This is a genomic window from Rhodococcus sp. IEGM 1330 (genome assembly GCF_033142445.1).
Classification (GTDB): domain Bacteria; phylum Actinomycetota; class Actinomycetes; order Mycobacteriales; family Mycobacteriaceae; genus Rhodococcoides.
On the sequence record NZ_JAWLSB010000005.1, the window covers coordinates 397,226 to 452,818 of the forward strand.

A 55,593-nucleotide genomic window follows, 5' to 3' on the forward strand; every position below is an offset into this window, starting at 1 on the left:
GAGTTGCGCAGCGCCGACGAACTGTTGCTTCCCGGAGCGCCGTTGGCGGATCTGCTGGTACAGGATTCGCCGTTCGGCGTGCTCGCGCCTGCGGTGGTGAGCAGGTTCGGTGAGCGGGCGTTGCGTGCAGTGGGCGTCGGGTGGGGGTTCTCGGTGGTGCGCGACGAACTGCCGACCGGGCCGGATCACGATCTCGACGACGAGTCGGCGTGGTGGTCGAGTCTGGCCGAGGAACCGGAGACACTCCTCGCGGTCCGGGATCTCGACCTCGTCCGATCGGACGGCTGGTCCGAGGCGATGACCGTACTGTTGGACGATCCGAGCACCCGTGCGGCACTGGCCGATCGTGACGGCTACACCGCGTGGTGGATCGGACGGTATGCGCGAGTGCACGGTTCGCGCCCGATCGAGTTCCGTGCACCGTCGGACGAGACGTTCGCCGGGTTGCTCGATCCGCTGGATCATCCGCGTGCCGACGAATTGCAGGCGGTGCTCAGCGCACCGATCTGCGAGAACGCCGATACTGCTCGCGTACTGCTGGCAGCGCTGTCGGATCCACAACGGAGTCCGACCCCTGCGGTGATCGCGCGAACTCACACGCTCATCGCTACCGCTGTTGCAGAGCGACGCATCGAGGTGTCGGACATCGATCCACCGGATCGCGTCCGCACGCTCGGCGGCGCAGTCGTGGATGCGTCGGATGCGCTCGTGATCGACGCCCCGTGGCTGGCGAGCGTGGTGCCACCGGAAGTCGCCGTGCTCTCGGACATGGCCACCGCTGCCGCACTGGCCGACGTCCTCGACATCAGGTCGGCGTCGGAAGCGATCAGCGGAGAAGTGCTCGCAGTGGGACGCGTCAGTTCCTGGGATCGTGAACCCGGAGCTGTGTTGGCTTGTGCCGTACTGGGATCGGCGCTTCCGGCCGGAGGGGTGGTGGTGCATCGCGAACTCGTGGTGCGGCTGTCCGGTGACGTGAGCGGCGAGCGAGATATCAGTGGAGATCGAACAGTGCCGTGGTGGGTGACCGCCGACGGAACGGTCCACTGCACGGAGAGTTGGGAGCGACCTCGTGGGGCCTGACGGTGTGATCCTGGACTGGATGGTCGAGCATCGAGTCGGGTGGGTCACGACGATGTTCTGGATCATCACCACGCTCGGCAACACGGTGTCGATGTTTCTGCTGTCCGCGGTGGTCGTTGTTGCGCTGCTTCGCGTCGTACGCAGATCGGATGCCGTCGTGGTCGCGGGCTCGATGCTGACCGGGTGGGGTCTGATGAATGCGCTCAAATTCGCGTTCGCGCGGGAGCGGCCACCGATTCCGGAGCGGCTGGTGGATATTGCGAGCCATTCGTTTCCGTCGGGCCACGCGATGATGTCGATGGTGCTTGCCACGGTGGCGATCGCGGTGATGCTGCGATCGTCCACTCCGTGGCTGCATCGGCCGGTACTGCTCGTGCTACCTGTGGTCGCGTCCCTGCTGATCGGATTCTCTCGGATCTACCTGGGTGCGCATTGGACCACGGACGTGCTGGCCGGCTGGGTGTTCGGTGCCCTGTGGGGGCTGGGATGGATCTATGCCGTCAGGCTGATCAGCGCGAGAAATCCGAGCGCTGGGCGATGACGAGCAGCTCGTCGCGCATGGCCGGGCTGGAGACAGCGTTGGCGCGTGCGTAGAGAGCGCGGAGCGAGCGGACGTGGTTGCGACGGTTGCGGTACTGAGAGACGAGCTTCATGGCCTGGCTTTCGTGGATCAAGAGGTTGTTTAACTGACATAACCCATGGTCCACGTTAACTTTGTGTTACTCAACCCGCTGAGGGGTTAGTTTGCCCACGTCAGGGGGCTTGCGGTGACCGAGCTAACGTGATCCTGATCTCAATCGAGGCCGCGTTGAGCGGTTTTGCTCCCGCGACGTGACGCCGCTCTCTGCATCAAGAAGATTCCGAACCCCACGGCACCGACGGCGATGCCGGACCAACACGTCGCCAGTGCGTCGCCGCCCCGATCTCCGATGGCCGTGAACACCACCAGCGCGATGATCCAGCCGAGGATGCCGATCGCCAACACCGGCACCGGATCGGTGAGGCTGCGCGGAATCTGGGGTAGGTCGGCCACGAAATTCAAGCTACGCCACTGTGTCGGTCTCGGCTGCGTCGCTGTGCGTGTCTCGGCTGCGCCGCTGTGCGTGTCTCGGGTACGCAGTTGCGGTTACCCAAGTGTGGCGGAGTGCTTTATCGTTCGCTCATGCAATTGTCGTCGCGGCTACTCGACAACTACTTCAAGATCACCGAACGCGGCTCGACGGTCGGATCCGAGGTTCGAGGTGGCGTGGTCACCTTCGTGGCCATGGCCTACATCGTCGTCCTCAATCCGCTGATCCTGGGCAGCTTCTCCGCCGACGACGCGGCAGCCAAGACCGACGTGCTCGGCAACATCCTGCCGGTCGCCCAGGTCGCCGCCGTGACAGCGCTGGTGGCCGGATTCATGAGCATCGCCTTCGGCATCATCGCCAACTATCCCTTCGGCATCGCGGCAGGCCTGGGCATCAACACTCTCCTCGCCGTGACGATCGCACCGCAGGTGACGTGGCCCGAGGCGATGGGGCTTGTCGTCATCGACGGCATCATCATCGTGCTGCTGGCGGTGACCGGATTCCGCACGGCCGTGTTCAACGCGATCCCGGCCGAGCTCAAGGCAGCGATCGCCGCCGGCATCGGCGCGTTCATCGCCTTCATCGGTCTTGTCGACTCCGGCTTCGTGCGCCGCATCCCCGACGCCGCTGGCACGACGGTTCCCGTCGGGCTCGGCATCGACGGGTCCATCGCGTCGTGGCCGACGGTGATCTTCGTGTTCGGGTTGTTGCTGATGGGTGTGCTGGTGGTGCGCAAGGTGCGCGGCGGTCTGCTGATCGGCATCGTGGTCACGACGGTGCTGGCGGCGATCGTCGAGGCCGTCACCGACGTGGGTCCGTCGAACGGCGTCGACCCCAAGGGCTGGAACCTGTCGGTCCCGCAGCTGCCCACCGAGTTGATTCAGTCTCCTGATCTGTCCCTGGTGGGCGAGGTCGATCTGTTCGGAGCGTTCACTCGCATCGGCGTGCTTGCCGCGAGCCTGCTGGTGTTCACGCTCGTGCTCGCGAATTTCTTCGACGCGATGGGCACGATGACGGGTCTGGGCAAGGAAGCGAAGCTGGACAAGGACGGGAAATTGCCGAACATCGGCAAGGCACTGGTCGTCGAGGGAGCCGGGGCCATCGTCGGAGGCGGTGCGTCGGCGTCGTCGAACACCGTGTTCGTCGAATCGGCTTCCGGAATCGCCGAGGGTGCGCGTACCGGACTGGCCAACGTCGTCACCGGACTGCTCTTCCTGCTGGCCATGTTCTTCACCCCGCTCACGGCCGTCGTTCCGATCGAAGCGGCTGCTCCGGCGCTGGTCGTGGTGGGTGCACTGATGATCGGGCAGGTTCTCGACATCGACTTCCGCCGCTTCGATTACGCGCTGCCTGCCTTCCTGACCATCGTGGTGATGCCCTTCACCTACTCCATCGCCAACGGGATCGGCGTCGGTTTCATCACCTGGGTGATACTCGCGGTCGGGTCCGGCCGGGCGAAGTCGGTACATCCCCTGTTGTGGATCGTTGCACTGCTGTTTGTTGCATATTTCGCCGTCGGACCCATCACCGAGGCGGTTACATGACGCGAGGTCGCTAGCAGGGCGTATTCTCTGCGCTGTGACGTCGGGAAACGTAGTTAAAGATAATCGCGAATTGGCAAGCGATCTGTCGCTTGCTGTGGTGCGGCTGACTCGCCACCTTCGAGGTAGGCGAGTGGACTCGCAAGTCTCGCTCACTCAGCTGTCGGCTCTGGCCACACTCAGTCGGGAGGGCGATATGACGCCGGGTGCATTGGCTGCGCGAGAGAAGGTCCAGCCGCCGTCGATGACGCGGGTGATCGCATCGTTGGCCGAATTGGGTCTGGTGGTGCGGACCCCGCATCCCACCGACGGGCGGCAGGTGATCGTCTCGCTCTCACCGGCCGGTCGAGAGCTGATCGCCGACGAGGCCAGTGCCCGGGAGGCGTGGATGACCGCGCAGCTCGCGGGCCTCGGACCCGATCAACTCACTGTTCTGCGTGACGCGGTGAACATCATCGGCGCGCTCGTGAGTGACTCCGAGTAGTTACCTAGGTTTATTATTTGAACGGTGGCCCCTGCTTCCCGTACCTCCGGCTCGACGATGTTCGCCGCCCTGAAGACTCACAACTACCGATTGTGGGCGTCGGGGCAGATCGTTTCGTTGGTCGGCACGTGGATGCAGCGGGTTGCCCAGGACTGGCTCGTTCTGACGCTGTCCGGCGGCAACGGCTTCGCCGTAGGCATCGTCATGGCTCTGCAGTTCGGGCCGACGCTGTTTCTCTCGGTCTGGGGTGGGGTCCTGGCAGACCGCTACGACAAGCGCAAGCTACTCATGATCACCCAGGTCTTCGCCGCGGTGTGCGGGCTGGTGCTCGGCGTCCTCGACGTCGGGGGGATGGTCGAGCTGTGGCACGTCTACGTCATCGCATTCATCCTCGGCTGCTCGTCCGCGATCGACGCTCCGGTGCGGCAATCGTTCACCATAGAGATGGTCGGCAAAGAGACTCTCGCCAATGCGATCGCGTTGAACTCGATGACCTTCAACATGGCGCGCATCGTCGGGCCTGCTGTGTCCGGAGTGCTCATCACCCTCGTCGGCACCGGCTGGGTGTTTCTCATCAATGCCGTGTCGTTTGCGGCGGTGTTCGGTGCCCTCGTGGCGATGAACGTCGGTCAGCTCTTCCGCGTCGAACCCACCCCACGCGCCAAAGGGCAGGTGCGGGAGGGCTTTCGGTACGTCTGGGGGCGCGGTGACCTACGAGTCCTGCTGGCCACGGTCTTCATGGTCTCGACGTTCGGCCTCAACTTTCCGTTGAGTCTGTCGGTGTTGGCGCGCAACACGTTCGGTAGCGGAGCAGACGCCTACGGTCTGCTCTCGACAACCCTCGCAGTCGGCACGTTGGCCGGAGCGACTCTGGCTGCGCGGCGGGCGAGCGCGCCGCGCCTGCGGCTCTTCATCGGTGCCGTCATCGCATTCGGAGCCTTCGAGCTGATCGTCGGATTGATGCCCAACTACCTGCTCGTCGCACTTCTGTTGATACCCACCGGTGCTCTGACATTGACGTTCACGACGTCGGCGATGAACATTCTGCAGATGTCGGTGCCGTCCGACATGCGCGGACGCGTGATGGGCATCTACATGCTGTGCTTCCTCGGCGGTACTCCGCTGGGTAGTCCGGTTCTCGGTTGGCTCGCCGACGCCCTGGATCCGCGGGCACCGTTGCTGTTCGGCGGGGTCATCTCTCTGGCGACCGGCCTCTTCGCGGCCGTGTATCTACTGCGGCACAACAATTTGCGGATCACCGTGGTACCGCCCGCAGACGGTCGCCGGCTCCCCACTCTCGATACCGTCGCCGTGAGCACGAAGGTGTGACGGTGGGTCAGATCCAGCCGTGGCGTCGAGCGAGAGCGCAGGCCTCGTGCCGGTTCGCTGCACCCAGTTTCGCCGCGGCAGCGGACAGATAGTTGCGGGTGGTGCCGGGCGAAAGATGGGCCCGCCGTGCGATCTCCGCGATCGACGCGCCGTCGGCGGCGAACTCGAGCACGTCGGCCTCGCGCGGTGTGAGCGGCGAGTCGCCGGCTCCGATGGCTTCCGCGGCCAGCGTGGGGTCGACGTAGCGTCCGCCGCCGTGCACGGTGCGCACCACTTCCGCCAGCGTGGCAGCCGAGGTGGTCTTGGGGAGGAACCCGCGCACGCCCGCTTCGAGCGCCTTCTTGAGGTAGCCCGGCCGACCGTGGCTGGTGACGATGATCGACGCGCAGGTGGGCAGCGTCTCGGCGATCTTCTGGGCTGTCTCGATGCCGTCGATCCCGCCCATCTGCAGGTCCAGCACTGCCACATCGGGGGCGAGCGAGGCTGCGACGGTCAGCGCCTTCTCGCCGGAGTCGGCCTGCCCGACGATCTCGATGTCGTCCTCGAGATCGAGCATGGTCGCCAGCGCCGTACGAATGAGATTCTCGTCGTCGGCCAGTAGAACTCGAATCATGATGTGGTCCTTCAGTTTTCGGTCGGTAGCGTCGCTGTGAGAGTGAATTCCTCGGAGGTCTTGTCCGTATTCAGGGTCCCGCCGACCGCAACCAACCGTTCGCGCAACCCGCTCAGGCCCGTGCCGTCGTCGCGGCCGGACGATGCACTCGGATGATCGTTGATCAATCGAATGCTGCCGGCGCTCAGCTCGATCCGGCAGTAGGTGGCCGCGGAGTGACGCAGAATGTTCGTCACACCCTCACGGACCACCCAGGCAGCAGCCTCGGCTGCAGGCCCCGACAGAACCGAGGACTCGCCGATCAGTTCGGTGGTGATTCCGGCGGCCGACAGGAGCGACCGCGCGCCGTCGAGCTCCGACGCCACATCGACGGATCGGTATCCGCGCACCAGCCGGCGGGCATCGGTCATCGACTCCTGAGCCAGCGCCCGCACCTCGTCCATCTGTATCGCCGCCCTGTCGTCGCCCCTGCGCGCCAGCGTCGCGGCGAGTTCGCTCTTGACCGCAATGGCGGACAGTGCGCGTCCGACGACGTCGTGCAGATCCCGGGAGAACCGCAGCCGCTCCTCGGCGACCGAGAGTGCGGCAGCAGCGTCGCGAGTGGCATCGAGTTCGGTGACGATGCGCAGCAGCCACGCCGACAGTTGGACGGTGAAGGACATGAAGGCGATGAAGATGCCGAGTATCAGAGTTTCGACTGCAGGGGTTCCCAGAGCCGCTGCGAGCACCGCAGCGGCCACAGCCGCCGCCAGGGACCATCGCAACGGAATCAGGGTCGCGACCGCAGTGGTGACGAGGACGGCGGCCCAGAGTGCGTTGCTCGTGGTCCCGCCGGCAACCAGCACCACGGCGGCGACTGCCATGATCGCCAACGGAATTCGTGGGCTGGCCGTCGACTCACCGCCGAGCGCGGGGGTGCGCTGCACAACCACGAAAGCGGCGGCGGCGCAGACCGCCATCGCTGCCATCGACAGATAGTCGTCGTACTGCAGAGATGTGAGCATCGCTGCGACGGCAACACCGACGGTGATGAGCAGGAAGGACTGGCGGGTGTAGACGCGCACCTTGTCCACTGCACTGCTGTCGTTCCAGCCGTGCAGTGGATTGAGGTACTCGTGCAACTTCATGATCTCCAGCCTTGCAGACGGTCGACGAAAGGTGCGATCTAGGACCGCGGTTCCCAGCGGAAGTGTGTGCGGGCGATCAGGAGGCTGCCGACTATCCAGGCGAGCATCACCAGCAGCGGCATTCCGGCTTCGGTGAAGGTGGCAGCGAAGCCGATGGACGCGTCGCCAGGCGTTGTGGTGCCGAACCAGCCCAAGTTCAGCAGGTCCGAGACCGCGGCCATCGGTGTCAGCTCGACGACCCTGCTGAACGAATCCGGGAGAACGCCGCGCAGCGCGGACGAGCCGACCATGGCGATCAGGATGACCGGCAGGCTGGTGATCTGTGCCGCTTCCGCATTGCGAGTGAAGGCCGAGGTGATCAGCGCCAGTGCGGCGAACAGTCCGGCACCGCCGAGGAGGGCGACGGCGACGAGCACTACGTTGATGGGAACCGGCCCACCGAAGGCCACCACGACAGCTCCGACGATCAGACCCAGTGCGACGGTGAGCACCAGTGAAGGTATCGCCGGTCCCAGCAGAATCTGTAGGTCCGAACTCTCCCCGGTGCGAAGTCGCTTGAGTACCAACTCGTCTCGACGCGTGGCGTAGACCGAGAGCATGTTGTAGAAGACCAAGAGCACCAGCAGGAACAGTGCGAAGATCTCCAACGCACTGGCGACGCCTGCGTCTTTCAGCCCGCCGTCACCCCGGCTGCCGACGATCAGCAGTGCGATGGGGACGATCAACGGCATGACGATCGCGTTGAACAGTAGTACTCGGTTGCGTCCGAGCAGGGTGAACTCTGCTCGCGACAGTGCGGTCATCGTGCTCATGCGCTCATCACCTTCGTGTGTGTGAAGTCAGGATTGTCGAATTCATCTGCGATGGAGAGGAATACGGTTTCGAGCGATGCCGCTCGGGCGTCGAGACCGTGCAGGGTCACCCCGTTGGTGCGGGCCCACACGAGCAGGTCGGTGAGCGTGTCCTGTACCGAGGACGTCTGGATCGAGATGGTGTCTCCCGAGACGTCCATCGCGGTACCGGGCAGTGTCGGCAACGCCGTACCGGGGGCCTTCAGTTCGATCTTCGCCGGGTGGTCGGCGACCACCTCGTCGACCGTTCCGCTGCGGACGACTCTGCCGCGGTGCATGATGGCCAGCCGATCGCACAGCGACTCGGCCTCGTCCAGGTAGTGCGTCGTCAGCATGATCGTCACGCCGGAGTTCTTCAGCTCCTGGATCAGACGCCATGTGTTGCGGCGACTTTCGGGATCGAGTCCGGTGGTCGGTTCGTCCAGGAACAGCACTCGCGGACGGCTGATGATCGCGCACGCCAAGTCCAGCCTGCGCTGCTCACCGCCCGAGAGGAACTTCACCCGAGTATCGGCACGATCGGCCAGATCGACACGCCCCAGCACCTCTTCCGCCGGCAGCGGATTGCTGCACGTGCCCGCCCACATCCGCAGGCTCTCCGCGGTGGTCAGATCCTGGGGCAGTCCGCCCTTCTGCAGCATGATGCCCAGAGACGGTCGAACCTTGCGGCGATCGGACACCGGATCCATTCCCAGAATCCGCACCGTGCCCTCGCTCGGCCGCGAAAGTCCCTGAATCACTTCGAGAGTGGAGGTCTTGCCGGCACCGTTGGTGCCCAGCAAGCCGAACAGCTCACCCTCCGCAACCTTCAGATCGAGCGCCTTCACGGCCTCGAAAGCGTTCTTGCCCGAACCGTAGCGGCGAGTCATGCCGCTGACTTCGATGATGGTCATGATTGCTTCTCCCAGTGGCGGAGTCCGATGACGAACCGCACGCCCATGAAGGCGACGATGACGCCGAGTGCGACGAACGCCGGAAGCGACGCGCCGACGATCGCGAACAGCACGGCGACAATGGCGATGCTGATGACGATGACGACGATCTCACGCGCCATCGTCGGAGCCGGCCCGAGCTCCATGAGATCGGTGAACAGGTTTCCTTCGTCTGGTTGCTTCATGATTACGAGTCTGCTGCGCCCGGACGGCCGAAAACAGTGCAGCGCATCATCATCTGAAGTGACAGCATCATGGTTCACCCATGACAAAAGTCATGCTCTGTCAGCGCCTCCGACGCTGTAGTCGAAGAGACGGTCCGATGGGAAGCTCAAATCTGCTCGAAGTCCGACCGTCGGTAGGCTTGCCCACAAGAGGGGATCCAAGGAGAGGTAAACATGGAGAACTCGACTCGGGTACTCGTTGCCGCATCGATTCGACGGCAAATTCCCCACCAGAAATCAGTCGGACCAGCGCTCCGGAGCAGCCGATGAACGGTGAAAGAGATCCCGAAGACCCCTACATCGAGGACGGACCGGAACCGTCTACCGCCGGGGAATGGATCGATGACTCGCGTGAAGGGAGAGGCCCCGGTACGGTCTGGTTCGCTTGCCCTTTATGTCAGGACTCGGAGTCTGCGCGAATAGCCTGAACGGCAACAGGATCCGATGTCGGTCAATACACGCGGCATTGTGATGTCGTGAGCCGCGAAGTAGGGGATACCGCATTGGCGTTCTCGTGGCCCTGATGGCGGCGGCTGGAAGGCCCACAGCCGCCAGATGGGCTGAACCGGCGCTCGGAAGCGGGCAAAGATCGGGTTTGATTACGTGCACTTACTCGTCGACGACTACTGCCGGCTCGGATACTCCGAGATACTCCCGACGAGAAGGGCCCGACTTGCGCAGCATTCTGACTCAGGGCCGCCGCCTACTTCGCCAGGTTCGGAATCATGCGCATCGATCGCGTCATGACCGGCAACCACTTCAGTTACACGCTGTCTACCGACGTCGCCGAAGCCATGGCGGACCTCAGCGCCGAGCACGTCTTCGTTCGGCCCCACTGCCCCTGTCGGAACCGCAAGGTCGAGCGTTGCAACCGCACGCTGCAGGTCGGGTGGGCATATCGGCAGGTCTTCCTCACCAACGCCGAGCGCAGCAACGTTATTACCCCCTCGCGCGAGTTTCGCAACACTGGACGAGCCCCCTCAGCCAGTGGCGGCCTTCCCCCGATCAGCCGACTGTCATGAACGTGTCAGGCGAGTACAACTAGGCTCGCGAAGCGGACTCCGGCACGCAAGGCGGCGCCGTAAAAAGACTTGAAGAAAAATTGGCCTAGCTGTCGATTCGGCAGCGGGATGTTCGTCGTAGTCAATGACGGAGCCGGACAGGCCGGCCCGCGACCTCATGCAGGAGGCAGCTCCATGTCCCAGTACGCGATCCTCATCTACGAAGACCCGGCGTTCTACGCGAACATCTCGCCCGAAGCGTGGCCCGCGGTGATCGACGCCCACAGCAAGTTCGTCGAGCAGATCTTCGCGCTCGGTGGGTCCCTGGTGGGCGGGCAGGCGCTGGCGCCCCCGACGACGGCCACCTCGATCAAGGGTGGCGTTACGGTGACGGACGGCCCGTTCGTCGAGACCAAGGAGGCCCTCAACGGCATCTACGTCGTCGAGGCGCGCGACCTCGACCACGCCGTCGAGATCGCCAAGCTGTGCCCGGCCCCCGCCCCCGGCGGCGGCGTCGAGGTCCGCCCGGTCGTGGATCCGACGACGAACCCGTTCTGACCGCTCCGAGCGACGATGCGACCGCGTCCGCCGTGCAGGCGGACGCGGTCGCTGCCGCGCTGGTGCATGCCCACCGCTCCGAGTGGGCCTTCGTGCTGTCCGCCACGGTGCGCGTCGCAGGCGACCTGGACGTCGCGGAGGAGTGCGCGCAGGAGGCGTACGTCAGCGCGCTGCAGGCTTGGACCCGGGACGGCGTCCCGGAGCGGCCCGGCGCGTGGCTGACCACCGCGGCGCGGAACAAGGCGCTCGACCGGCTGCGTCGCGAGGTCACCCTCCGGCGCAAGCTCCCGCTGCTCGTGGAGCCGGCGACCGTCGATCCGCACGACCCGGCCGACCCGGCCGACCCGGACTGGCCCGATGCCGCGGTGCCGGACGACCGGCTTCGGCTGGTGTTCACCTGTTGCCACCCCGCCCTCGCTCCCGAGGCCCGCATCGCCCTCACCCTGCGCCTGGTCTGCGGCGTTCCCACGCCCGACGTCGCCCGGGCCTTCCTGGTGTCCGAGCCGACGATGGCGGCACGGATCACCCGGGCCAAGAAGAAGATCTCTCAGGCGCGGATCCCCTACCGGGTTCCGGGCCGGGCGGAGCTGCCCGAGCGCCTGGACAGCGTGCTCACCGCCGTCCTCCTTCTCTTCAGCACCGGCCACACGGCCGGCGAGGGGGACGCGCTCGTCCGAGAGGAGCTCTGCGACCGGGCCCTGTACCTCGCGCGCACCCTCGCCGCGCTGCTCCCCGAGCAGGCCGAGACCCGCGGTCTGCTGGGCCTGCTGCTCCTCACCGACGCGCGCCGGGCCGCCCGGACCGCCGAGCAGGGCCGGCTGCTTCTGCTTGCCGACCAGGACCGGACGCGCTGGGACCAGCGCGCGATTCTGGAGGGGCTCACGGTGACGGCTGGGGCGCTGGCGTCCGGCCCGCCGGGGCGGTTCACCCTGCAGGCGGCGATCGCCGGCGTGCACGCGATGGCGCCGTCCGTGGAGCAGACCGACTGGCCGCGGGTCGTGCACCTTTACGACCGGCTGATGGCGGTGTGGAACACCCCGGTGGTCGCGCTCAACCGTGCCGCCGCCGTGGCGTTCGCCGACGGTCCGGCCGACGCCCTGCCGCTCCTCGACGAGCTGGCGACCGATCCCCGGCTCGCCGACTATCCTTACCTTCCCGCTACCCGCGCTGACCTGCTGCGCCGCCTCGGCGACGCAGCCGGCGCGGCTCAGTCGTACCGGCGCGCGCTGGAGCTCACGGTGAATGCCGCGGAGCGCGCCTTCCTGGAGCAGCGGCTGGCCGAGGTCAGTCGCGCCGCCGGTGCCGATTCCGCGCCCGGCTGAGGACGGCGGGTCGGCGGTCACCGCTTCGAGGCCTCGCCCGGGGCTCCCGGGTCGCGGCCGATGGCTCGGGTTCTCCCTCGCGTTCCGGGTCGGTCGGCCGAGAGCTCGAAGGCGCTGTGCTGGTCCGTCTCCCGGTGGTGCAGGCCCAGGCCTTCGTTGTCCTCGACCCGGTCGGCGGCCTCCTTTGCCTCGTTGATCCGATGCTCAACGGCGTCCGGCCGCTCGTCGCCCGTGCTCATCTGCGCCTCCTTGGGTGCGTGCCCGACGTCGGCCATCTCAGATACAGGAGCCGTTGCGGGGCCATTGTGACCTGGGGCGATGCCGGGGGCCGACGGCCTGCCATCCTTCCTTCCCGCCGCACCGGCCGACCCGCGCCCGATGTCTTCTGCGGCTGGTCGCGAGTCTCCCGGCGCTGTTGCTGCGGCGTGGATGCTTCCGGGCGGAGACTGGAGACGTGGCGCTGTGGCGTACGAGAGTGGGACAGCGCGCAATGAGGATGCAGATCGAGAAGCTGCCGATGGACGATTCCCTACAGGTGCTCAGCGGGCCATCAGTGAAGCCCATCCACGGACGGCCAACATGTGTGCGTAGTCCGTCGTAGCCGGATGGTCGGCAAACTGATAGCGGTAGAAGATCGGCGCAACGACCAGGTCGAGCAGGTCGGACACGGTGCCCTCGACGTCAACTGACTCTGCTCTCGTGCTCGTGCCGCGGTTGGTGTCCGGGGGCCGTCCCAGCGGCAAATGGAGCAGCATCGACATCCCGTCCTCGGTCGGCATCGTGCTCGCCTTCCCCGCCATCGTCCTCGGCGCCATCGAAGCGGCGACCACCCCGTGGACGTCACTGCAAGTCGTGGGCTTCATCAGCGGTGATTTTGCCTTGTTGGCTGCAGTTTTGGTCTACCGGACACGAGCACGGGACCCACTGGTTCCGCTGCATTTCTTCACCGACCGAACCCGGCTCTCGGCCAACCTGGTCACGGTGTTCTTCTACGCCGTCCTCTTCTCCCAGTTCTACTTCGTCACCCTCTACCTACAGACCGTTGTCGGTCTCAGTCCTCTCGAGACAGGGCTCAACTTCCCTCTTCTCGTCGCATTCGGGGCACTGGGGATACCGGCCACCGGAGCGCTGGTGCTGGCGACCACCCGGGTGACATCTCCGCCGGCGGTCCTCGTCATCCTGGTGTGCGCATTTTTCGTCCTCACCTGCTACCTGTCGGTGAACGGCATCGCCAAGGCCGAAGTGTTTCCCCCACACATCCGAGCCCTGGGCGTCGGCTTCGGCTACGCCGTGGCGAACTCCCTCTTCGGGGGCACGGCACCGTTGATCTACCACGCCACGAGCGGTCACGGCAGCGTCGAATTCATTGCTTACATGACGGTGCTGATCGCGGTGACGCTGTGCGCTGCCCTGTGGATGCGGGGTGGCTCGGCCACCGCGCTCGACAAGCCGAACAGCCCGCTCTAAAAACCCCAGCCCATGACGGCCGGGCGCGCTGTTCCGAACGTCAGATCCAGCGCATGCAGAGATTCCTCGTTGCGGGCAGTGAGGCGATTGGCGGCGGCGAACAATCGAGCCCGGTGGGTGCCGAAGTAGATGCTGGCGAGCACGTCGATGTCGAGTTCGATGTCCGGTTCGGATTCCACCCGGGTGCAGGTGGCTCGGCCGTCGGTCACGGTCAGTGAGTAGGTGCCGCCCGCATCGAGGAAGGGATCTCGCACAGCGATGATCAGCGAGGTGTCGAGAGCGTAGGTGCGAGCCTCCAACGCTGCCTCGACGTGCATGATGCGGCCCCACAGAGCGTCGTGGTGAGCCGTGACCTTGGGTAGCCGATTGTTGGTCAGCAGGAACGGCAGAGCTTCGTCCCGTGCCTGCCGTACCTCGATGGTGTCGACCAGGTCCACTCCGACGAGGATCTGCCACAACGCGGCGTACGCGTCGTCGGTCACCGCGATGAATTCCTGTACCACCACCCGACTCGGGTTCTGTCCGCGTCGGTAGGCGACGTATCCGTCGGGATGAACGACGAAGAACAGAGCCGTCAGTCCGCCGCGCCGGTTCTCGCGGTCGGCGAAGAACCGCTCCCAGCGGATCGGCGGCTTGGGCTGCGCGCCCGCGGTCTGCTGCTGCCAGCGGTGGTAGATGTCGGGGAGCAGTTCGGCGGCCTCGGCCGATTCGATCAGCCGCACACCGGTGGCCGGGGGAGCGTCCGTGCGGAACTGCGCGAATCGACGGTCGATCGAGACGCTGATCTCCTCGGTCAAGGGCCCGTATCCGAAGCGTCCGTAGATCGTCGCCTCGCTGGCTGTGAGCAGGGAGAGCGGTGCGCCCGCGTCGTTCAGGGCGCGGTGCTGCTGGGTGAACATCGATCGCAGGATGCCGCGTCGACGATGCGTCGGCGCGACCGACACCCAGGAGACTCCGGACGCCTCGACCTGCGCACCACCGGGAACGGTGACCGACATCGGGAAGTGCATGGCCACACCCACCGGGGTCTCGCCGTCCCACGCCAGGTACACGTGCTCGGACTGAGTCAGGATCTGTGTCTCGGCCAGGTCCTCGGCGTTCTGGTGCTCGCCGAATGCGTGGGCGTCGAGCAGCGCGACGGCATCCCAGTCGTCGTCGGTGGCGGTGCGGATGGTGATCGATTCGTCGGTAGTCATCGCTCATAACTTTTCCATACAGGAGTGGAGCCCGCGGAAGGACCCGGGATTTCAGCCGTATGCGTACTGCGCTTCGCCGACGGAGTCTCGAAATCGGCCGGGTGACAAGATGAGCACGTGGTGCATGTAATCGATATCGACGACCCATCGGACCCGCGACTGGACGATTTCCGCGATCTCAACTCGTCGGATCGGCGACCCGATCTGCCCGAGGGCAAGGGATTGGTGATCGCCGAGGGCGTGTTGGTTGCGCAGCGCCTGCTGACCTCGCGCTTCCCGATGATCAGCCTGCTGGGCGTGGATCGACGGCTCGACACCTTGCGCGACGATCTCGTCGATTCGGACGTCCCTTTCTATCGGACGTCCGCGGAGGTGATGGCCGAGGTCGTCGGCTTCCATCTCAATCGTGGTGTGTTGGCGGCGGCGAACAGGCCGCAGGCCCTCGATCTCGACGAGGTGCTGGCCGACGCGAAGACGGTAGCGATTCTCGAGGGCGTCAACGATCACGAGAACCTCGGGTCGATGTTCCGCAACGCGGCAGGCCTCGGAGTGGATGCCGTGCTGTTCGGAGCGGCGTGCGCGGATCCGCTCTATCGACGTTCGGTGCGGGTATCGATGGGGCATGTGCTGCGGGTGCCGTTCGCCAAGGTGCCCGAGTGGCCGCGCGGCCTCGATCGCGTTCGCGCGCATGGTTTTCAGCTGATCTCGCTGACACCCAATCCGGCGGCGGTGTCGCTGGCGGCGGCGATGACGGGGGAGAAGGTGGCGTTGTTGCTCGGCGCAGAGGGACCGGGTCTGACCGAACATGCCATGCGCGCCACAGACATTCGCGCGCGCATTCCGATGGCTCCTGGCACCGATTCACTCAATGTGGCGACAGCCGCTGCGATGGGGTTCTACGAACGCGTGCGCCTGACGTGAACGACCACGACCCGGGCGTCCGCTGGACCGGAATCCCGATCGCCGTGATCGCGGCGGCGCTGGCGGGTGTGGCACTGACGGCCTTCGGCCTGGAACTGGCCAGAATTCATCCGCTGCTGGCGATCGGTCTGAACATCATCATCGTTGCGGGTGCGGCACCGACGGTCATGCGGTGGCTCGCGATACCGGTGTGGCGCTGGGCCGTCTACGGAGCCGGTATCGGTTCCATCCTGAGCTTCGTGGCACTGGCGGCGCTGGCGTTCTGACAGTCGTCTTCTTCGTCGGTCTCCGACAGTGGGCAGGGTTGCGCACTACCGGCGACACTCGGCGGAAACCCGTCGACCTGCGGTGGCTGCGTGCAACGGCGACCACCCTGGCAGGACGAGGCATCTATTTGCGCGAGAACCAACGCTTCTTCGGTCGCGGTGCCTGCTCGTCGGGGGCGTCGGGCATGGGTTCCTGTGCGCCATGGCCGTTCGAGCTTCGGCTCTGCTGGTTCGGTGGCGGCGGCTCCTGTCCCGGAACGTACATCGTGAAGCCACAGACCGGCAGGGTGTTCGGATCGAATTCGTCCGCGTGTGGTGCACCGGTGTAGCGAAATCCGAGCCACTCGGCGTTGGCTGCCTCGGCGAATTCCTGTGGGTGGAACGGCAGCGATTGCGGATCCGGCATCACTCCGGGCGGATAGATCAGCGGATGCTCACCGGCCCAGAACGACCGCTCCCACACCAGTGGCAGGCCCGCGTCCTCGTAGATGTACACCGGGGTGGCGCTGAAGGATCGGCGGAATTCACCGCGCTCCCAGTACGCGAACGCACCCCAGGCGTGTTGGGGATCCGAGGCGACGAGGTAGGTGTGCTCGGACGCCAGAGGGCGAGTGAAGGATTCGGGAAGCGTCGACGGGGTGGGCACCGCGAGATTGGATCCGCAGACCACGGTGACGCCTGGGTAGCAACCGATGAAGACGTGATCGTCGTCCACGCCTGCAGAGGTCGATATGGGGCCCTGTCCGAGGGGCACCGCCGTCAGGTGGGGGTACAGACGTCCGACGAGTGCGCTCGCAGCATTCCAGTCCGAGGTGTTGGCCTCTCGGAGTACAGAAATGGGATCCGGTGCGTCCACGTACCAGATCGTTGATGCTTTGGCCCCCACTACCGGCACCTCTCTCTCCGTTACCTCCTGGGAAGCCTACGGTGTGAGCGTCGGCGGTTCGTCACCGCGCGGCACATCGGTCACATCAGAACTCAGTTGTGACCGCTGCTGCGAACACCGAGCAGGACGTCCTCCCACGACGGCATGGCTGGCTTGCCGCGCTTGTCCTTGCCGCTGGTGTGACCGGCGGCAGGCTTGGGTGCGGGCCGGGGTTCCCTGGACGCCGGTTCGCGCGGCTGCTCGGGCTCGGGAGTCGGCGCGTCGTCCACCTCGATGGTCTCGGCGTCGATTTCGCTGTCGGCGGTGGTGCCGTAGTAGTCGTCGAAGCTCTGCTGCGAGGCCTCGTCGTCGTTGGAATCCTCGGAGGACGTGAGTGCGCGCACCGGTGCCAGTCCGCGCAGTTGGCGTCCGAAGTCGGGATCGATCAGTTCGTGTGCGGTGTCGTCGAGCGGCGCGATGGTCCCGCCGTGCCCGTCGGGCAGGAACTGCCAGTGCGCCTTGTTGGTGGTGCGGCCCGCCTGCCACTTGAGCTGTGCGACCCACTTGTTGTCCTCGTCGCGCCAGGCGTCCCATGCCGCGTCGTCGAGATTGTGGCCGCGAGCGCGGAAGGCGAGGGTGACGATCTCGAGCAGGGTCTGCACGGCCGGGCCGTCGTGGCGTAGCGGATGACCGGACTGGGCCATCGACGCGGCCTGCGAGCGTTCGAGCAGCACCGGGTGAGCGAACACCTCGACGCGACTGATGGCCATTCCGGAGTCGGCGGCAACCTGTTCGATGGTCGCTCCGCTGCGGATACGGGCCTGAATTTCTTTCGGCCGAAGCAAGCTGTCCATTTCGATCTCAATCTGTCCTAGTCGAGCGATGTCACCGCGTGAGGCCGCGCGGAGCTTGTCGTCGGCTGGAAGCCGGAATCTGTCGCCGGTCTTGGGATCTGCGCACACGACGAACTTTCCGTCGGCCTCGAGACCCACCACACGTAAGTCTCGCACCTTGACCTCCTCATCGCGCCGGCTCGCGATACCGTCGAATTCGAGCCTAGTTCACCTGCCGTACTCGGCGGGTGTTCGACACGCATCGCTTCTGCCGACGATCGTTTACCTATCAGAGGGTAGACAGCTGCGGGCTCGGCTGCACCCATTCGGTCGATGTTCCGCCAATTACTTTGTGGGACAACGTCGATGCGTCTCTGCGAAGGTAGAGTGCACCCAGGCCGAAGCCGGTGGTCAGGGCGATCGCGTGCCCGACGGCGGTGAAGGACGGGTCCGATACTCCACTGATCGTGACGACGCCGATCCACAGTGCGGCCCAGCCCGCACGCCACGGCATCGGCAGGTACCTCACCATCGACCCGGCGACCGCTGCTGCTGCATAGCTGACACCCACGTCGACGGCCATCGCCAGCGAGTCCGCGAGCCAGTCGTTGTGAATGCCGATGAGCAGGCCGACGGCGACCACTGCCGTCGCACCGACGTGTCCGGCGCTGAAGGTCAGCAGAAAGCGTCGCCAGCCGGAGATCCATTCGGCGACGGCGAACAACAGGGCGACCGCGGCCAACCACAACCAGTTCACCCGTCCTTCGGTGAGAAAGACGCTCGTGACGAGGGTGGCGAGGTGGCCGTCGGTCAGATTGTGCAGGTTGGTGCTCGCCGCGTGCAGCACGTGCCAGCGATCGTGCGGGCCGATCTGGCCGAGCGCGATGGTTCCCGCTACCGCGAGTGCGCAGTACACCAGAGTCACGCGAATCCGTAGCGCGAATGCCAGGAGCCTGTACATACGAGCGCTCCCTCCGAGGTCGTTACGCTTGCGTACTTCAATGCAAGTGTAAGCCGCGAAGGGAGCGCCGTAGCTGTGAGCTTGCTGCTAACCCAGTGTGGACACGACCCAGTCGATGCTCGTGGTCAGTGCGGTGATGTCGTCCGGCTCGATGGCCGGGAACATACCGACACGCAACTGGTTGCGGCCGAGCTTGCGGTACGGCTCGGTGTCGACGACGCCGTTGGCGCGCAGGATCTTCGCAACCTGGGCTGCGTCGACCTTCTCGTCGAAGTCGATGGTGCCGACGACCTGGCTGCGGTGATCCGGGTTCGTCACGAACGGCGTTGCGTATTCGCTCTTCTCGGCCCAGTCGTACAGGCGTGAGGACGAGTCGGCGGTGCGCTTGGTGGCCCAGTCGAGGCCGCCCTGCGAGTTGAGCCATTCGATCTGATCGGCGAAGAGCAGCAGTGTCGCCACGGCCGGGGTGTTGTACGTCTGGTTCTTGCTGCTGTTGTCGACGGCGATCGGCAGCGACAGGAAGTCCGGGACCCACCGATCCGTGGCAGCTATTTCGCTGACGCGCTCGAGCGCGGCCGGGCTCATCAGCGCGACCCACAGGCCACCGTCGGCGGCGAAGCACTTCTGCGGAGCGAAGTAGTAGACGTCCGAGTCGGCGACGTTCACCGGCAGACCGCCTGCACCGGAGGTGGCGTCGATCGCGATGAGAGCGTTCTCGGAGCCGGCCGGACGGCTGACCGGGATGGCCACGCCCGTCGAGGTCTCGTTGTGCGCCCAACCGATGAGGTCGACGGACGGGTCCGAGGTGGGCTCGGGCGCGCTGCCCGGCTCGGCCTTGACGACGATCGGATCACCGATGAACGGGTTGTTCTTGGCCACCGAGGCGAACTTCGAGCTGAACTCGCCGTTGGTCAGGTGCAGCGACTTCTCGCGAATCAGGCCGAAGGCAGCAGCGTCCCAGAACGCGGTGGTGCCACCGTTGCCGAGCACGACCTCGTAGCCCTCGGGGAGCGAGAACAGATCCTTCAAGCCACTGCGCACGCGGCCTACGACGTCCTTGACGGGCTTCTGACGATGGCTGGTGCCGAACACGGAAGCGCCGACATCGACCAAGGATTGCAGCTGCTCAGGGCGAACCTTGGACGGGCCGCAACCGAAGCGGCCGTCGGCGGGCAGGAGATCGGCGGGAATGATCGGCAATTCGGCCATGGAGTAGCGCGTCCTAGCGTCGAGGGAATATGGCACCCGGAGGTTAGTCGAATACTGAGCGTAGTCGGGTGCCACGACACCTTCGACTACCGGATCAGCTCCCAGCCTTCGACAGACTCGGGGGTGCGGGGTTCGGGGCCGGTGTAGAGGGCGGCCGGCCGAACGAGCTTGCCGAGACGCTTCTGTTCCATGATGTGCGCGCACCAGCCGGCGGTACGGCCGCAGGTGAACATCGCGGGCATCATGTGTGCTGGTACCTCGGCGAAGTCGAGGATCACCGCGGCCCAGAACTCGACGTTGGTTTCGATCGCTCGATCGGGGCGGCGTTCGCGTAGCTCGGCCAGTGCAGCTTGCTCGAGCGCAGCGGCGACCTCGTAGCGCGGTGCATTCAGTCTCTTGGCGGTGGCGCGCAGAACACGGGCGCGAGGGTCCTCGGCGCGGTAGACGCGGTGCCCGAAGCCCATGAGCTTCTCTTTGCGGTCCAGGATTCCGGTGATCAAGGCGCGTGCGTCGCCGGTCTGTTCCACTTGTTCGATCATCGGCAGGACGCGGGCGGGCGCGCCGCCGTGCAGAGGTCCGGACATCGCACCGATGGCACCCGAGAGGCAGGCGGCGACGTCGGCTCCGGTGGAGGCGATGACGCGCGCGGTGAACGTCGAGGCGTTCATGCCGTGCTCGGCGGCCGAGACCCAGTACGCATCGATGGCGGCGACGTGGGCGGGATCCGGTTCACCCTTCCACCGGACCATGAACCGCTCGGTGACGGTCGCGGCCTGATCGATACGGGTCTGCGGTACGGCGGGCTGGTAGATACCGCGAGCGGACTGGGCGACGTAGGACAGTGCCATCACCGACGCTCGGGCGAGGTTGTCGCGAGCGGTGGAGTCGTCGATGTCGAGCACGGGCTGGTAGCCCCAGATGGGAGCGAGCATCGCCAGGCCGGCTTGGACGTCGACGCGAACGTCACCGGTGTGGATGGGCAGTGGGAACGGTTCGGCCGGCGGAAGCCCACGCCCGAACGCTCCGTCGACGAGCAGGGCCCAGACATCACCGAAGGTGACGTTCTGTGCGACGAGTTCCTCGATGTCGACGCCGCGATACCGCAGTGCGCCACCGTCCTTGTCGGGTTCGGCGATGTCGGAGGTGAACGCGACGACACCTTCGAGACCGGAGACGAAATCCTCGGGAACTTGTTGAACAGCCATGGCCTGTGGACTCCCTCGTCGCAACTGCACCCGGCTCTGCGCCGCATCCGGGCGTACTTCGTCAGAACCATAGCCGGGGACTACGCGGGAGTAGCGTCTGGGCTTGTGTCTGCAGATGAACAGCGCCTGGCGAACATGCGGGTGGATTACGGAGAGCCCGAAGACCTCGACGTCGATGCTCTGGCGGGCGGGTGGTGTTCGCTGGCGCAGCAGTGGTTGTCCGACGCGATAGCCGCGAATCTGCCCGAGCCCAACGCCATCGTGTTGGGGACGGTCGACGAGGCAGGTAGACCCGCCACCCGCACCGTGTTGTGCAAGGACTTCGACGAATCCGGGGTGGTGTTCTACACCAACTACGACTCGGACAAGGGCCGTGCGCTCACTGCGACGCCGTATGCATCGATCACGTTCCCGTGGATCGGAATTGCCCGCCAGCTCACCGTCCGCGGCCCGGTGGTCAAGGTCGATGCCGAGACGACCGAAGCGTATTGGCGCACGCGGCCCCGCGGCTCCCAGCAGGGGGCATGGGCGTCCGAGCAGTCACGTCCCATCGGCTCGCGGGAGGATCTGGCTGCGCGCCTGGCCGAGGTCACCGCGACGTTCGACGGCATCGAGGTGCCGGTTCCACCGAACTGGGGCGGCTTTCGCGTCGAACCGGAGACGGTCGAATTCTGGCAGGGCCGAACGAGCCGCATGCACAACCGAATTCGCCTGACGGTGGCAAGCGGTGTGATCGAGCGTCTGCAGCCGTGAGTGGATTGCGCGGCATTCTTGCCGATACGACACCGCTGAAAACTCCGGCCTACAAGCGGTTGTGGTTGGCGAACATCGTCACCGTCATCGGGGCGCAGCTGTCCATCGTCGCTGTGCCACAACAGGTTTTCCAGATCACGCTGAGTTCGGCCTATGTGGGCCTCACCGGTGTCTTCGCGCTGGTGCCGCTCATCGTGTTCGGTCTGTGGGGTGGGGCGCTGGCCGATGTGATGGACCGCCGCACCCTGTTGATGATCACCACCTGCGGCCTGATCGGAACGTCGGCGCTGTTCTGGTTGCAGGCGTTCCTCGACCTGAACAATGTCTGGATCATTCTGGTGCTGTTGGCCGTTCAGCAGGCATTCTTCGCGGTGAACCAGCCGACGCGCAGCGCAATTCTCCCGCGAATCCTGCCTGCCGAGCAGTTGCCCGCCGCGAACTCGCTGAACATGACGGTGATGAACTTCGGCGCTATCGCTGGACCGCTCAGTGCCGGCATCCTCATCTACTACATCGGGCTCGAGACCCTCTACCTGATCGACACCATCGCACTGTTCGCCACCCTGTGGGCAGTGATCCGGCTGCCGGGGATACCGCCGGCGAAGTCGGGTCAGCGCGCCGGATTGCGTTCGGTGTTCGACGGTTTCGCCTACCTCGCGACACAGAAGGTGTTGCTGGCCTCGTTCGTCGTCGACATCATCGCCATGGTGTTCGGTATGCCCCGTGCGCTCTTCCCGCAGATCGCGCACGAGAGCTTCGGCGATCCGGCCTCGGGCGGTCCGGTGTTGGGCATGCTGTTCGCAGCGATGTCCGCGGGCGCGGTGGTGGGAGGCGTGTTCTCCGGCTGGCTGCCCCGAGTACGCAGACAGGGTCTGGCGGTGCTGATCTGCATCGTCGTGTGGGGCGTGGCGATGATCGGCTTCGGTCTGGCCGTCGGCGCGGCCACGGACGGGGCCACCACCGTGGCCCTGTGGTTCGCATTGGCGTTCCTTGCCCTCGGCGGTGGAGCCGACATGATCTCGGCGGCCTTCCGCAGCACGATGCTGCAGCAGGTCGCCACCGACGAGATGCGTGGTCGCCTGCAAGGTGTCTTCATCGTCGTGGTCGCCGGTGGCCCGCGCGTCGGCGACGTGCTGCACGGCGCAGCGGCCGCGTCCGTCGGTACTGCGGCCGCAGCTGCGGGCGGTGGAGTGCTGGTCGTCATCGGGGTCTCGATCGCCGCGCTGGCACTTCCGGCGTTCATTCGCTATCGAGTCGGAGCAGTCATCGGACAGAAGGTGGTAAAGAATGACTCCCATGGCTGATGCGCAGACGTATTCGTTGACGAGCGGCAAGTATCGGGCAGACATCGCTGCCGTCGGAGCGGGCCTCCGGGCGCTCGAGTACGAGGGCGCACCGCTCACCGAGACGTGGGAGGCGGGCTCCAAGCCGCCGCTGTCGGCGGGACTGGTGTTGGCCCCGTGGCCCAATCGAACGGCCGACGGCACGTTCACGTTCGAAGGCGTCGAGCATCGGTTGGAGATCACCGAGCCCTCGCGCAACAACGCCAGTCACGGATTCGTCCGACGCGTGGCGTGGACTCTCGTGGAGCACACCGACAGTCGCGTCGAGCAGAGCGTGGACATCGGAACGCATCAGGGTTGGCCGTTCTCGATCACGGTGACCGCGGTGCACGAGCTGTCGGCGGACGGTCTCACCGTCACCGCGTCGGCGACGAACACCGGTGATTCGCCCGCGCCGTACGGGATGGGTTTTCACACGTTCGCCAGGGTGGGAGACGTGCCGCTCGACGAGTGCACGCTCGAGCTCTCGGCCGGGACGCGGCTGCCGCTCGACCCGGTTCGCAATCTGCCCGTGGGCAATTCGGTGCCGACGGCCGATACCGAATACGACTTCCGGCAGCCGCGAACGCTGCAGGGCGTGCAGCTGGACACTCCGTTCAGCGCGTCGCTGCCCGAGGCCGACGGCCGAGCGAACCATGTTCTTCGTGGCCCCGACGGCACCGCGACCGTGCTGTGGACCGACAGCAGCTTCGGCTGGGTTCAGGTGTTCACTGCCGATCCCGCCAACGATCAGGCCTATCCCGATCGAGGACGGGCGTTGGCGATCGAGCCGATGACGTGCCCGCCCGATGCGTTGAACTCCGAAATCGATCTGATCGTGCTGGATCCGGGGCAATCCTGGTCCGGCACCTGGGGAATGAGGTACGAGAAGTGACCATTCTGGTGTGCGGCGAGGCGTTGGTCGATCTGGTTCCGGTGCACGAGGGGCCGCTGCTCTCGCCCAAACTCGGTGGCGGCCCGTTCAATGTCGCCGTCGCGATAGGTCGATTGGGTTCGCCCGTCGCGTATCTCTCGCGGATATCGCGTGACCCGTTCGGCGAGCAGATCCTGACGAGTCTGCGCGACGCCGGAGTCGACACCACGTGGGTGCAGCGCGGCGACGAGCCGACGACGTTGGCTATGACCACCCTCGCCGACGACGGCAGCGCCGAGTATTCGTTCTACGCCGACGGCACAGCCGACCGCCTCGTTGCCGATCCCGGCGATCTGCCCGACGAGATCAGCGTGCTCTCGTTCGGCACACTGTCGCTGCTCTACGAGCCCGGCGCGTCGATGTACGCGGGCCTGCTGCACCGGGCCCGGGCGGCGGGCAAGCTCACGATGCTCGACCCGAACATCCGGCCTGCCGCCATCGACAGCACCAGCGGAGACATCACTGCCGACGGGTTTCGCGACCGTTTCCGTTCGTGGTTGCCCAGCATCGACATTCTCAAGGTGTCCGAGGACGACTCGCATTGGTTGGGGCTCGGAACCCAGGGCACAACGGTCGACGACTGGCTCGCGTCGGGGGTCACCGCAGTGGTCATGACGCGCGGCGGCGACGGAATTTCGGTGTTCACGGCACCGGGGGAGACGTCGGGCACCGGAATTGCCGCGGCCGAGGAGATCTCGGTACCGGGTGTCGCGGTCGACGTCGTCGATACGATCGGCGCTGGTGACACCGTGCACGGGGCTCTGCTCAGCTTTCTGCAGAAGGAGAGCATTATCACATCGAACGCGGTGAAAGGGATGAGCAAGCAAGATTGGCAAGAAGCGCTCGAGTTCGCCGCAAAAGCAGCGGCAATCACGGTTTCTCGACCCGGTGCCGACCCTCCCTGGGCGTCCGAGGCGTCGAGAGACTAGTTTCACTATCGACGTTAGAACTGTCCGCTTCAAGTACGTGTCCGTTACACGAGTTCGAGAGGGACCATTCGTGCCCGCTGAGAATGACGCCAAAGCCACCCTCACCTATCCCGGTGGCGAGTACTCCATGTCGATTGCCCAGGCTTCCGAGGGCAACAACGGCATCGAGCTGGGAAAGTTGCTGGCCACCACCGGCTACACGACGTTGGACGGCGGGTTCGTCAACACCGCGTCGACCAAGTCGGCCATCACCTACATCGACGGTGACGCAGGCATCCTGCGCTACCGCGGTTACCCGATCGAACAGCTCGCGGGCAAGTCGTCGTTCATCGAGGTCAGCTACCTGCTGATCTACGGTGAGCTGCCGTCCGAGGATCAGCTCGAGACCTTCACCGATCGCGTCCGTCGCCACACGTTGCTGCACGAGGACCTCAAGCGCTTCTTCGACGGGTTCCCGCGCAACGCGCATCCGATGCCGGTCCTGTCCAGCGCCGTCAACGCGCTCTCGGCGTATTACCAGGATTCGCTGGACCCCAACGACCCGGAGCAGGTCGAACTCTCGACCATCCGCTTGCTGGCCAAGTTGCCGACCATCGCGGCCTACGCCTACAAGAAGTCGGCCGGTCAGCCGTTCCTGTACCCGGACAACTCGAAATCTCTGGTGGAGAACTTCCTGCGCATGACGTTCGGGTTCCCGGCCGAGCCGTACGAGGTCGATCCCGAGATCGTCAAGGCCCTCGACATGCTGCTCATCCTGCATGCCGACCACGAGCAGAACTGCTCCACGTCGACGGTCCGGCTCGTCGGCTCCTCGCAGGCGAACCTGTTCACCTCGATCTCCGGCGGCATCAATGCGCTGTGGGGCCCGCTGCACGGCGGTGCCAACCAGGCCGTGCTCGAGATGCTCGACAAGATCAAGGCCGAGGGCGGCGACGCCACGGACTTCCTGCGTCGTGTGAAGAACAAGGAAGACGGCGTCAAGCTGATGGGCTTCGGGCACCGCGTGTACAAGAATTTCGATCCGCGCGCGACGCTGGTCAAGGAGACTGCGCACACCATCCTCGGCAAGCTGGGCAACGGCGACGAACTGCTCGATATCGCCCTCAAGCTCGAAGAAACGGCGCTCACCGACGATTACTTCGTCGAGCGCAAGCTCTACCCCAACGTGGACTTCTACACCGGCCTGATCTACCGCGCGATGGGCTTCCCGCCGCGCATGTTCACGGTGTTGTTCGCGATGGGCCGTCTCCCGGGCTGGATCGCGCACTGGCGCGAGCAGAACGAGGACACGACCGGCAAGATCGGCCGTCCGCGCCAGATCTACACCGGCTACACCGAGCGCGACTACCAGGACGTCAGCTCCCGCTAGATCTCGCTGTTCAACAACGCCGCCGGCTCCCATCGGGAGTCGGCGGCGTTGTCGTTCTTGCCGAGTTCGCAGTTACGCAGGCGATATGGCCACTGTGGTCGTCGTAGCCGCGAACTCGAAGTTATGGACGTGATTCGGCCGAATTCCGTCCACAACTTCGAGTTCGCGGCACCGTCAGGCGTCGAAGTGCTTGCGGTTCTTCAACACCGGCAGAGTTTTTCGCACGGCGTCGACCAGTTCGGTATGGATGTCGATGGTCAGCATTCCGGGTGTTGCGTCCAGTTGCCCGAGAATCTCGCCGGTGGGCGAGCAGACGATGCTGTGTCCCACGCCCAATGGTGCATTTCCCTCGGCGGCAGCGGGTTCCGCTTGGTCGCAGGCGGCGATGAACGTCGTCGAATCCAGTGCGCGTGCCCGCGCGAGCAATGTCCACTGATCCACTTTGCCGTCACCCGATCCCCATGATGCCGGAACGACAACGAGTTTCGCGCCGAGATCGCCGAGTTTCTGAAACAGCGAAGGGAATCGAATGTCGTAGCAGGTGGCGAAGCCCACCCGAACTCCGGCGATGTCGACCACGAGGGGCTCCGAACCCGGTGCGACGGTGTCTGATTCGGCGAATCCGAAGGCATCGAACAGGTGGATCTTGTCGTAACTCGCGTCGATTCCGGGGCCGGTGACGAGCAGAGTGTTCGTCACCCTGTCTTCTGCAGCGGGCGTGAACATTCCGGCGACGACGGTGATGCCGGTGGCGGACGCGATATCACGCACCGCGTTCGCCCACTCGCCATCGAGGGGCTCGGCGAACCTGCGTATCGGCCCGCCGAAACACCGCATCATCGCCTCCGGAAACACCACGAGGTCCGAGCCGGCATCCGCAGCGGCACGGGCATGAGTGTCGATGAGTTCGAGGTTCTCGGCGGGGTGTACGCCACTGGTGATCTGGGCGAGACTGATGCGAATGGTCGTGCTCACGGTGTGACTCCTGGTTTCGTAGGAGGAAGACAGGTATACATATCGTATGCAGCCGCTGTCGGGGAGGGAGAAGGCGTATCTGTTCGTGCGCGATCAGGTGCTGTCGTCACCGGCCGCCACCGGCACTTTTCTCAACGAGCAGGAGCTCGCCACTCGAATCGGTGTGTCGCGTACGCCCGTTCGTGAAGCCTTGCTGATGCTGCAGTCCGAGGGTCTGGTCGAGATGGTGCCCAAGCGTGGTGCGCACGTACCGGCGATGTCCGGACGGCAGATCGCCGAACTGATGGATCTGCGCGGGGTCCTGGAGCGGCACGCGGCCACCCGAGCGCTGCGCGCCGACGACGCTCCGATCGAGCAGATGCAGCATGCGCTCGAGCAGCAGGAATTGCTGATGAACTCCGACAGTGCGGATGCGCCGAAGGAGTTCATCGACTGGGACGGCACCTTCCATCAGAGTCTGATCGATTCGGCGGGTAGCGATCTGCTCTCCCGCACGTACGCCGGTCTGCGTGCTCGGCAGCTGCGGGTGGGTCTGAGCGCCCTGTTCACCGCGGCCAACCGGCAGCACCGGGTGTGCGCCGAGCACCAGGCCATCATCGACGCACTGAGTGTCGGCGACGAGGGCCTGGTGCACGAGAAGATCGACGCTCACCTCGAGGTCACACTTCAGACTCTGCTGCGCGCGTAGCCTTTTCGTGTTCCTGATTCAGTAGCACGTAGTGCTCGTCCTCGGTGGGGTCGGGGTTGCGTCCCAGTGCCAGGCCGACAAGCGTCACCGCGCCGACGATCACGATGTATCCGGCGATCGGCACCCAACTGTCCGTCTTGTCGAGCAGGTACACGAAGATCAGCGGTGCCATCGCCCCACCGAACACTCCTGCGATCGTGTAGGCCAACGAACTGCCGGTGGAGCGCAGTCGCACGCTGAACTGCTCGGTCACGAACGCTGCCTGCGGCCCGTACATGAACGAGTGGAACGCCAGGCCCACAACGACGCCGAGGATCAGCAGTGGAAGAGATCCGCCGCCGATGACGAGGAAGAAGATGGCGCTCCAGGCAACACCGCCCACGGCCGCGACGCCGTAGACCAGACGTCGATTGATGCGGTCGGAGACGGCTCCGGCCAGCGGTATCAGACCGAGCTGGCAGGCGGAGCCGACCAGAATGGCGGTGAGTACCTCGCTACGTTCGAAGCCCAGTTTCTGGGTTCCGTAGGTGATCGAGAAGACGGTGAACAGTGCGTAGATGACGTCGGGTGCAACGCGGGACATGATGCCTGCCACGAGTGGTCGCAGTTCCGTCTTGAACACTTCGCTGATCGGGGCTTCCGAGCGATCGCCGCTTTCCTGAAGTGCTTTGAACACCGGGGTGTCCTCGAGCTTCAGGCGGATCCACAGACCGAACGCGACGAGCACGGCCGAGAAGAGGAATGCAACACGCCATCCCCAGGACTCGAACTGCTGGTCGGTCAGCGACAGTGTCAGGATTGCCAGTGCACCGTTGGCGAGCAGGTTGCCCGCCGGTGGTCCGATCTGCGCTGCGGAGGACCAGAAGCCGCGCTTGCGGGGATCACCGTACTCACTGGAGAGCAGAACGGCTCCGCCCCACTCGCCGCCGACGGCAACGCCCTGGCAGAACCGCATGGTGACGAGGATGATCGGGGCAGCGATGCCGATGGTGTCGTACCCGGGGATCAACCCGATGGCGAACGTCGTGACGCCGATCAGCATCAGGGTGATGACGAGAAGCTGTTTTCGGCCGATCACGTCGCCGAGTCGCCCGAAGACGAATCCACCGACCGGACGGGCGATGTACCCGACGGCGTAGGTCGAGAAGGCCAGCAATGTTCCGGTCAGTGGGTCGCTGTCCGGGAAGAAGACCAGCGGGAACACCAGCGCTGCGGCGGCCGAGTAGACGGCGAAGTCGTACCACTCCAATGCCGTTCCGGTCAGGCTGGCGGCAAAGGCCTTGGCCAGGCCCTTTCTATCCACCGAAACTGGTTCGGTCATGACGACTCCTTCGTGTGCCTGGGATCACTCTATCCGTTGTACGTGCTCCATACTTGCTGTATACAAGACGTATGCGCAAGGCTTTCGGCGTATCGGAAACAGAAAATTTACGAGGAGAGGGTCCTTACTGATGCTCACATTCACGCTGCCCGACGGCACGACCGAGTCGGTAGAAGTGACCGCACTGCTCAATGCGGGCTATGCCGGTCGCAACCAGGAAGAGGTGGCGTCGCACATCGCCGAGCTGGCCGAATTGGGCGTACCGGCTCCGACGGTGACCCCGGCGCTGTATCCCATCTCGCCGTACTTGGCGCAGCAGACCGATGCCGTCGCCGTCCAACACGGTCGCACCTCGGGTGAGGCGGAGTGGGCTCTGGTGATCCTGGGCGACACGATCGACGACGTCCTGCTCACGGTTGCGTGCGACCACACCGACCGTGACCTGGAAGTCCACAGCGTCGCGTGGAGCAAGAACGCGGCTCCCGACGTGCTCGGCACCGGTGCGTGGCGGCTGAGCGAGGTGGCCGACCGACTCGACGAGATCACCCTGACCGCGTGGGCCGACGGTGTGCTCATCCAGTCGGGAACGCTCGGTGATCTTCTCGCTCCGCAGTACTGGTTGGACGTGCTCACCGAACGTGGACTGTTCTCGCGTGGAACGGTATTGATCTCGGGCACCATCTCGATGCACCACGGGGTCGATCAGTTCTCCGACGCCTGGAAGGTAGAGATGGCCGACCTCGCAACCGGCAACACGTTGACCTGCGAATACAAGACGATGTTGATGCCAGCTCCGATCGGTTGACCGTCACGACGTAAAGTCGAAGCGGAATATGCCCAGAGCTTCACAGCCGGCGTCGGCGGGCCGGCATCAACCGCAGGAGACTTCAGTGACGAAGCCAGTGATCGAATTTCAGGCCGGACCCGCACCTTTGGACCTGGTGACGGTCGACCTCGTCGAGGGTGACGGCGCAGAGGCAGTTGCAGGTGGCACCGTCGAGGTGCACTACGTCGGAGTCGAGTTCGATTCGGGCGAAGAGTTCGACTCGTCTTGGAACCGCGGCGAATCCATTCAGTTCCCGTTGCGCGGACTCATCCAGGGTTGGCAGGACGGCATTCCCGGAATGAAGGTCGGCGGACGCCGTCAGCTCACCATTCCGCCGGAGCTCGCCTACGGCCCCGCAGGCGCAGGTCATCGCCTGTCCGGCAAGACGCTCGTGTTCGTCATCGATCTGCTCGACGTCAAATAACTGCAGGGCCGGTAACGGCATTGCGCACGCGCTCGGCTTCGCGGGTTGCCAAGGCATTGGCAGTTCCCCCTCGGGAACCCGCGAGCTTTGCGTGAATGTGCTCGGCTACCGTCACCGGTTCGTACCGGGCCACGTCGCCGGGCTCGATGCACGACGGCAGTGGCGCGATCACCGCGTCGAGGTTGCCGTCGTGGAAGAAGGCGGCAGAACGCCTGCGCAGGATCGTCCCGTCGGTAATCGGCGGACGCACCCGATGCAGCGTCGACATCCAGCGATCGTTGGTCAGTCGGGAGGTCAGATCTCCCAGGTTCACCAACATCGCTCCGTCGGCGGGTTGCACGTCGTGCCACCGTCGGTCGCTCCCGAGAACCTGCAGGCCGGGGACTCTATCGGCCCACAGCACCGTCACCAATCCGTAGTCGGTGTGTTCACTCATGCCGGTGAGCTCGGCGGCCGGCACATGCATGCCGGGTTCGAGCGCGTAGTTGTTCATCCGCAGGGTGTCCAGCGATCGATCGGTGATGTCGGAGAACGTATTCGGTGACACGCCCAGTGCGTCGGCGAACACGGTGGTCAGCGTCCGGGCCACGCGTGCTGCCTCGGCGAAATACTCGTCGACGGCGCGTCGGAACCCCGCAGAGTCGGGCCAGGTGTTCGGCTCGCCGGTGCCGACGTTGAAGGCCTCGAAGTAGTCGTTCATGCCCGACGCCGATTCGACTCCCAGGCTCAGGCTCAGCGATTCGCTCTTCGGCGCGGTGTAGCCACGATTGCGCTCGGGTGGGCAGATGTAGGCCCGCTTCTTCGCCGAGTCGAGTCCGAAGAACGAATCCATCGCCGACGTGAGTCCGGACACGGTGTCCTCGGGAATACCGTGTCCGAGAATCTGCATGAAACCGACTGTGCTGCAGGCATAATCGACGTCTTCCGCGACGCTGCGGCGGGCAATCCCATCGGCCGCCGCGGTGGCATCACCCAGAACGTACGGGGAGATGTCGATGGTGGGAACGGTGAAATCCGACGACGTGTGCATGGGTACATGATCCTCGGCTCGGATGGACCCGCAGGTTTCTCCCGCGTAAAGACTGCCGTACTTCAGCTGTCCTGCAGCTCCAGCACCAATCGGGCACCGCCCAGCGGACTGTCGGTGAACCAGGCCCGCCCACCGTGCAATTGGGCTTGCTGCGCCACCAGAGCCAGGCCGAGCCCCGAGCCGCCCTTGGCTGCTCGGGTGCCGCGCTCGAACCGGCCGAACACCGTCTCTCGTTCATCGAGTGGAACGCCGGATCCGTTGTCGTCGACCAGGACACGTACCGTCGTGCCCTCGCGCTCGGCGGTGATGACGATCGACGTCGCGTTGCCGTGCCGAACGGCGTTGCCGATCACGTTGTCGACGGCCAGCCGAAGACCGGTCGGCAGCGCGCGCATCGTGATCTCGGAGTCGGCGGCGTACTCCACGCGTATGTCGAGTTCGGGATGCAGCCGCTGCGCATCCTGGGCTGCGACGTCGCAGATGTCGATGATGTCGGTCTCGACTCTGTCGCCCTCACTGGACAATTCGCCCGACGCCAGTCGTTCCAGGGCGGTCAGCGTCGTCTCCACTCGGCCCTGCGTCCGCTCGAGATCTCCCAGGATTTCCTGCTGTTGCGCCGGCTCGAGGTCGAGCGTTCTGAGCACCTCGATGTCGGTGCGCATCGCAGTCAGTGGGGTCCGCAGCTCGTGTGCGGAGACGGCCGCGAAGTCGCGTGCGGTGTCGAGCGCGGCATTGGTGCGGTCCTGTGCCTCGTTCACTCTGGTGAGCATGCCGCCGATCGCAACTGCGAGCGCATCGGCTTCGGTGACACCGGTGCGGGTTTCGGGCGCGGTCGGAGGTTGCGCGCTGACCTGCCGGGTCAACGTCACCAGCGGTCTGACGGCTCTGCCACCGAAGAGCCAGCCCAGTCCGGTGGACACTGCGATCGCGGCGAGTCCCAGCAGAAGCACTTGCTTCTGTTGCTCGTCGGTGACCTGCTGCGCCTCGATGGCCGGCACGCCGATCGAAATCGAAATGGACGACACCGCGGTCGATACGGCGGTGTAGACCCGGAAGCGTTGCCCGTCTACATCCACGGTCTGCGATCCGGTGTCGAGCGCGGGCAGCCGTGTCGGTGTGGACGCGACGACGATGTCGCCACTGCGGATGGTGACGGCGAACGCGCCGGAGAGCTGATCGAGGAAGGCCTCCAGAGTCGTCGAGGTCGGGACCAGCACCTGAGACGCCGTCGTCAGCCGTTCGTCGAGCTGATTGACGTTGTTGCGCGAGATGGCGACCGAGGTGACCACCGAGAGGGCGGCGACCACGAGGGTGGCACCGAGGGTCGTGGCGGCGGCCACTCGCGCGCGCAGCGAGAAGCTCATGCGGCGTCCCGGACGACGAAGCCGACGCCGCGGACCGTGTGCAGAATCCGCGGCGACCCGTCGGCCTCGAGTTTGCGTCGCAGATACCCGACGAACACGTCGACGACGTTGGTGTCGGCGACGAAGTCGTAACCCCAGACCAGTTCGAGCAGTCGTTCTCGCGTGAGAACGACGCCCTTGTTGCGGGCCAGGATGGCCAGCAACTCGAACTCTCGCTTGGTCAGGTCGATGTCGGCTCCGCCGCGGTGGACGCGATAACCGGGAATGTCGACCACCAGGGTTCCGATGGCGACGGCCGAGTTCGGTGCGCCCGAATCTGCCACCGGCACAACCGGACCGGTGCCGCGTCGACGCAGCATGGCTCGGATCCGAGCGACGAGCTCGGCCAACACGAACGGCTTGGTGAGGTAGTCGTCGGCACCGGATTCGAGTCCGGCTATGCGGTCGTCCACCGAGCTGCGGGCACTGAGTACACAGATCGGAATGTCGTTTCCCATGGCGCGCAACGCGGTCACCACGCTGGCACCGTCGAGCACCGGCATGTTGATGTCGAGCACGATGGCGTCGGGGGTGGATCGCGACACCACGCCGAGCGCCTCCGCGCCATCCGATGCGGTGATGACGGTGAACCCGGACAGGCGCAGTCCGCGTTGCAGCGACGACAACACGTCTGCGTCGTCGTCGACGACGAGAACGGTGGCGGGGGTGCTCGGCGATTCGGTCACCGGACCAATGCTATGCAACCCAGCTGTCGACGGTGGTGCGGCGTTCCTCGGGCGTTTTGGCGAAGAAGTCCTCGAGGGCGCTGCGGCGACCGGTGTCGGCATCGAGTGACCAGGCGAGCGCGGGTGCCTTGGCGTAGAGCTGCTCGTAGTACTTCTCGAAAGTGCAGGTGCTGTCGATCAGGGAGAGTGCACCGGGGAAGGGGCGTGTGTTCGTCATGATGTTCTCCTCGTCTGTTCGGTAGATCCCAAGGTAGAGGCCGTTGTTGCGGCCTTGGTGAGTCATCGTTGGCGGTTCTCTGAGAATCGACCGGCCGAGGGAGGGGATTGCTCGGGGCGGGGGTGGGTAAGACTGGATGCATGTCGATCGTCTGGTTTCGCCGTGATCTCCGTCTGGGGGATCTGCCCACCCTCACCGCCGCTGCCGAGTCGGGAGATCCGGTGCTCGGGCTCTTCGTGCTCGACGATCGTCTGCTGAAGCCGTCCGGTGGGCCGCGCAAGGATTTCCTGTTCCGCTCGCTCGAAGCACTCGACGAGCAACTCGGCGGACGGCTGATGGTGGTGCACGGTGACCCCGAGACGGTTGTCCCGAAGGTGGCGAAGGCGATCGGCACCGAGGACGTGCACATCAGTGCCGATTACGGCCCGTACGGGCGCGAGCGAGACAAGCGTGTGGGCGAGAAGGTGACCCTGATCGAGACCGGATCTCCGTATGCGGTCGCCCCCGGGCGGATCGTCAAGAACGATGGGGAGCCGTACAAGGTCTTCACGCCGTACTCACGGCAGTGGATGGAACACGGTTGGCGCGGTCCGGCGGACACCTCGGCCGACTCCGCCGACTGGATCGACCCGGACGAGGTGAAAGGCGTTCGGCGAGTGCAGATTCCCTCCGAGAAAGATGCGTCCGATGCGGCAGCGGGTGAGGCGGCCGCTTCGAAGCAGTGGAAGGAATACCTCGACGAGGTTTCGGCGTACGACGATGAGCGCAATCGTCCCGACCTCGACTCGACGAGTCGGATGTCGGTGCATCTGAAGTACGGAACCATTCACCCGCGAACGATGCTCGCCGACCTGGGCAAGCTCCGCAACGAGGGCGCGGCGTCGTATCGTCGACAGATCTGCTGGCGAGACTTCTACGGCGACATCCTCTTTCAGCGTCCCGACAGTGCGCGTGAGAACTACGTCAAGAAGTTCGATGCGATCGAACTGGACACGGGCAAGCACGCCGACGAGTTGTTCGAGGCCTGGTGCAAGGGCGAGACCGGCTTCCCGATCGTCGATGCCGGTATGCGGCAGTTGAACTCGGAGAAGTGGATGCACAATCGGGTACGCATGATCGTCGCGTCGTTCCTGGTCAAGGATCTGCATCTGCCGTGGTGGCGGGGAGCCCGGTACTTCATGCAGCATCTCGTCGACGGAGATCTGGCCAGCAACCAGCACGGCTGGCAGTGGACCGCGGGAACGGGAACCGACGCATCGCCGTACTTCCGAGTGTTCAATCCCATCACCCAGGGCGAGAAATTCGATCCCACCGGCGAGTACGTGCGACGCTGGGTGCCGGAGCTGCGCGGTGAAGAAGGAAAAGCCGTGCACACGTTGAAGTTCGGCCGGCCCAAGGAGTACGCCGAGCCGATCGTCGACCACAAGCATGAACGGGAAGTTGCGATCGCCCGGTTCAAGGCCCTGTAACACCTGCCTTGGCTGTAGTACTTCAGCGCTTGCGGGACAACCCGACTCCCACCAGGCAGATCACTCCGCCGACCACCGCGAGGACGTGCGGAACCTCCCCCAGCAGCAACCATGCGAGTGTGATGGTGATCGGTGGGACCGCGTACGTGGTGATGCCGAGCTTGCCCGCGTTCATTCGCGTCAACGCGTAGGCCCAGGTGCTGAACGCGAGTGCAGTCGGGACGAGACCGAGGTAGATCAATCCGCCGGTGGCACCGGCCGAAGCGGCCCCGAGGTCGTCGAGCAGAGCCGGTGCAAACGGTAGCGTGCAGACCATACCGATGGTGCATGCCATCCACGTGACCTGAAGTCCGGGGATGGTGCGCAGCACCGGCTTCTGGCTGAGCACTCCGATGGCGTAGGTGACCGCGGACACCAGGCACAGTGCGATGCCGAGGAAGTCGGCGTCGGTCTTGGTGGTCGAGGTGGTGGTGACGGCAGTGACGACACCGACCATGACCGCGCCGGCGAACGCGATGCCTGCACCGATCACCAGCCACCTCGGAAAGCCCTCGCCCAGAAGCAGACCCGCGAACAGGGCGACCAGAATCGGTCCGATCTGAATGATCATCGACGTCGTCCCGGCGTCGACTCGTTGCTCGGCGGCATTGAGGGCGACGTTGTAGATGCCGAACCAGAAGACGCCGATGCTGATGATCTGCAGCCACTGCGTCCGATTCGGCTTGACCCACCGTCGGCCGGAGTGGAGCCCGCGGAACGACCTCAGATTCTGCACGAGAACTATCGCGCCGAGTGCGAACGATCCGATGAGCAGCCGGCCCAATGCCAGTGGGCCGGCACCGAACGACTCGCCGACGCCGCGAATCGCTACGAAAGCCGAGGCCCACGAGACCACCGTGATGGTGACCGCACCGAGGGCGAGCCAGTCGACGGCAGGTCGGGTGTCGAGATCTGTCATGCCGACGACGCTATCGCGCGGGACGTCTCTGTGGCGCGCGGGTTTCGGCCATGGTTGCTCGAATTAAAGCCGGAGCGGCGGCGGTGAATCGATACGGGTCCCCCATGGTAGGCGCGCCAGCGCAGCGACGGGTCCACTGAGTGCGGTGCTGATCAGCGCAACTATCGCGAGGCAGGCAAATCCGACGGGTGTGAGTAAACCGGATCGAAGTCCGATCGATGCGATGACCAATTCGGTCACCCCACGGCAGTTGAGTAACGCAGAATAGATCAAACAGTCCGTCGGTCTCATTCCGAACCCGATGCCAGAGGCAATTCCTGGTATGAATTTGATGAAAAAGCACAGCCCCAGCAGCTACAAGACGGTTGGGGCAACAGACACTCCGGCTCGCTCGAGAACGTCCAGTGGGGCGTGAGCTGATGCCACAACAAAGAAGACCGGTAGCAGCAGCCTGTGCAACCACGGCTCGAACTCGACGAATGCGGCTGAGACCGCGCTGGTCGGCCGGATCGAGATCCCTGCGATCGCTGCGCCGACGGACGGATGCGCCCCCGCGATATCTGCTGCGTACCCGAGGCTTACGGCAGAAACGACAAGGGCCGCGGTTGCTGCTCGAACACTGTCGGTCGACCCGGCACAGACGGAGGCGGCTGCTCCGGCCAATGTCAGAAGCACTGCAGAAGTTGTATACCCACTGTTCCATGATGGTGCCGATACTGTCGACAGCAGCAATGCTGTGAGACCGAGCCACACGACACCGTCGGTGAGAATCGACACTGTCATACAACGGCGAACAGCCCGGTGGTCTGAAATTCCGGCTTCGCGAACAATGGACGCCAGGACCGGGACGGCGGTTACCGAGACTGCGAGGACGAGAAAAAGTGCGCCGGGCACGCTGTTGGACTTCAGAAGTTGCGGCGTCCCGAGGCCGAAAATCACGGCCGCTGCCAGTAGGCCTGGCCCGGCGACGGCCGTTACGACGGCCGCGGAATGCCGTACCCAACCGATCGGCGCGTCGCTACTCGGACTTACTGCCCTGACACTGTGTGCCACGGCGGCGACAACCAGCATCAGTCCGAGGTTTCCCACCTCGCCGGGCAGTGAGTGGGAGCTGGTGAGAACCGCCGCTGCAGAAGGGGCCAGCTCGTGAAAAGCGGTGGCAGACAATATTCCCCACATCATGGAACCAACAACCATGGGTTGCTTGAGCATCGATGCCAGACGGCCCAGGAGGGCACTCCCCACGACCGCCGACAACACGACGGCAACGCCGATCATGGTGTCGTCAGTGATTACTGGTGCGGCGCCGCGCCGACAGCGTCACGACACCGACACCGAGGCCGACGGCTACCAGCCCCCAACCGGCTACCTCGCCGATGCCGAACACGAGCACAAGGCCCAAAGCGATACACACAAGTGTGGCACCTGAAATTATACGTTCGAACGTCATTGCAGTTCCTTCGATTCAAGTCTGGGCGGTGCTCGAGTCTGAAGCAACTGCGGTACTGCACGGCTCGGGTTGGTTGACGAAAGACCGAACTGTGCAGTACCGCAGCGGATCAGCAGACGATCTTTACCGTCGTCGCTCCGGCCGTGAAACCAGCAATACTGAGACCGATAGTGCTGATCGGGTCGCTGCTTGCGGGTGCCTCGGAGAGCGACGAAGCTGTCAGTTCGTCCGAAGAGGTAAAGCGGGTGAGGTCGCCGAACAAGTCATTCTTCATGTCGATGCCTTTCTTATGCCTGTTGGAGTTGCGTCGGTCTTGTCCGACGGTACGCTCAAATCAATTGTAAGACAACAACTTCGAGTAGTTTATTCGAGCATGTCCGTTTTCAGATCGGCCAAAGCAGACAAAGCCTGCTCGAAAGGAACGCAGACACCGATTCCTTCGCTGCCAGAACTCGCGCTGATTCCGGAGACCGGTGCTACCACGGAGACGTTGTCGCGCAGCGACAGTCGCCGTACATTGTCGCGATAGCCTTCGTTGTAGGCACCGCCTGGTGGCAGGGACGGGCAGACCACCACCGGGGCTCGAGTGCATTGGATTGCCAGCAACGCCGGGGAGTTTCCGAACCCGTGGGCAAGACGTGCGACGAAGTCCATAGTTGCGGGATGAACGATCACGCCATCGGCCCAGTCCGCAAGCTCGACGTGCAACGCGTGATCGTGTTCATCGAATGCGTCGATCAACGGCACCCGTTGTGCGATCGCGCCGAGCGCGAGTCGAGTGAGGAACCGTTGGGCGGATCTGGTCAGTATCACCTGGACTTCGAAGCGTCCATCATGCTGGGCCGCCGCCACGCGGTCCAGGGCGAGAGCAGCCTGAAATCCGCCGGTGACCACGTAGAGAAGTCGAGACCGTCCGGTGCCGTCGTTGTTCACAGTGTGCTCGCGATGACCTCGGCCATGGAACCCATGGCAGTCGAATCGCCCATGCTCGAGGCGAATTCGCGGTAGTGCGAGATCAGTCGGAATACTTCTGCCGAATCGACGGCCTCGGTGTCGTATCCGGTTTCCGCGGCAGCAGCGCGAATTACATCTTGCGCGACTCGAATTTCCTGACTGCTCTCGCCCAGCACGACGCTTCGAGCGTGCAACTCGCGAATTTCCCCGAGGAGGCAGCCGATGTCGTATTCTGCTGATGCACTGGAGCGCCAGGGTCCGCACAGTATCTCGATGCCGGTGCCGACGGCGACCATGTTGCCGAGGCCGAACAGACCGTGAGAGGCCACGGGCCTGGCGGATCGCGCAATAGCGTTCACCGCCTCCCGCGCCTTCGACCATTGTAAATCGGTCAATCTGGACTGCAGGCCCGTAGAGCCGATTCCTGCCGAGGCCAACCAGTTCACCGTCGCAGCGATCGGCGCTGGAGGGTCGTCGGTGCCCCCACCGTGTAATTGAGATACCAGGCGAACGGTTCTTACGGCTGACACGATTGCAGGCACGTATTCGGCGATCATGCCCGCGTCGTCCAGACAGACCGCCGCCACACTGTCGTAGCCGGACGACATCCAAGTGGCTGCGTCGGATGTCGCACTGTCGGGACCGAGAAACCGGGCCGCTCCGGCCGTGTAGTCCGGGACGCGACCGGGGTGCCACTGGGCGCTCGATGCCGGACCGCGAATCTTCGACCACTGCCATCTGCCGCTGTCGTGAGTTGTAACCGACGTGGTGACGAAGCTCGATCCGTATGTAGTGTCACTCATCGAGGTCCTCCTGGTGATGTTCGAGGACTGTCCGCACGGCACCGCACGCCGCCGCCGTGCCGAAATATGCCTGCATGCCACTGGCGTTGAGCACCAGTTCGTCTACTCCTGCCGATCGGTAGGAGTTCAGCAGACGGGACAGCCGAGAACTTTCCGCATCAAGGACTGCCGTCGATGCCGCCAACACCTCGGAATTTCGCTGTCTGTCGTCACCCACTTTCAGACCTGCTCTACGCAGCATGTCGAGGTAATGCGGCATCGAGAGGTGCGGCGACTCGACCAAGACATGTGCGGCAATTCCTTGTCCGGACGCAAACAGCGGGTTGACCGCGACCAGCCTTGGCACGGGCCGACCCAGTCTTTGTGCGCCACGCTTCATCGCTGGAACGACGACATCGCGCAAGTACTGCGGTGGGCACAACCATGTGACTGCGAAATCCGCTGCTTCTCCAACCATTTCGGCCATCGCAGGTCGTAGAACACCGACTCCGATTTCGATGCCCGGGAGGTGGGTTCCCCTGCCTTCGATCTGCGTTCGCACGCGGTCTGTATGGGCGCGGAACTCCTCGACATACTGGCGTGTGGCCTGAATCGGCTTGGACAGACGGTGCCCGAGCCAGCTTTCCTGATACTCGATCGAACCCGGTCCCACGCCGAAAGCTACCGGCTGTCGTGATAGTTGAGCATGTGCAATCACCTCGAGTGCAGCAGTGGATGCCGGCCGCATTCCCATCAGTGCAACAGAGAATCCGACCGCCGACGATCGACCGGCACCGGCAGCATAGGCAAACATGGAAGCCGCTGATCCGAGATTGGCCTGTCCGGTCCACAGGGTCGTCTCAAAACTACTCGCCAACTCCGCAAAGGGGAGTAGGTCGGCCGGTGCGTCTGGCGCCCGTCCTACGATCAACGACAATTTCACCGGGGGCTCCGTATCGTTCGTACCGTCGGAGTCCATGACGACTCCAGTAGTCGGTGAAGGTGTCGGTCGATATCGGCCAACCTGCGGAGTGGAACCCCTGCCGCGTAGTAGGACGAGGCCATCGACAGCAGGCCGCGCCCGGACGATGCCGCGTAGTTGTGGCGCGTCGACACGGTAGCGGCTGCCGCTGTCAGAGCCGGTCGAGGTACCCCTTGTTCGAGGCCGGTACAGACCGCTGTCATCTTGTCGACACAGTCTCGAACCCTGCTGTGCGCGACGCGTGCGTGGGCGAGGACGACGTGCGTACCTGCGCGAGACTCGACTCCAGACCACACCTCGTAGGCAATTCCTGTCTCCTCTCGCATTGTGCCGATCAGCAAGGAGTTACGCGTAGACCCGAGAAGAGCTGCCACCAACTGTGTCTGGGGGAAGTCGGTGCCGACGAAGTCGGTGCCGACCGCCATGGTCACAACCGCGTTTGCGCCGTTCTCGACGTGCACCCACGGGTCGGAGGATTCTCCGACGCGCGTGAAGACGGATCCACCCACGGTGTCGGTGACGGTCGTCGCGGTGGTCATTTCTGTGATCACATCGATCATTCGGTCCGTGTCGAATGCGCCACCGAGGCATACCAGCGGAACGAGATCCCGTGGCACCGTTCTCGGGGTGCCGGTCGATCTCAATTCTCGGTAGAGACTGGCCTCGGCCGAGCCAACGGCCAGAGTGGAGTGTATCGGCGGGAGTCGGTCGTCGTCATGAGGTCTCGTGGGGAAATGGGCGACGGCAGAACGCAGCTTCGTGAGGCAATCACGCAAGGCCGATTCGCCTGCATCGGGGGTAGCAGTGAACTCTGCACACAGAGCGGTACGTTCGTCGTTGTAGGTGAGCGAGCCGGTGTGATGATTACCGACGAATGTCGTGGTATCGATCGAAACCGTTGTCGCAACCCACCGAGGAACCGGGAGCGAGACGGTTCCGAAGCATATATCCGATGTGAATCGGCTGAGAAGAGCATGGCAGGAGTCGGCTTCGATCGACACTGCAGGCGCGCCCAGAAACTCAGTATCCGTGTGCATCGATGCCGACCCATCTGTTGTGCCGTTTGAGCAACGTGTGGACGAATGCTTCGACGTCCGATGCAGTCACCGATCGCACCACCGTCCGAAGCCGTCCGAGAGCGGCATGGTCTCCGAACAACTGCTGACACCGTGCGAGCGCGCTGGCGTAGAACTCGTTGTCGTCGAGAGCTATTCCGATATTGACGGCCGAGGCCACCGCGCTTCGTGCCACACTTTCCGCGTCGATCGAGTGTGTGAACTCTTCGCAGACCAGGTGTGCCGTCGTGGCCAGCTGTTGGGCGTACGTTCCGCCGGTGAAGCACAGAACGAACGTCTCGGGCCCGGCCGTCGTGGCGGTGCCGAAGTACCCGACCGAGGCATCCAGAGCTACCAGCAGATGTTCGGAGCCTCGAGCGCTTGCGTTGCCGAACGTCGAAATCCATTGAGCAGCGACAACAGCGGTGGCGTACTCTTTCTGGTCGTCGATCAGGGACGCGATGCTCACTCCGATCGCAACCGCGGCGTATCGACCCGCGCGAATGAAGGGCGAGCATTCGTCGCCCGACCCGTCCTGTGCCGGTGGGACGGGTGCGCCCACAACGGCGGGGACTTCGGCAAGAATGCGAGATGCTCGTTCCAGCACGCCGCCGACTCGTTCAGGGCTGCACAGTACAGCGATCACCAGTCGGTCGGGTTGCCATGCGGTAACGAGCGCATCGACTGTGGCACATGGCATGGGGAGGTTATCTGGTCGGCCGTACCCGTCGCTGCCGTGAGCGGTGCCCGGATACAGCGCTGCGGGCAGAGTCCGCCAGGGAAATCCGCCGTAGGGCGTCGACTCCATCACATTCAGTTCGTTGATCACCGCCGCTGTCTCCGCCCGCACGTCGTTCTCGTCGACGGCGTCGTGTGTGCCGATCATTCGAAGAGTGGATAGCGCGCGGTCGATTCGCGTTGCAGGCACTATTTGAGCGATGGTCATCGAGTCTCGGAAAGTTCGTCCATTGACCAGAGGATCGTCGGCAATTTTCGAAATTGTCCGTACAACGAGATGCTCGAACATATGGGACAAACCGGGACTGCGATAGTCCTGATCGAACCCATGAGCAAAAGAAGTCGAAACCGCAGCCACTGTAGAGCTTCGTATTTCGCCCACAATGATCGTAACTCCATTGTCTAGCCGTCGCACGTGAGTCCGATTTTGCATCTCGAGTTACCCGAATCTTTCGACGCTATGGAAATCTTTCGTAGCCGTGCACTCCTGCGGACATGAAAGTGCACGGCCGGCGAAAGTCCGACTCAGCAGTTGTATTTGAAGGTGAGTGCAGTATCGACGCCGCTCGTGACCGAAATGATCGAAATCGTTACTGCGGCAGAAGACTCGATCGAAGCGGGTGCCGACGACGCAGCGGACGCCACCATGTCGGCTGGGGCGGTGTAGGTGTCGATTGAATCGAAAAGAACGTTGGACATTGTTTTCTCCTCGCGTGAAGTGTCTCCAGTAAACAAATTACTTACGTATGCTAACTGGCCTGAAGTCTTTTGGCAACGGCTGCATCGGATTCGAGTATCGATTGCTGCGCTTTGGCCATGGTTTCCGAAATTCTCTCCATCCCCATCGGCTCGAAATTTAAAATGTCCGGCAGTCTGTTGACTCCTGCGATCAGCGTGATGAATCCGATTTCACTCGTACGGGTCAAATATTCTCCCTGAGCTCGTGCGCGCTGCATGTAGTCTTCGCGCTTCCGGTGGGGATCGTAGAAATATCGAACGTAACCGAGTATGTCGTCCACCAACTGACGGTAGATCCGTTCATAGGCTGCGAAAGGTACCGCCGCGGTGTTGCCCGGCATCAAAGATGCGTCGATACTTTTTGCAGCGAGCCAACCGGCCGACCCGGCAAGAAAGACTCCGGAGGAGAAAAGTGGATCGACAAAGGCGGCCGCGTCCCCGGCTGCCATCCAACCGGGGCCGTGAAACCGATCGGATGTGTGCGACCAATCGCGGGCCGTGCGCAACTGGGCATCATCGAATCCTGCACGAGGCGGGACGGCGTGCTTGGTGACCGTCGAGCGCTCGATGGCAGCGTGAAACACATCCGCAACGGAGCGCGTGCCGTCACGCGTCAACTGGCGCAGTGTGGCCGCAGGCAGAACGTGTCCGACGCTTGCTCTGTCCGCTGCCAGCGGAATTGTCCACAGCCACCCGCCGTCGTTCATGGACTCGATGAGGATGTCGTTCTCTGATTCATCCGAGTAGGGCCTGAAGTCGCCGTACCCCCAGATCGCAACATTGCGAAGATCTTCGTGAAACTCCACCTCGGCACGTCCCCGAGTCACTACCCTCGCCTGCCCGCTGCAGTCCAATACGACTGAGGCAGAAACGATCTGCTCGGCACCGTCGGTGCGATATCTCAGACCGGTCACGACTCCGTCTGTTTCCAGTACGGACATCACCTTCGCTTGCTCCCGAACCACAGCACCATGACTGCGAGCGTTGTCCAACAGCAAGAGATCGAACTGCGCACGATCGACGTGCCAGGAGTGGGTGTAGCGGCTCGCCAGCCCGAACGGTGTTCGCCACGGGCCCGGATCATGTCCCCAGATCAGGGATATCCCGAGTTTTTTCTGAAAACGGGCGTCCATGTCAGCTTGGGTGATGCCTACTTCTTCGAGTATGGGAACGAACCCGGTGACAAATGATTCGCCGATGTGATAACGCGGGAAGCTTTCCGATTCGAGGACCAGTACGGATCGACCGCGATCGGCGAGTGAGGTAGCCGCTATGGAACCGGCTGGACCACCTCCGACGACGACGACGTCGAATGATTCGACCGACATGACTTCAGTCCTTTCGCAATTCGTCGAGCCAAGGAACGATAGGGGAGGAAAGATTGCGGCTGAGGTCCGTTGGATCAATTCCACGGGCAGCGAGGCGCTCGACAAGATATTCGCTTTTCGGCTTCGCTGTCACGGCGGTACCGGCCGCGTGGCCTATCAGCGCTTCCGCCACGGCAGTCGAGCGATGTTGACCGAAGCTCATCGCAGCGGATCGAGGGTCGGGGTCGGCCGGCTCGAAGGCGTAGGAAATTCCTGGTCCCACGCGTGTGGTGAACGGTGAGTGACGGTCGGAAGTTGTATCGGACAATGCAATTGCCTCGACTACGGCGGGAATTTCGGGCCATGCTCGGCGTGGGAAGTAAATAACAAGAGAATCATTCCTCCCCAGCAATGGTGCGTCCGAAATCATCTTCATCTGCCACGGCACATCTTGTTCTCCGAGGAATCGGACCAGGACCCGCCAGAGGCCCAGTGCGGCAACTGGATTGTCTACGGTGCAGTACAGCCGTACCAACGTGCCGCGGCCGACGAAGGGACGGCGGCAGCCGCGGACCAGAAAGAAGCCGGGCGACACTCGTGGTCTGCGGGAGTCGAGCCGAATCGTCGCTCCTTCCCGCGTTTCTGTGACCGACCGCGACGGAACGGCGATTCGCACTCCCTGATGCATCACGATCCATCGGTCGGCGTCACTTCGATCCACGATATCGACCGGCGTTACCGACACGAAGTCAGCTGCTGCAGTGGCAATGTCGTGCTCGAACGTGTTGCCCGAGCCCCGCTTGACGAACTGAGCGGCTTTCGGATCCCGGCCTGCGTGCTCGCGCACATAGATGCGGTCCGACAAGCGGGCTATGAGCGCTGTACGCGTTCCCGCGTCTATCGTGTCGCCTGCGTATCGTGCGGAAATGGATTCGAGATCGACGGATATATCGTCGAGGATGTCGGCCAGTAGACCGGATTTCAGGTCGGCGGTGGTACTCATCGGGTCAGGCCCTCGATTCCCAGACTGTGTGCATGTAATCCTGGTTCCAAGACCAACGATCGTCCGATCCCCGCCGCGGCCCGCGCCACGGGCGAAACAGACGTCATCGAACCGGCAAGCGCAATCATTCGGTCCCACAGATGCCAGCCGGCAAAGGCCGCGACTCGCTCAGATAGCGGCCTGTAGTGATCTGCGTCGGACGCGTCGAGGCGGTTCACTCGCCCTCGGTAGCCGTCGATGTAGGCCCGGACCAGTGGCTTTGCGGACTCGAACTGGGCTGCCGCTACTTCGCTGACCTGTTCTCGGGTGACGTTCGGTTCCTCGGACTCGTCGGCCAAAAGCGAAGGTACGTCTGCGATCGCGTAATACAGCCACTCGCCCACCATCGAGCCGAGATCACGCGCTCGGTCACCGAGTTGAAGATCTTCGAGGTCCAGAATGTGTGTGTCCTCATCGGAGAACAGGAACTGGTCGAACCGCAGGTCGCCGTGGATCGGCACGTCGCTGACCTCGTCGCGCAACAGTGTGTCGATCGAACGCGCGAGTTCCATATCTGCATGAAGCAGCCGCCACACTGCAAGTTCTGCGGCCGTGGCACCGAGATATCGGTCGGGATTGACTTCCGTGATGCCGATCAGACGCCACGTCGGGTGCGGGTGGGGTGTCACCGAAGCGGAATCGATGTTGTGAATCGCCGCGGTCAGTTGTCCGCACAGTCGAGCCTGATCGTGCGTCAGCGCGCCCTTCTCGACGCTGAGCTCCAGCCCAGAACGTGCACCGACGATCTGCTCGAACACGATCAAAGAATTCTCTGGGTCCGTGGCGACGATGCGGGGAGTGGTAAAACCCTGGCCGCAGAGAGATTCGGCAATCAACGTTCGCTGAAACCGTTCGGCATCGGTGTCGCCGAGGAAGCGTTTGGCGAACACGCGATCGCCGCGACTCGTGGTACCGGCGAGAGTCTCGTTCCGTCCGTAGAAGCTGTGTCTGTCCGACGCCTCCAGTATGCCTAGCCCGCGGTCGGACAACAGTGCTTCAAGGCCCGGGAACATTTCGGCCGGGGACAATCGGAAGGTCGTCACAGTTTGACACCTCTCTGCTTCGTAAGACGTGAGCATCTTGTACGAGCTGTGTTGCGAGATCGTTACCGAGAGTAACTGATGGGCATACCAGTCGCGCCGTTTCCCAGGTGAACATTACGTGAACTAATTAGTTGAAGTATTGACCTTGTGCAAATTGTCCAAATATGTTCCTGTGCAGAGTGTTTCGCAGGGAAGTGACTGGACGGGGGGGTACCCAAGATTGGCTTTACGTCCTACACTCGGCCGCAGACGATCGATTTTCGACGGCGTCGTATCGAAACAGTCGTCGATTCAAAGCCTTCGAAAAGCTCGATGAGAGGGAAAAGTGACTGTCAATGGACACGGAGGCGCTCTGGCGGTGGACGGCCTCCACAAATCTTACGGAGCTGTCTCCGCACTGGTTGATATGAGTTTCTCGGTCGAGCCCGGTGAGATCTTCGGTTTCGTCGGCAGCAACGGAGCTGGAAAGTCCACGACCATGAGGATTGTGCTCGGCGTGCAGTCGGCCGATGCCGGACGCGTTCTTCTCGACGGCCGCGATCTGGACCATGGGTCGAGGCGATCGATCGGCTACATGCCGGAGGAGCGGGGACTGTATCCCAAGATGCAGGTGGCAGAACAGCTTCGGTACCTTGCAAGATTGCACGGTGCGACGGCCGAGCGAGCAGCCGAGAACACAGAGCGTTGGATCCGCCGGCTCGGTCTGCACGAACGTGCCGACGACAACGTTGGTGAGCTCAGCTTGGGAAATCAACAGCGCGCTCAACTCGCTGCGGCACTCGTTCACGATCCATCGGTTCTCGTTCTCGACGAGCCGTTTTCGGGTTTGGATCCCATAGCGGTCGATGTGATGAGTGATGTTCTGAAAGAGCTGGCGGCAGAGGGCGTTCCGATTCTGTTCTCGAGTCATCAACTAGATTTGGTGGAGCGGTTGTGCGACCGGGTCGGAATCATCGCTGGGGGCCGCATGCGTGCACAGGGGTCGGTCGACGACCTACGCTCGAGAGGAGCCAGCACTCTTCGCATAGACGGCCGAGGCCCGGCAGGATGGGCCGATGGACTGCCCGGCGTCGTCAACGCGGTGTACAGCCCTGGAACGGTGGAACTCTCGCTTTCGCCTGGTGCTGACGAGCAATCGATCCTGCAAGCCGCACTCGAACTGGGCCCTGTCCATCGGTTTGCACAGGACAGACCGTCGTTGAGCACTCTATTCAGAGAGGTCGTGGCGCAATGAGAGATCAAACCATCGACACTCGTCTCCGGGCGCGTGAGGCCGTGTCACTGATCGCTTCTCGGGAAATTCGCACAAGAGTGCGGGCAAAGTCGTTCCTCCTGAGCAATGTGGTCTTGATCGCGGTCATCGTCGGCGGGATTTTGGTGTGGTCGATTCTGGGCAGCGGTGGTGACGATACGCAGAGGATCGGTCTTGTCGGAGTCGATCAGGCTGTGTCGCAGACAATCTCCGAACAGGCCGGTGCCTCGGGTGCACGAGTCGAGACGGTCGAGATTCCCGACGAAGCGAGTGCTCGCTCGTCGACTGCGAGTGGAGACCTCGCACTTGCATTGGTGCTTCGATCGGATGGCGGAGGCTACACCGCTTACACGCCGGACACAGTGGACACAGCACTGGAAACGGTTGTTCGAGGTGCAGTGTCGACGCACGCCGTCACCCAGGTTCTTGCCGAAAGGAATATCGACTTCTCGCAGATTTCCAGCGAGGCCGCGGCGGGTTCCGGACTGGCCGTGGTGGCCGCGAATCCTCCAGAACCGTACCGGGACCAGCGAATCGCTGTAGCGATGGTCGGTGTGATCGTGCTGTTGATGTCGATCATGTTGGGAGGCACGATGGTTGCGGCAGGGGTCGTCGAGGAGAAATCGTCACGGATTGTCGAACTGCTGCTCGCAGCGGTGCGTCCTCTGCATCTTCTGTGGGGCAAAATTCTGGGCATCGGTCTGGTGGCATTCTTCGAGGTGATGGTCTTGGGCGTTCTGGCTACCGCCACGGCTTCTCTCACCGGACTCCTCGACGTACCGTCGGTTGCGATATCGATGCTTCTTGCGTCGGTGGTGTGGTTTCTTCTCGGATACTTGTTCTTTTCGACGCTGTACGCCGCCACGGGAGCGATGGTGTCGCGGCAGGAAGAACTCGGTGCAGCCTCGATGCCGCTCGCGATCTTGTCGATGGCGACCCTGTACGTCGCAATCTTCGGAATCAACTCCCTCGACTCGGGGTTCGTGCGAGTGATGAGTTGGATCCCGCCGTTCTCGGCGTCACTGATGCCGATCCGGATTGCCACCGGCGACACTGACTCCGTCCAAATCGTCGGCACATTCGGCATAATGATCGGCGCTTGCCTGGGAGTGTCCTGGATTGCCGCTCGGGTCTATCAGCGATCGATCCTGAAGACGGGAGCGCGGGTGACGTGGTCCGAGGCGCTGCGGTCCAAGCACTCCGATGGCACATCGCTCGGTGCTGCGCCGGCGGACCCTGCACATTAGCCACTGGCCTATCTTCCCAGCAGCTTCCCCAACGCATCGAGCACGGCCGGATCTTCGATGGTCGACGGCACGCCGTATTCCTCGCCGGCGACGATCTGGCGCATCGTCTTCCGCAGGATCTTGCCGGAGCGGGTCTTCGGCAGCGCGCCGACAATCGTCACGTCGCGGAACGTCGCGAGTGCGCCGATCTGATCGCGCACCATGGCCACCAGTTCGGTACGCAGCTGCTCCTCGGTGATGGTCTCCCCGGCCTTGAGTACCACGTAGCCGCTGGGGCGCTGGCCCTTGAGATCGTCGTGGATACCGATGACGGCGCATTCGGCAACCGCGGGGTGACCGGCCAGTACTGCCTCCATCGATCCGGTGGAGAGGCGGTGTCCGGCGACGTTGATGACGTCGTCGCTGCGGCCGAGGACGTAGACGTACCCGTCGGCGTCGATGTACCCGGAATCGCCGGTGAGGTAGTACCCCGGGAACGTGTCCAGATACGAACGCTGGAAACGTGATTCGTCGTTCCACAGCCCCACCAGCGCGCCCGGTGGCAACGGTAGCTTCACGACGATGTTGCCCTCGGTGCCTGCGTCCACCGGAGCGCCTGCCGCGTCGAGGATTTCGACCTGGAATCCAGGCACCGGTACCGTCGGCGATCCGGACTTGATCGGAAGTGGTTCGAGTCCGCGAAGATTGGCGCAGATCGCCCACCCGGTTTCGGTCTGCCACCAGTGGTCGACCACGGGGCGGTCGAGGGTTCGCGAAATCCACTCGTACGTATCGGGATCGAGGCGTTCACCGGCGACGAACAGTGTCTCGAGCGACGAGATGTCGTACTTCTCTAGCTCGGCGGCGTGCGGGTCGACCTTCCGAATGGCCCGTAGTGCCGTCGGCGCGGTGAACAACGCACGGACGCCGTGATCGCCGATCACCCGCCAGAACGCGCCCGCATCCGGAGTGCCGACGGGCTTGCCCTCGTAGAGAACCGTTGTGGCACCGGCGAACAGGGGTCCGTAGACGATGTACGAGTGTCCGACGACCCAGCCGACATCGGACGCCGTCCACATCACCTGACCGGCACCCACGTCGTAGATGTTGCGCATCGACCACGTCAACGCGACGGCATGGCCGCCGTTGTCTCGCACCACACCCTTGGGCTTCCCGGTGGTGCCCGAGGTGTAGAGGATGTACAGCGGATCCGTCGCCTGCACCGAAACCGGTTGGGCGGCTGTGGCGTCGGCGATGAGGGTGTCCCAGTCCGGCCAGTCGTGGCTGCCGGGGATACCGTCGCGGGCCTTGACGATCACCGCGGGGACCGTCGCGGTCGTGAGAGTCAGGGCGCGCTGCACCAGCGGCAGGTATTCGATGACGCGGCCCGGCTCGAATCCGCCGCTGGCGGTGATCAGCAGGACCGGCTCGGCGTCGTCGATTCTCGCCGCGAGTTCTTTGGCCGCGAAGCCGCCGAACACCACCGAGTGCACTGCGCCGAGCCTGGCGCACGCGAGCATGGCAACGACGGCCTCGGGAATCATCGGCAGGTAGATCACCACGCGGTCGCCTGGGGAGACGCCTCGCTCGCGCAGCACTCCGGCGAATCGAGCGACTTGATCGAGTAGTTCGGCGTAGGTGTAGCTGCGGGTGAGTCCGAGCATTGCCGAGTCGTAGATCAATGCAGTCCGGTCGCCGTGCCCGGCCTCGACGTGCCGATCGAGGGCGTTGAAGCAGGTGTTCAGGCGGCCCCCGGGAAACCAGTGCGAGCCGTCGAACGCCGTGGTGGGAGGGGTGTCCCACTCGACTCCCGCTGCGGCATCGAGCCAGAATGCTTCACGGTTGTCGACGCTGTCGTCGAATGCCTGCCGATACTCGCCACTCATGTTGTGGAGCGTAGTTCGGGGCTGCGTGGTGCGGGCCGGGTTGCGCACTACCGGCGACGACCGGCGGAATCCCGTCGACCGGCGGTCGTTGCGTGCACTGGTGCCCATCGGCGCCGATATTGGTGGCTCGGCCGTCAAGATTGCGTCAACGCCTCTGCCTGAGCATTTCGCGGCCGCCGTAGAACGCGCCGCTGGCGGCGAACATGCCCGCTACCAAGAGCAGCCATCGCATGGCATACGGCTCCTGCGTCAGACCCGTGGCGGCCTCGTACGTCTCGCTTCCGTGCGAGAAGATCCCCGGCGCGAAGAGCAGCAGGCTCAGACCTGCGCCGAGCGCCGGAATACGCACCGCGTTGACGAATCGGCCGAGTCGAGTGACCAGTGTCCAGTCGAACAGGGCATACAGCGGAAACAGAATCGCATCGTGCACGACGGCTGCGCCGACGAACCAGAGGCCGATGGACTGCCACCACACGTCGGTGTTCCACAGTGCCGGAAAGCCGATCGTCAGGACCACGGCGCCTGCCAACGCGAGGCAGCACGCCGTTACTGCGAGATGCAACGGGCCGGCACCGTACCTCGATCGAAACGTACTCATGCTCTCTCCCCGAAGAATTCGACGGATTCGATCCACTTGGTGGCGTGCACTCCCGGAATCGCCGGCATCATGATGCGAGCGGGATAGCCGTGATCGAGGGACAGGTCGGCCCCGTTCACCCGAAGGGCGAGAAGCGAATCGGGATGCATCATCTGGTGTCCCCCGAAGGTGACTCGGTTGAACGACCCGACCGGCTCGAGGGAACGGACCTCGCCGGTGTCGACGGCGTCGATGCCCGTGAGTGCCGCGAGGTCGCGCAGCCGAACGCCCGTCCACGTCTGCACCGTCGACCAGCCTTCGACGCAGGAAATCGGGAGTTCCACGGTGTGCAATTCCATCTGTTCGAGTTGGACTCTGCTGAGAACCACCTCGTCGGTACCGGCCCGCACGGTCAGCCGCCACGAATCTCCCGTCAGCGCGTCGGTGACGCCTGCGGACTGCGCCGTGCGATTGATCTGGAAGTCGTTGGGTCCGTTGCCGTACGAACGCCCTCGGGGGAGCAGGATCGCTGTGGAGCGGAGAACGCCGCCCGTCGTCTGCCCGACACTCAGCACGGCGACGAACAGTGCGCTGCCGCCCACGAGAGTGAGGGCTCCGCGTCGGCTGATCGTCGCCGGAGTGGGATCGGTTGCAGCAAGACCTGATTCGTCGTCGGCATCGGGAACCGTATCTGCCACTCGAATGCGCATCAACTCCAGGAACGGTCGGGTTCGCAACGCCGTCACCATGGTCGGAAACTTCAGCACCACGTGGGCGACGAAGCCGGCGATGAACACCCAGGCTCCCCAATAGTGCGCGGTGTAGAAACTGAAGCCGAAGATGTAGTCGTACTGAATGTTCAGCACGCCAGTGATGATCTCGAAGAGGATGCCACCGACCAGGGCCAGCAACGATATTCGCTCGAGTAGGTGAGCAACGCTCCGAATCGGTGGCATCTCGATCAATTTCGGTATCACCGACCACAGCTTCGCCAGGACGATCGGCACCATGACGAGTCCGAGCCCCACATGGAGGCCCTGGGTGAGCCGGAACAGCCAGGCGGGTTCGGTCGGCCAGTCGAACGACGGTATCCGTAGCCACCCGACGTCGCCCGGCATGGACTGGCCGAATTGAGGACCGTAGGCGGCCCAGGAGATGAATCCGGTGACCGTCACGATAGGCAGGGCAACGAGCAGTACGGATGCCAGGACCGACGTGAACCAGACGCCGCGGATCGGGCTTCGAAACGTGGGAATTCGTTGCATGCTGGTTCCCGTCTCCGATTTTGTACCCAGTAGTACAAACTGTGAGGTCGAGGCTAGCGCACTGGGGGTCCTTTCGCCAGGGTTCGTCTCGGCGTCGGATCTCAGGTTGCGCGTCGACGCAACGCGGCAACTGCTGCGTCCAGCGTGTCGCGCAGCGGTTGCACATCGCCCGCGATGCGGGCGATCAGCATTCCGCCTTGCAGTGAGGCGATCAAGGTAGCGGCAGCAGCGGCCGGATCGGTTGCCACGTCGAGTTCCCCGCGGTCGATCATGCGGCGAAGCCCCTGCTCGAGCGGATGCTCCCAGCGTCGGAATGCGGCGTGAAGGCTTGGGATGAACGCCGCGTCGTTCTTCAGTTCTGCAGCGAGCGAACCGAGGGGGCACGAGAACGGGCCACCCGGTTGTTCGTGAATTCGCACGATCTCGGCGGCCCATGCGTCGATGTCCTCGAGGCTGTCGATGTGGCCCAGGCGCGGCTGTGCGGCGAGAACGCGTTCGAGTTGACGTGCGATAACTGCCTCGACCAGGTCCGACTTGTCGGAAAAGTAGTGGTAGAGCTGCGACTTTCCGGTCTCGGACGCGGCGAGTACGTCGTCGAGAGTCGTCCCGGCAACGCCGTGGGTGTACATCATCGATGCTGCCGCGTCGACGATCGCAGCCCTGGTTCGTCTACCCTTGGCCGTTCTCGGCAGTTCCTTGCTCACGGGTCCCCGGCTCCTCGATCGATGCTGTGAACAGCGAGTTCCACGAACACTCGGTTGTTCGATTCGACGGTTCGTCGGACATACAGGCCCGCGGTGACCGCCAGCCCGTACAGCGAGCTCGCGCCGACGCTGGCCCAAGTGAACCACTCACCTACCGAGTCGCCGGTTTCCCATCGGACCATTCGGTTCCGATCATCGACATCGGACGTGGACTCGACTTCGACGATGGCCGTCCCGCTCTCGTGCAGCAGCGCTCGAACCGTCGCCAGGAGCGCGGCAGGATCGCCACCGATGCCGATGTTGCCGTCCGCGAGCAGTACGTGTGACCAATGGCCGGCGCTGGGGAGTGCCGAGAATATGTCCTGTTCCACGGCGAATCCACCCCGGTGATTCGTCATCTCCACAGCGACCGAGGATGTGTCGACTCCCAGAGCGGGAACGCCGGCTCGGGTGAGAGCTTCGGTCAAACGTCCTGGTCCACAGCCGAGGTCGAGGGTGGGGCCGGTGCAGAAGGCAATCGAGGCTTCGTCCGCCCGGATGTCTTCGACCGTCGAATGCGTTCCGCCCATCCAGCGCGCGATCGGGAGTTCGGTGCGGCGGCCGTCGTAGTCGGTGATCCACGAGGGCAGGCCGGCACGGCCGCGGCGATAGACGTCGTCTGCAATCACCCGACTGAATGTACCAGTGGGTACAGTAAGAGGCATCGTGAGCCGAAGTGCGTCAAATTTCCTGCCTGTGCCGTCAAGATTGCGTCAACACCTCTGTTCGACGCCACCGCGCGGCGTGAGACTTCTTCTCATGACACTTCTCGACATGCTTCCGTCCCTCGGTGCCGCATATGTTTCGCGGTGCGATCCAGCGCTCTGGCCTGCAGATACGCATTGCGTCTGCGGCCGCATCACGGTCGACGGCGTTGCGTTGGAGGATCTGGCCGATGCGCAGGGCACTCCGGTGCAGTGGGGCTCGATTCTGGTCACTCGGGTGCGGTCGGTGATCGCCGGCGAGGTGGGCGTCGACGCCGAGTTCGGAGATCTGCTGCAGGCGGTGGTGGTCAACCGACATTCGGTGGGCGCGGTGGTCAAGGTCGATGTGCACGGCCCGGGTCGACGCTGTGTCAGTCCGGTGGAGCTACCCGCCGATCTTCGTGCGGGCGATGTGGTGGCGCTCGTGACCTCGCAGGTGCACGAAAGTTCGTAGCAGGGGTCGAAGTTCCACTCACATGCGGCGGAGCCGCTCATCCCAGCGTGCGGTAGCGGCCGAGTCTGTTCCGAGTCCGGGTGGCGGCGTCGAGGGTCGACAATCGGCGGAGTTCTCGGGCAATGGCGTCCGCGATGCGCACGGAGAACGCGGCCGGTTCGTCGGCGGCGTCGGGGAGTTCGGGGACGATGGCGTCGACGATGCCGTCACGCAACAGGTCGATCGACCGGATTCCCTGTGCTTCGGCCATCTCCGGGGCGTGGGCGGTGTCGCGGTGCACGATCGCGCTGGCACCCTCGGGCGGAAGCGGTGCGAGCCAGGCGTTCTGGGCGCACAGCACTCGGTCGGCGGGAAGAAGCGCGAGCGCTCCGCCGCCGGTCCCCTGGCCGAGCAGAATCGAGACGGTCGGGGTGTCGACGGTGACGAGATCGGAGATCGATCGCGCGATTTCCGGTGCCAGGCCGCCCTCCTCGGCTTCTTTGGACAGCGCAGCGCCGAAGGTGTCGATCACCAGCACCAGCGGTATGCGTAGTTCCTCGGCAAGGCGCATGCCGCGTCGCGCCTCGCGCAATGCCGCCGGACCCATGGTGGCGGTGGCGGTGCTGCTGCTTCGGTCGTTGCCGAACAGGACGCAGGAGATTCCTCGGATTCGGCACAGCGACAACAGAATCGACGTGTCGGCCTCGCCCTGACCGGTGCCGCTCAGCGGAACGTGTTCGCTGGCAGCGTGTTCGATGAGTTGCCTGATGCCGGGGCGATCCGCGCGACGCGACGACTGCACCGAATGCCACGCCGAGTGCTCTGGGATTTCCACAGGTTCCTCGCCGACATCCTCGGGCCACACGGTAGCGTCGACGATCACTCGAAGTGCTCGGATCAGCAAGTGGCGCAGTTGATCGACCGGCACCACACCGTCGATCACGCCGTGTTGGTAGAGGTTCTCGGCGGTCTGGACGCCGTCGGGAAATGGCTTGTCGTACAGCGCCTGGTAGACGCGTGGTCCGAGGAACCCGATGAGGGCACCGGGTTCGGCGAC

At 64.0% G+C, this 55,593-nt stretch carries 63 protein-coding genes (2 of these 63 only partly in view); 23 read left to right on the forward strand and 40 right to left on the reverse strand.

The window, feature by feature from the left end; translation table 11 throughout:
* Both R4P57_RS14840 and R4P57_RS14845 read left to right on the forward strand, forming a co-directional pair.
* Window positions 1–1,080, forward strand: the 3' portion of a protein-coding gene (locus R4P57_RS14840) for a sacsin N-terminal ATP-binding-like domain-containing protein (RefSeq protein ID WP_317803576.1). 1,641 nt of this gene lie to the left of the window's left edge; only the last 1,080 of its 2,721 coding nucleotides appear in the window; its start codon lies beyond the left edge, outside the window; the stop codon is at window positions 1,078–1,080.
* Window positions 1,070–1,621, forward strand: a complete 552-nt coding sequence (locus tag R4P57_RS14845; RefSeq protein WP_317803577.1) for a phosphatase PAP2 family protein — start codon at window positions 1,070–1,072, stop codon at window positions 1,619–1,621. The genes R4P57_RS14840 and R4P57_RS14845 overlap by 11 nt, the downstream gene beginning before the upstream one ends.
* On the opposite strand, the gene R4P57_RS14850 is transcribed toward R4P57_RS14845, so the two are convergent.
* Both R4P57_RS14850 and R4P57_RS14855 read right to left on the reverse strand, forming a co-directional pair.
* Window positions 1,590–1,733, reverse strand: coding sequence for a hypothetical protein (locus tag R4P57_RS14850; protein WP_155289340.1), 144 nt, complete (start codon window positions 1,731–1,733; stop codon window positions 1,590–1,592). The genes R4P57_RS14845 and R4P57_RS14850 overlap by 32 nt on opposite strands.
* Window positions 1,734–1,873: 140 nt before the next feature.
* Window positions 1,874–2,113: a DUF2530 domain-containing protein gene (locus tag R4P57_RS14855; protein ID WP_411742363.1), complete on the reverse strand. Its 240-nt coding sequence runs from the start codon at window positions 2,111–2,113 to the stop codon at window positions 1,874–1,876.
* 129 nt (window positions 2,114–2,242) lie between these two features.
* Between R4P57_RS14855 and R4P57_RS14860 the strand changes: the two genes are divergently transcribed.
* From R4P57_RS14860 to R4P57_RS14870, 3 genes are read left to right on the forward strand one after another with little or no spacing between them, the layout of a single operon-like run.
* Window positions 2,243–3,694, forward strand: a complete 1,452-nt coding sequence (locus R4P57_RS14860; RefSeq protein WP_317803580.1) for an NCS2 family permease — start codon at window positions 2,243–2,245, stop codon at window positions 3,692–3,694.
* Between the two features lie 34 nt (window positions 3,695–3,728).
* Window positions 3,729–4,175, forward strand: coding sequence for a MarR family transcriptional regulator (locus R4P57_RS14865; protein WP_317803581.1), 447 nt, complete (start codon window positions 3,729–3,731; stop codon window positions 4,173–4,175).
* Between the two features lie 57 nt (window positions 4,176–4,232).
* Window positions 4,233–5,504 (forward strand): MFS transporter, encoded by a 1,272-nt coding sequence (locus R4P57_RS14870; RefSeq protein ID WP_317803660.1) that lies wholly within the window; start codon window positions 4,233–4,235, stop codon window positions 5,502–5,504.
* Between the two features lie 7 nt (window positions 5,505–5,511).
* Here the strand turns inward: R4P57_RS14870 and R4P57_RS14875 are convergent, their stop codons facing one another.
* The 5 genes from R4P57_RS14875 to R4P57_RS14895 are packed head-to-tail and all read right to left on the reverse strand — an operon-like array spanning window position 5,512 to window position 9,212.
* Window positions 5,512–6,117, reverse strand: a complete 606-nt coding sequence (locus R4P57_RS14875) for a response regulator transcription factor (RefSeq protein WP_317803582.1) — start codon at window positions 6,115–6,117, stop codon at window positions 5,512–5,514.
* Window positions 6,118–6,128: 11 nt separating this feature from the next.
* Window positions 6,129–7,244: a sensor histidine kinase gene (locus R4P57_RS14880; RefSeq protein WP_317803583.1), complete on the reverse strand. Its 1,116-nt coding sequence runs from the start codon at window positions 7,242–7,244 to the stop codon at window positions 6,129–6,131.
* A gap of 38 nt (window positions 7,245–7,282) precedes the next feature.
* Window positions 7,283–8,056, reverse strand: a complete 774-nt coding sequence (locus R4P57_RS14885; RefSeq protein WP_317803584.1) for an ABC transporter permease — start codon at window positions 8,054–8,056, stop codon at window positions 7,283–7,285.
* Window positions 8,053–8,988, reverse strand: a complete 936-nt coding sequence (locus tag R4P57_RS14890; protein ID WP_317803585.1) for an ABC transporter ATP-binding protein — start codon at window positions 8,986–8,988, stop codon at window positions 8,053–8,055. The genes R4P57_RS14885 and R4P57_RS14890 overlap by 4 nt, the downstream gene beginning before the upstream one ends.
* Window positions 8,985–9,212, reverse strand: coding sequence for a hypothetical protein (locus R4P57_RS14895; RefSeq protein WP_317803586.1), 228 nt, complete (start codon window positions 9,210–9,212; stop codon window positions 8,985–8,987). Before R4P57_RS14895 ends, R4P57_RS14890 begins: the two co-directional genes overlap by 4 nt.
* A gap of 764 nt (window positions 9,213–9,976) precedes the next feature.
* Here R4P57_RS14895 and R4P57_RS14900 point away from each other — a divergent pair.
* The 3 genes from R4P57_RS14900 (at window position 9,977) to R4P57_RS14910 (ending at window position 12,132) form a co-directional block, all read left to right on the forward strand.
* Window positions 9,977–10,273: a hypothetical protein gene (locus R4P57_RS14900; RefSeq protein ID WP_317803588.1), complete on the forward strand. Its 297-nt coding sequence runs from the start codon at window positions 9,977–9,979 to the stop codon at window positions 10,271–10,273.
* Between the two features lie 174 nt (window positions 10,274–10,447).
* Entirely contained in the window at window positions 10,448–10,810 is a 363-nt protein-coding gene (locus R4P57_RS14905) for a YciI family protein (protein WP_317803589.1), read from the forward strand.
* Window positions 10,811–10,842: 32 nt separating this feature from the next.
* Window positions 10,843–12,132, forward strand: a complete 1,290-nt coding sequence (locus R4P57_RS14910) for an RNA polymerase sigma factor (protein WP_317803590.1) — start codon at window positions 10,843–10,845, stop codon at window positions 12,130–12,132.
* Between the two features lie 17 nt (window positions 12,133–12,149).
* Here R4P57_RS14910 and R4P57_RS14915 read toward each other — a convergent pair whose 3' ends face one another.
* The gene (locus R4P57_RS14915) at window positions 12,150–12,371 is read right to left on the reverse strand and encodes a hypothetical protein (RefSeq protein WP_317803591.1); all 222 of its coding nucleotides are present in this window, start codon (window positions 12,369–12,371) and stop codon (window positions 12,150–12,152) included.
* Window positions 12,372–12,671: 300 nt separating this feature from the next.
* On the reverse strand, window positions 12,672–12,800 hold the full coding sequence (locus tag R4P57_RS14920; protein WP_317803592.1) for a hypothetical protein: 129 nt from the start codon (window positions 12,798–12,800) through the stop codon (window positions 12,672–12,674).
* Window positions 12,801–12,831: 31 nt separating this feature from the next.
* Here R4P57_RS14920 and R4P57_RS14925 point away from each other — a divergent pair, with 31 nt between their 5' ends.
* Window positions 12,832–13,599, forward strand: a complete 768-nt coding sequence (locus R4P57_RS14925) for a hypothetical protein (RefSeq protein ID WP_317803593.1) — start codon at window positions 12,832–12,834, stop codon at window positions 13,597–13,599.
* Here R4P57_RS14925 and R4P57_RS14930 read toward each other — a convergent pair.
* Entirely contained in the window at window positions 13,596–14,795 is a 1,200-nt protein-coding gene (locus R4P57_RS14930) for a GNAT family N-acetyltransferase (protein WP_317803594.1), read from the reverse strand. The two genes, R4P57_RS14925 and R4P57_RS14930, sit on opposite strands and share 4 nt — an antisense overlap.
* Window positions 14,796–14,912: 117 nt before the next feature.
* Here R4P57_RS14930 and R4P57_RS14935 point away from each other — a divergent pair, with 117 nt between their 5' ends.
* Complete coding sequence (locus R4P57_RS14935) at window positions 14,913–15,716, forward strand: RNA methyltransferase (RefSeq protein ID WP_317803595.1); 804 nt, start codon at window positions 14,913–14,915, stop codon at window positions 15,714–15,716.
* Window positions 15,713–15,982, forward strand: coding sequence for a DUF2537 domain-containing protein (locus tag R4P57_RS14940; RefSeq protein ID WP_317803596.1), 270 nt, complete (start codon window positions 15,713–15,715; stop codon window positions 15,980–15,982). The genes R4P57_RS14935 and R4P57_RS14940 overlap by 4 nt, the downstream gene beginning before the upstream one ends.
* Window positions 15,983–16,106: 124 nt before the next feature.
* On the opposite strand, the gene R4P57_RS14945 is transcribed toward R4P57_RS14940, so the two are convergent.
* From R4P57_RS14945 to R4P57_RS14965, 5 genes are all read right to left on the reverse strand, one after another.
* Entirely contained in the window at window positions 16,107–16,877 is a 771-nt protein-coding gene (locus tag R4P57_RS14945; protein WP_411742364.1) for a DUF6928 family protein, read from the reverse strand.
* 83 nt (window positions 16,878–16,960) lie between these two features.
* Complete coding sequence (sepH, locus tag R4P57_RS14950) at window positions 16,961–17,857, reverse strand: septation protein SepH (protein ID WP_317803597.1); 897 nt, start codon at window positions 17,855–17,857, stop codon at window positions 16,961–16,963.
* Between the two features lie 112 nt (window positions 17,858–17,969).
* Window positions 17,970–18,641, reverse strand: a complete 672-nt coding sequence (locus tag R4P57_RS14955; RefSeq protein WP_317803598.1) for a rhomboid-like protein — start codon at window positions 18,639–18,641, stop codon at window positions 17,970–17,972.
* A gap of 87 nt (window positions 18,642–18,728) precedes the next feature.
* Complete coding sequence (gene serC, locus R4P57_RS14960; RefSeq protein ID WP_317803599.1) at window positions 18,729–19,850, reverse strand: phosphoserine transaminase; 1,122 nt, start codon at window positions 19,848–19,850, stop codon at window positions 18,729–18,731.
* A gap of 86 nt (window positions 19,851–19,936) precedes the next feature.
* A complete protein-coding gene (locus R4P57_RS14965) occupies window positions 19,937–21,055 on the reverse strand; it encodes a citrate synthase 2 (RefSeq protein ID WP_317803600.1) in 1,119 nt (372 codons plus the stop codon).
* A 135-nt stretch (window positions 21,056–21,190) separates the two neighbouring features.
* Here R4P57_RS14965 and pdxH point away from each other — a divergent pair, with 135 nt between their 5' ends.
* From pdxH to R4P57_RS14990, 5 genes are all read left to right on the forward strand, one after another.
* The gene (pdxH, locus tag R4P57_RS14970; RefSeq protein ID WP_317803662.1) at window positions 21,191–21,808 is read left to right on the forward strand and encodes a pyridoxamine 5'-phosphate oxidase; all 618 of its coding nucleotides are present in this window, start codon (window positions 21,191–21,193) and stop codon (window positions 21,806–21,808) included.
* Window positions 21,805–23,112, forward strand: a complete 1,308-nt coding sequence (locus tag R4P57_RS14975; RefSeq protein ID WP_317803601.1) for an MFS transporter — start codon at window positions 21,805–21,807, stop codon at window positions 23,110–23,112. The genes pdxH and R4P57_RS14975 overlap by 4 nt, the downstream gene beginning before the upstream one ends.
* Window positions 23,096–24,025 (forward strand): aldose 1-epimerase family protein, encoded by a 930-nt coding sequence (locus tag R4P57_RS14980; protein WP_317803602.1) that lies wholly within the window; start codon window positions 23,096–23,098, stop codon window positions 24,023–24,025. The genes R4P57_RS14975 and R4P57_RS14980 overlap by 17 nt, the downstream gene beginning before the upstream one ends.
* Entirely contained in the window at window positions 24,022–24,993 is a 972-nt protein-coding gene (locus tag R4P57_RS14985; RefSeq protein WP_317803603.1) for a carbohydrate kinase, read from the forward strand. The genes R4P57_RS14980 and R4P57_RS14985 overlap by 4 nt, the downstream gene beginning before the upstream one ends.
* Before the next feature lie 70 nt (window positions 24,994–25,063).
* The gene (locus R4P57_RS14990) at window positions 25,064–26,362 is read left to right on the forward strand and encodes a citrate synthase (protein ID WP_317803604.1); all 1,299 of its coding nucleotides are present in this window, start codon (window positions 25,064–25,066) and stop codon (window positions 26,360–26,362) included.
* 174 nt (window positions 26,363–26,536) lie between these two features.
* On the opposite strand, the gene R4P57_RS14995 is transcribed toward R4P57_RS14990, so the two are convergent.
* Window positions 26,537–27,337 (reverse strand): carbon-nitrogen hydrolase family protein, encoded by an 801-nt coding sequence (locus tag R4P57_RS14995; protein ID WP_317803605.1) that lies wholly within the window; start codon window positions 27,335–27,337, stop codon window positions 26,537–26,539.
* A 46-nt stretch (window positions 27,338–27,383) separates the two neighbouring features.
* Between R4P57_RS14995 and R4P57_RS15000 the strand changes: the two genes are divergently transcribed.
* A complete protein-coding gene (locus R4P57_RS15000) occupies window positions 27,384–28,025 on the forward strand; it encodes a GntR family transcriptional regulator (RefSeq protein WP_317803606.1) in 642 nt (213 codons plus the stop codon).
* Here the strand turns inward: R4P57_RS15000 and R4P57_RS15005 are convergent.
* On the reverse strand, window positions 27,997–29,346 hold the full coding sequence (locus R4P57_RS15005; protein ID WP_317803607.1) for an MFS transporter: 1,350 nt from the start codon (window positions 29,344–29,346) through the stop codon (window positions 27,997–27,999). The two genes, R4P57_RS15000 and R4P57_RS15005, sit on opposite strands and share 29 nt — an antisense overlap.
* A gap of 130 nt (window positions 29,347–29,476) precedes the next feature.
* On the opposite strand from R4P57_RS15005, the gene R4P57_RS15010 reads away from it, so the two are divergent.
* Both R4P57_RS15010 and R4P57_RS15015 read left to right on the forward strand, forming a co-directional pair.
* Window positions 29,477–30,151, forward strand: a complete 675-nt coding sequence (locus R4P57_RS15010) for a DUF2848 domain-containing protein (protein WP_317803608.1) — start codon at window positions 29,477–29,479, stop codon at window positions 30,149–30,151.
* A gap of 85 nt (window positions 30,152–30,236) precedes the next feature.
* On the forward strand, window positions 30,237–30,596 hold the full coding sequence (locus R4P57_RS15015; protein ID WP_032377394.1) for an FKBP-type peptidyl-prolyl cis-trans isomerase: 360 nt from the start codon (window positions 30,237–30,239) through the stop codon (window positions 30,594–30,596).
* On the opposite strand, the gene R4P57_RS15020 is transcribed toward R4P57_RS15015, so the two are convergent.
* The 4 genes from R4P57_RS15020 to R4P57_RS15035 form a co-directional block, all read right to left on the reverse strand.
* Complete coding sequence (locus R4P57_RS15020; protein WP_317803609.1) at window positions 30,589–31,626, reverse strand: isopenicillin N synthase family dioxygenase; 1,038 nt, start codon at window positions 31,624–31,626, stop codon at window positions 30,589–30,591. The genes R4P57_RS15015 and R4P57_RS15020 overlap by 8 nt on opposite strands.
* A gap of 62 nt (window positions 31,627–31,688) precedes the next feature.
* The gene (locus tag R4P57_RS15025; protein ID WP_317803610.1) at window positions 31,689–32,990 is read right to left on the reverse strand and encodes a HAMP domain-containing sensor histidine kinase; all 1,302 of its coding nucleotides are present in this window, start codon (window positions 32,988–32,990) and stop codon (window positions 31,689–31,691) included.
* Entirely contained in the window at window positions 32,987–33,715 is a 729-nt protein-coding gene (locus tag R4P57_RS15030; protein WP_317803611.1) for a response regulator transcription factor, read from the reverse strand. The genes R4P57_RS15025 and R4P57_RS15030 overlap by 4 nt, the downstream gene beginning before the upstream one ends.
* A 10-nt stretch (window positions 33,716–33,725) precedes the next feature.
* Window positions 33,726–33,932, reverse strand: a complete 207-nt coding sequence (locus tag R4P57_RS15035) for a hypothetical protein (protein ID WP_032395828.1) — start codon at window positions 33,930–33,932, stop codon at window positions 33,726–33,728.
* Window positions 33,933–34,072: 140 nt separating this feature from the next.
* Between R4P57_RS15035 and R4P57_RS15040 the strand changes: the two genes are divergently transcribed.
* Window positions 34,073–35,401 carry a deoxyribodipyrimidine photo-lyase gene (locus R4P57_RS15040; protein WP_317803612.1) on the forward strand — a complete coding sequence of 443 codons (1,329 nt, stop codon included), beginning with the start codon at window positions 34,073–34,075 and terminating at the stop codon, window positions 35,399–35,401.
* A gap of 22 nt (window positions 35,402–35,423) precedes the next feature.
* On the opposite strand, the gene R4P57_RS15045 is transcribed toward R4P57_RS15040, so the two are convergent.
* The 13 genes from R4P57_RS15045 to R4P57_RS15105 form a co-directional block, all read right to left on the reverse strand.
* Entirely contained in the window at window positions 35,424–36,359 is a 936-nt protein-coding gene (locus R4P57_RS15045) for a DMT family transporter (RefSeq protein WP_317803613.1), read from the reverse strand.
* 354 nt (window positions 36,360–36,713) lie between these two features.
* Window positions 36,714–37,637 (reverse strand): cation:proton antiporter, encoded by a 924-nt coding sequence (locus R4P57_RS15050; RefSeq protein WP_317803614.1) that lies wholly within the window; start codon window positions 37,635–37,637, stop codon window positions 36,714–36,716.
* A gap of 7 nt (window positions 37,638–37,644) precedes the next feature.
* Complete coding sequence (locus R4P57_RS15055) at window positions 37,645–37,809, reverse strand: hypothetical protein (protein WP_317803615.1); 165 nt, start codon at window positions 37,807–37,809, stop codon at window positions 37,645–37,647.
* Between the two features lie 109 nt (window positions 37,810–37,918).
* Complete coding sequence (locus R4P57_RS15060) at window positions 37,919–38,083, reverse strand: hypothetical protein (protein WP_283274974.1); 165 nt, start codon at window positions 38,081–38,083, stop codon at window positions 37,919–37,921.
* 89 nt (window positions 38,084–38,172) lie between these two features.
* Entirely contained in the window at window positions 38,173–38,742 is a 570-nt protein-coding gene (locus R4P57_RS15065) for a flavoprotein (RefSeq protein ID WP_317803616.1), read from the reverse strand.
* Complete coding sequence (locus tag R4P57_RS15070; RefSeq protein ID WP_317803617.1) at window positions 38,739–39,566, reverse strand: hypothetical protein; 828 nt, start codon at window positions 39,564–39,566, stop codon at window positions 38,739–38,741. Before R4P57_RS15070 ends, R4P57_RS15065 begins: the two co-directional genes overlap by 4 nt.
* Window positions 39,559–40,524, reverse strand: coding sequence for an LLM class flavin-dependent oxidoreductase (locus R4P57_RS15075; RefSeq protein WP_317803618.1), 966 nt, complete (start codon window positions 40,522–40,524; stop codon window positions 39,559–39,561). The genes R4P57_RS15070 and R4P57_RS15075 overlap by 8 nt, the downstream gene beginning before the upstream one ends.
* On the reverse strand, window positions 40,485–41,066 hold the full coding sequence (locus R4P57_RS15080) for a hypothetical protein (RefSeq protein WP_317803619.1): 582 nt from the start codon (window positions 41,064–41,066) through the stop codon (window positions 40,485–40,487). Before R4P57_RS15080 ends, R4P57_RS15075 begins: the two co-directional genes overlap by 40 nt.
* Before the next feature lie 481 nt (window positions 41,067–41,547).
* Window positions 41,548–42,468 (reverse strand): hypothetical protein, encoded by a 921-nt coding sequence (locus R4P57_RS15085; protein ID WP_317803620.1) that lies wholly within the window; start codon window positions 42,466–42,468, stop codon window positions 41,548–41,550.
* Window positions 42,469–42,845: 377 nt separating this feature from the next.
* Window positions 42,846–43,019: a hypothetical protein gene (locus tag R4P57_RS15090; protein ID WP_317803621.1), complete on the reverse strand. Its 174-nt coding sequence runs from the start codon at window positions 43,017–43,019 to the stop codon at window positions 42,846–42,848.
* 50 nt (window positions 43,020–43,069) lie between these two features.
* Window positions 43,070–44,491: an NAD(P)/FAD-dependent oxidoreductase gene (locus tag R4P57_RS15095; RefSeq protein ID WP_317803622.1), complete on the reverse strand. Its 1,422-nt coding sequence runs from the start codon at window positions 44,489–44,491 to the stop codon at window positions 43,070–43,072.
* Complete coding sequence (locus R4P57_RS15100) at window positions 44,391–45,368, reverse strand: T3SS effector HopA1 family protein (protein WP_317803623.1); 978 nt, start codon at window positions 45,366–45,368, stop codon at window positions 44,391–44,393. The genes R4P57_RS15095 and R4P57_RS15100 overlap by 101 nt, the downstream gene beginning before the upstream one ends.
* The gene (locus tag R4P57_RS15105) at window positions 45,365–46,450 is read right to left on the reverse strand and encodes a phosphotransferase (RefSeq protein WP_317803624.1); all 1,086 of its coding nucleotides are present in this window, start codon (window positions 46,448–46,450) and stop codon (window positions 45,365–45,367) included. Before R4P57_RS15105 ends, R4P57_RS15100 begins: the two co-directional genes overlap by 4 nt.
* A 406-nt stretch (window positions 46,451–46,856) precedes the next feature.
* Here R4P57_RS15105 and R4P57_RS15110 point away from each other — a divergent pair, with 406 nt between their 5' ends.
* Window positions 46,857–47,684 carry an ATP-binding cassette domain-containing protein gene (locus R4P57_RS15110; RefSeq protein ID WP_317803625.1) on the forward strand — a complete coding sequence of 276 codons (828 nt, stop codon included), beginning with the start codon at window positions 46,857–46,859 and terminating at the stop codon, window positions 47,682–47,684.
* The gene (locus R4P57_RS15115) at window positions 47,681–48,949 is read left to right on the forward strand and encodes an ABC transporter permease (protein WP_317803627.1); all 1,269 of its coding nucleotides are present in this window, start codon (window positions 47,681–47,683) and stop codon (window positions 48,947–48,949) included. The genes R4P57_RS15110 and R4P57_RS15115 overlap by 4 nt, the downstream gene beginning before the upstream one ends.
* 8 nt (window positions 48,950–48,957) lie before the next feature.
* Here the strand turns inward: R4P57_RS15115 and R4P57_RS15120 are convergent, their stop codons facing one another.
* The 5 genes from R4P57_RS15120 to R4P57_RS15140 form a co-directional block, all read right to left on the reverse strand.
* Window positions 48,958–50,814, reverse strand: a complete 1,857-nt coding sequence (locus R4P57_RS15120; RefSeq protein ID WP_317803628.1) for a propionyl-CoA synthetase — start codon at window positions 50,812–50,814, stop codon at window positions 48,958–48,960.
* Window positions 50,815–50,959: 145 nt separating this feature from the next.
* On the reverse strand, window positions 50,960–51,412 hold the full coding sequence (locus R4P57_RS15125; protein WP_317803629.1) for a hypothetical protein: 453 nt from the start codon (window positions 51,410–51,412) through the stop codon (window positions 50,960–50,962).
* The gene (locus R4P57_RS15130) at window positions 51,409–52,656 is read right to left on the reverse strand and encodes a molybdopterin-dependent oxidoreductase (RefSeq protein ID WP_317803630.1); all 1,248 of its coding nucleotides are present in this window, start codon (window positions 52,654–52,656) and stop codon (window positions 51,409–51,411) included. The genes R4P57_RS15125 and R4P57_RS15130 overlap by 4 nt, the downstream gene beginning before the upstream one ends.
* 101 nt (window positions 52,657–52,757) lie before the next feature.
* Complete coding sequence (locus tag R4P57_RS15135; protein WP_411742365.1) at window positions 52,758–53,360, reverse strand: TetR/AcrR family transcriptional regulator; 603 nt, start codon at window positions 53,358–53,360, stop codon at window positions 52,758–52,760.
* On the reverse strand, window positions 53,357–54,028 hold the full coding sequence (locus R4P57_RS15140) for a methyltransferase domain-containing protein (protein ID WP_317803631.1): 672 nt from the start codon (window positions 54,026–54,028) through the stop codon (window positions 53,357–53,359). Before R4P57_RS15140 ends, R4P57_RS15135 begins: the two co-directional genes overlap by 4 nt.
* A gap of 130 nt (window positions 54,029–54,158) precedes the next feature.
* Between R4P57_RS15140 and R4P57_RS15145 the strand changes: the two genes are divergently transcribed.
* Entirely contained in the window at window positions 54,159–54,557 is a 399-nt protein-coding gene (locus R4P57_RS15145) for a hypothetical protein (RefSeq protein ID WP_317803632.1), read from the forward strand.
* Window positions 54,558–54,594: 37 nt separating this feature from the next.
* On the opposite strand, the gene R4P57_RS15150 is transcribed toward R4P57_RS15145, so the two are convergent.
* Window positions 54,595–55,593, reverse strand: the 3' portion of a protein-coding gene (locus R4P57_RS15150; protein ID WP_317803633.1) for a carboxyl transferase domain-containing protein. The gene runs 486 nt beyond the window's last position; only the last 999 of its 1,485 coding nucleotides appear in the window; its start codon lies off the right edge, out of view; its stop codon occupies window positions 54,595–54,597.

Bases quoted from the DNA above. Each gene is read 5' to 3' on its own strand.
- R4P57_RS14850 (WP_155289340.1), bottom strand. From the start codon at position 1,733: ATGAAGCTCGTCTCTCAGTACCGCAACCGTCGCAACCACGTCCGCTCG.
- R4P57_RS14860 (WP_317803580.1), top strand. From the start codon at position 2,243: ATGCAATTGTCGTCGCGGCTACTCGACAACTACTTCAAGATCACCGAA.
- R4P57_RS14870 (WP_317803660.1), top strand. From the start codon at position 4,233: ATGTTCGCCGCCCTGAAGACTCACAACTACCGATTGTGGGCGTCGGGG.
- R4P57_RS14875 (WP_317803582.1), bottom strand. From the start codon at position 6,117: ATGATTCGAGTTCTACTGGCCGACGACGAGAATCTCATTCGTACGGCG.
- R4P57_RS14880 (WP_317803583.1), bottom strand. From the start codon at position 7,244: ATGAAGTTGCACGAGTACCTCAATCCACTGCACGGCTGGAACGACAGC.
- R4P57_RS14885 (WP_317803584.1), bottom strand. From the start codon at position 8,056: ATGAGCACGATGACCGCACTGTCGCGAGCAGAGTTCACCCTGCTCGGA.
- R4P57_RS14890 (WP_317803585.1), bottom strand. From the start codon at position 8,988: ATGACCATCATCGAAGTCAGCGGCATGACTCGCCGCTACGGTTCGGGC.
- R4P57_RS14895 (WP_317803586.1), bottom strand. From the start codon at position 9,212: ATGAAGCAACCAGACGAAGGAAACCTGTTCACCGATCTCATGGAGCTC.
- R4P57_RS14900 (WP_317803588.1), top strand. From the start codon at position 9,977: ATGCGCATCGATCGCGTCATGACCGGCAACCACTTCAGTTACACGCTG.
- R4P57_RS14905 (WP_317803589.1), top strand. From the start codon at position 10,448: ATGTCCCAGTACGCGATCCTCATCTACGAAGACCCGGCGTTCTACGCG.
- R4P57_RS14915 (WP_317803591.1), bottom strand. From the start codon at position 12,371: ATGAGCACGGGCGACGAGCGGCCGGACGCCGTTGAGCATCGGATCAAC.
- R4P57_RS14930 (WP_317803594.1), bottom strand. From the start codon at position 14,795: ATGACTACCGACGAATCGATCACCATCCGCACCGCCACCGACGACGAC.
- R4P57_RS14955 (WP_317803598.1), bottom strand. From the start codon at position 18,641: ATGTACAGGCTCCTGGCATTCGCGCTACGGATTCGCGTGACTCTGGTG.
- serC (WP_317803599.1), bottom strand. From the start codon at position 19,850: ATGGCCGAATTGCCGATCATTCCCGCCGATCTCCTGCCCGCCGACGGC.
- R4P57_RS14965 (WP_317803600.1), bottom strand. From the start codon at position 21,055: ATGGCTGTTCAACAAGTTCCCGAGGATTTCGTCTCCGGTCTCGAAGGT.
- pdxH (WP_317803662.1), top strand. From the start codon at position 21,191: ATGCGGGTGGATTACGGAGAGCCCGAAGACCTCGACGTCGATGCTCTG.
- R4P57_RS14980 (WP_317803602.1), top strand. From the start codon at position 23,096: ATGACTCCCATGGCTGATGCGCAGACGTATTCGTTGACGAGCGGCAAG.
- R4P57_RS15000 (WP_317803606.1), top strand. From the start codon at position 27,384: ATGCAGCCGCTGTCGGGGAGGGAGAAGGCGTATCTGTTCGTGCGCGAT.
- R4P57_RS15005 (WP_317803607.1), bottom strand. From the start codon at position 29,346: ATGACCGAACCAGTTTCGGTGGATAGAAAGGGCCTGGCCAAGGCCTTT.
- R4P57_RS15010 (WP_317803608.1), top strand. From the start codon at position 29,477: ATGCTCACATTCACGCTGCCCGACGGCACGACCGAGTCGGTAGAAGTG.
- R4P57_RS15020 (WP_317803609.1), bottom strand. From the start codon at position 31,626: ATGCACACGTCGTCGGATTTCACCGTTCCCACCATCGACATCTCCCCG.
- R4P57_RS15025 (WP_317803610.1), bottom strand. From the start codon at position 32,990: ATGAGCTTCTCGCTGCGCGCGCGAGTGGCCGCCGCCACGACCCTCGGT.
- R4P57_RS15035 (WP_032395828.1), bottom strand. From the start codon at position 33,932: ATGACGAACACACGCCCCTTCCCCGGTGCACTCTCCCTGATCGACAGC.
- R4P57_RS15040 (WP_317803612.1), top strand. From the start codon at position 34,073: ATGTCGATCGTCTGGTTTCGCCGTGATCTCCGTCTGGGGGATCTGCCC.
- R4P57_RS15045 (WP_317803613.1), bottom strand. From the start codon at position 36,359: ATGACAGATCTCGACACCCGACCTGCCGTCGACTGGCTCGCCCTCGGT.
- R4P57_RS15050 (WP_317803614.1), bottom strand. From the start codon at position 37,637: ATGATCGGCGTTGCCGTCGTGTTGTCGGCGGTCGTGGGGAGTGCCCTC.
- R4P57_RS15055 (WP_317803615.1), bottom strand. From the start codon at position 37,809: ATGACGTTCGAACGTATAATTTCAGGTGCCACACTTGTGTGTATCGCT.
- R4P57_RS15060 (WP_283274974.1), bottom strand. From the start codon at position 38,083: ATGAAGAATGACTTGTTCGGCGACCTCACCCGCTTTACCTCTTCGGAC.
- R4P57_RS15070 (WP_317803617.1), bottom strand. From the start codon at position 39,566: ATGAGTGACACTACATACGGATCGAGCTTCGTCACCACGTCGGTTACA.
- R4P57_RS15075 (WP_317803618.1), bottom strand. From the start codon at position 40,524: ATGGACTCCGACGGTACGAACGATACGGAGCCCCCGGTGAAATTGTCG.
- R4P57_RS15080 (WP_317803619.1), bottom strand. From the start codon at position 41,066: ATGACCACCGCGACGACCGTCACCGACACCGTGGGTGGATCCGTCTTC.
- R4P57_RS15085 (WP_317803620.1), bottom strand. From the start codon at position 42,468: ATGATCGGCACACACGACGCCGTCGACGAGAACGACGTGCGGGCGGAG.
- R4P57_RS15090 (WP_317803621.1), bottom strand. From the start codon at position 43,019: ATGTCCAACGTTCTTTTCGATTCAATCGACACCTACACCGCCCCAGCC.
- R4P57_RS15100 (WP_317803623.1), bottom strand. From the start codon at position 45,368: ATGAGTACCACCGCCGACCTGAAATCCGGTCTACTGGCCGACATCCTC.
- R4P57_RS15110 (WP_317803625.1), top strand. From the start codon at position 46,857: ATGAGTTTCTCGGTCGAGCCCGGTGAGATCTTCGGTTTCGTCGGCAGC.
- R4P57_RS15115 (WP_317803627.1), top strand. From the start codon at position 47,681: ATGAGAGATCAAACCATCGACACTCGTCTCCGGGCGCGTGAGGCCGTG.
- R4P57_RS15120 (WP_317803628.1), bottom strand. From the start codon at position 50,814: ATGAGTGGCGAGTATCGGCAGGCATTCGACGACAGCGTCGACAACCGT.
- R4P57_RS15125 (WP_317803629.1), bottom strand. From the start codon at position 51,412: ATGAGTACGTTTCGATCGAGGTACGGTGCCGGCCCGTTGCATCTCGCA.
- R4P57_RS15130 (WP_317803630.1), bottom strand. From the start codon at position 52,656: ATGCAACGAATTCCCACGTTTCGAAGCCCGATCCGCGGCGTCTGGTTC.
- R4P57_RS15145 (WP_317803632.1), top strand. From the start codon at position 54,159: ATGACACTTCTCGACATGCTTCCGTCCCTCGGTGCCGCATATGTTTCG.